Here is a 57,277-nt window from a genome sequence, read left to right on the forward strand (position 1 = left end):
CGGCAGAAATATATCGTGAATTCCGCGGTAATCAATATCACATATCCATTACCAACCCTGAGCATATATCCAAAGGGACGGTCGAAATCCACGTAGATGGCCACTTGATTTCTGGAAGCCTACTTCCTTTATTCGATGACGGACAGCTTCACCGGGTTGAAGTCACGTTAAAACCTTAAACCTGTAACAGAAAATCTGCGGAGTTGTCAGCATGTGAAAACCGTCTGACAACTCCGCTTTTAATATTTGGACTTTCGACTTACTGAATTTTTGGAGCGCTAAGTTTACTATGTCATTCTGCTCCAAACTAAACTTTGCTTATATAGATTCTCTTATTGTTGTTTATCATAAAAGAGCGGGGCTGACGGAAAGAATCCGAGTGCCAAATGGCTCTCAGACTCTTTTGGCTTAATGCTTTTTAGTACATACGAAGAACAAAACGGGATATGAACAAGCTCGCGTCCCCATTTCGTCCCCAACTCAACTATTCGCTTACTCCAAACCCCGCCGCTCCAACAAAGCCACGCACTCCACATGCACCGTATGCGGAAACATATCTACGGGTTGCACTTCCACAGTACTATACCCGCCATCCTCTAATATCCTTAAATCCCGCGCCAGTGTGCTTGGATTACAAGATACATACACCACACGCTCTGGCTTCATCTCCAGAATGGTGTCGAGCAGGCGTGGATCGCAGCCCTTGCGGGGTGGATCGACGACGATAACGTCGGCGGTGATGCCTTGCTCTTTCCACGCAGGAATGACGTCCTCGGACGCGCCTACCTCAAATTTCACATTACGCATTTCGTTCAATAGCGCATTACTTCGTGCATCGTCGATGGCTTCTTTGACGATCTCGACCCCATACACCTGGTCCGCATGCTGAGCGAGGAACAAGGAAATCGTGCCGATGCCGCAATACGCATCAATTACCGTTTCTTTGCCCGTGAGCCCGGCATATTGGACGGTTTTGCTATACAGCACTTCTGTTTGTACGGGATTCACCTGATAAAAGGATCGCGCGGAAATCGCAAACTGGACGTTTCCAATGTAGTCGTAGATCACGTCACGACCCCACAGTACACGAGTCTCGTCGCCAAAAATAACGTTCGTTCGCTTCGTATTCACGTTCTGGCATATGCTTGCCACGTGTGGGATGTGCTCACGAATACTGCCGATCCACGCATCTGCGTGCGGAATATCTCGCCCATTCGTCACGAGCACCAGCATCATTTCACCCGTGCGAAAAGCGGTCTTTACAACGACATGGCGCAGCAGTCCACGTCCGGTTTCTTCATTATATGCGCTGATGCCGAGCATTCGGCCAATCTCTTTCACACGTGCGACAACTTCGTCATTACGCTCGTCCTGAATGAGACAGGTGTTCATATCCACAATTCGATGGCTGCCACGTGCGTAGAAACCGCCGACAAGCCCACCCTCGGTGACACCAATCGGCACCTGGGCTTTGTTGCGGTACCGCCACGGCTCACTCATACCAAGCGTAGGATGCACGACTACGCCTTGTACACGCGACATGCTGTCTGCATTTCTATCCGCAGAGTCAGCCAAAACCTCAGTATGCTCACTGGACTCCGTAGCCACACTCAGCTTCCCGATACGCTCTAGCACATCCACGACATGCTGGCGTTTCCAGCTGAGCTGCGCTTCGTAGCTCATATGCTGGATCTGGCAGCCACCGCATTGATCGTAGATGGCGCATGGAGCTGCAATTCGGTCAGGACTAGCCTGCGCGATATCCAGCAGCTTGGCATAGCCATACTGTTTTTTCGTTTTCAGCACCTTTACTCGTACCTTTTCCCCTGGTAACGCGCCCGGAACGAACAGCGTAAAACCCTCGACACGCCCTACACCCTCGCCATCGTGGTTCATGCCGATGATGTCTAGCACGGCCTCATCGTTCTTTTGCACAGGCAGATCGGTACGCTCTGCACTGGATCGGATACGATTGGAAGCATCCTGACTTCGTCCACCGTTGGAAGAACGACGAGTATCTCGTCCATTTCCCCTTTTCTTCCGAACTACTTCATTCACATTTCCATTTTTGTTTTCGATTTCGACCTGAAGCATCCCATTTCCAGCTCTAACTCGAGACTGTTCCGGTTCTTCTTCTCTTATCGCCTTCATACTCTTTTTGTACTGATTTCCTTGAACAGGAGTTGCTGTCGCTGCATTCCGGCGGCTTTTTCCACGTCCGCTACGGTTATTCGTCATGATTGTCACTTCTTTCTGATCATCTTTTGATACAGTACATACAATACTAACATCATCCAATTATACAAACATCAACTCGAAAATGCCGTTACTCCCCCACGGAGAACGGCAAAAACCAATATGTTCACACAAAAAACAGCTACCTACTCTGCATTCCATACACTATAACACTGCGTTTCCACCCGGAAGCGGAATTATTTTCTCATCATCCCTCACCGGAAAACATTCAAATGATGAGGTAAATTCCGGAATGTCGCTGGCAAGGTGCCTCCCAGTTCGCCATCCAAATTAAGCTGGACGTAGCCAGGTGAAGTCACTTCCATGTAATCTGTTTTAAAATAAACGATCTTCTTATCCTGCAAATGCTCACCACGCAGCGCAAGTGTTACCAATCGGATCATTTCCGCCAGATTGCATTTCCGCACAGCGATGACGTCAAGCAGCCCATCATCTATTGTCGCCCCGGGAGCAAGCTTTTCAAACCCGCCCACCGAATTCGTATTCGCAATCAGGAATAGCATAAACTCGTCGTGAATCACTTCCTGACCCGATGCCTTGATGATCAGCTCCTGTGGAGCAAGGCTGACCATCTTCTCCATACCTTTAAAATAATACGCCAACTGGCCAATCATCGTTTTTAGCTTGCTCGGAACTTCATACGTAAGCTCGGTTAAAGTCCCCCCGCCTGCAATGTTGATAAAGTAGCGGTCATTCGCTTTTCCGATATCCAGTGGCTTCGGATTTTGACGAATAACGAGGTCGCAATAATCTTCCCAGTGCTTGGGGATGCCCAGTGCTCTGGCGAAATCATTCGTCGTCCCCAGAGGAAACACACCTAGGGGTGGGCGGTTTTCTCTTTCAGCCATCCCGTTAATGACCTCATACAATGTACCGTCGCCACCAGCAGCGATAATCATGTCATACCCACGCTCAATGGCCTCTATTGCAGCACGTGTTGCGTCCCCTTCACCCGTAGTTGCATGGCAAGAGGCTTCAATACCACCTTCATCCAGGCGCTGCAAAACATCTGCAAGACGACGCTTCATTTCCTCACGCCCAGAGGTCGGATTATAGATTAATCTAGCTCTTTTCATTCCGTTACGCCACCCGTATATTTAATGATATTTATATTCACATAGCAGTTCATCACATTCAGTCTGTACAAAATATCATCATACTGGAAAAAGACCTCTTTTACAATAAAAGAAGCCAGACTTTGCCCAAATAAGGAAATTTAAGGCTGAAATGACGTTATAGCCGAACCAGACTACCTATTACTTGTCCTCGCTTGCTTCTGTACGCTTTGCAATAATTCACGAATTTGTCTGTCCATCCAGCTTGTGAGCAAAGGATGCGGTAATAAAGGCTCTCCTGAATAACGGTATTCGAGCCCCTGCAAGCGTTTAGGAATCATATGATTTGTAAAATATCCCGAACTCAAAAATAGCGGTGCCACAATAACATCATGACCCCGCTCCTGACTCCAATACGCTGCCTTGTCGTACACACTCTCGGGATTTAGCAAAGCGTGGTCTGTGATGATACCGCTCACGCTTTGCACTGTACGGGCCAACGAAGAAATCCCCTGCTCCCAGCGCTGAAAAAAGCCGTTGTGCACACTGCCGTGACCTACGAGTAAAATAACCTCTCTCGCAGGGTCGGCTGATAGCGGGCGAACCTTGTCCCACACCATGCGGGCAACATCTTCTCCGTCATCCAGCGGGCTGCCAAAATGCACTCGCGCCTTCATTTGAAACGGCTTCAAATCTGTTTCTTTGTCCGGCGCATCTTTGACACCCAGCGCATAGCTAATCTCATCTACATGCGTACTGCCTGATGACACAAACAAAGGAATAACCAATATATCTGTTACACCCAAGGCCTCCAGACGGTCAATACCATTTTGAATCAATCTTTCTTTAACCGTTTCCAAAAATGAAACCTCTACCGGTATTTCTTCCGGCAAATGAAGCTTTGCAACTGCCTGATCCACCTGTTCCACCCAATACGGATCCCTAGAGCCGTGGCTGATGACCAGTATCCCAGGGCTCCGCATTAGCGTCCCAGACGTTCCAAAGTCATTTTATACCCATCATTACCATAGTTCAGGCAACGTTTAACACGTGAAATGGTGGCTGTGCTGGCCCCTGTCTCTGCTTCAATCTGATTATATGTGCTGCCTTTGCCTAGCATACGGGCAACCTCTAGACGTTGGGAGAGGGATTGAATTTCATTAATCGTGCACAGATCATCAAAAAATACATAGCACTCTTCCAAATTTTTAAGAGTTAAAATAGCTTCGAACAATTGATCAATACTTTTATCATTAAGCTTTTTAAGCTGCATGGATTATCATCTCCCAAGGTTACGATCTCTCCTCATTGTACCCGAGGATTAGTCGGTTTTTCAAGCATTAACGGTTTCACGCATTACAGAACAACATTATGATCATAGAAATATACCGTACGAATGCCCAAATCCGCTTTTATACCTGATTTCGGGACACGCGCCTAAACCCACTGTGCGTTTGTAACATACAGTAGAGTATCAACCTGCAAAGGAATGTGATCTCATGCCTGGACACTACTATCATCGGAGGGCGCAAACGCGTGCCATTTCCGATCCGTATAGTTCAACTCCTTATCCTGGACTCGATCCATACAGCGAGGTTCCGCAAGTCGATTCCTCCGCACTGGTTCCTTACGAGGCGCCAGCGAGTATAACAGACTCTGCCGTGGTTACACCAGACCCCGCCCCTGCCAAAGGAGGACTGCTTGGCGGCCTTGGCAATCTTGGTAATCTCAACGATATTAAAGGTATTATTGACCGTATGGGCGGTATTGACGGGATTGTTGCTACGGTCGGCAAGGTACAAAAGATCATGTCTAGCGTGCAGCAATTTGCTCCGATGGCAAAACTGATTATGGGCTCGCTCCCAGCATTCAACAAAAACGCAAGCAAAAAATCTACAACACAAATTACTGAGGAACTGGATGAATATACACCACCACGCCGACGCCGGAAAAAGACACAGCGCAAAAGTACCACTACCCCGCGCAGACGTCCGCGCAAACGCACAAGAAAGTAGACTATACTATTTGAACCAGCCTCGGCGCATAAACCAGACCACCATTGCAACACTCAACAAAAACATGAAGAACAGTACGCCAAAATATCCATATTTCCAGCCCAACTCGGGCATATTCGAAAAATTCATACCATAGATTCCTGCAATCAGCGTCAAGGGCATAAAAACGGTCGTAATTACGGTCAGCGTCTTCATAATTGAATTCATGCGATTGGAATTGAGCGATATATAACTGTCCCTCAGGTCGGCTGTCATCTCGCGGTCGGCCTCCAGCATGTCTGTCAGCTTCAATAAATGATCATATATATCGGTAAAATAAGCCATATGGTCTCCTTGGCCCTGCACATGCTGCGAATTCAAAACTCGGTACATCAGATCACGCATGGGTACGATGGTACGGCGCAGCTTGAGCAGCCTGCCACGCAGGTCAAACACCTGCTTCATTAATTCCTCTACGGATTCGCGACCGCCCAAGCCCTCCAGCTCGGCCAATTCATCCTCAATCATAAAAAGGCTCGGAAAATAGTTATCTACCAGCTTGTCCATCACCGTGTAGGCTGCAGCCAGCGGTCCTCGCGACCATATTTTGCGTTCATTCGCATGCTGGACAATCCGCTCCCAGGCTTGATCCAGCTCCTCTAACTCACGATGGTGATATGTAACCAAAAAACGACTGCTAATAAACATATCCACTTCTTCCGCAGCTAACGTATCTACATCAAGCGCATGCACGACCAGAAACTGCACATCCTCGTAATAATCCAATTTGGGACGTTGCAGAACATGCATACAATCCTCCACAGCCAACGGGTGAAAATGAAAATAACTCGTCAGTAGCTCCGTCTCGCGATCTGTAGGCTCGCTAAAATCTACCCACATCCATATGTAATCCTCCATGACGATCTGATCCAATGGTTTTCCCACTGTTACCTGATGATCATGGCCTATAGTCAATGTACGTATCACCGTACGTCCCCCTCGCTTACACTTCCGTCTGATATGTTATTTATATTTTATATAAGCCAATTAACATTATACAAATCTCACGCTCTACATTCCCATACACTAAATAAGAAAAGGATATCTCAGGGTCAACAAGCCGTCCCAAGATATCCTTTATCCTCGTGCAGAGCAGTTCTTATCTTCAAAGCAAGCCCTCCACTTACGAAAATAAACATCATAAAAGAAAAATCACTCACGTTCATTAAAGATGCACACGAAAAGCCACTAAGCGGTCGGATGCTTACCTCGCTATATCCCCCTCGGCGCAGCAAGCAAGGCGCTGCGCCAATTCCATTGCCTATACCTACTCATTTAAAAGTGGGGCAGGCTTTTACGAAGAAAGGAGTAGGTTCAGCGAGCAGTAGCGCAGAGGTCCATTTGAATCTGTAGAAGCGGCAGCGTTCGCCTTTGCCCCTGAATTTTCACCTTATAAGGTCTTATATAATCCAAAAAAATCCAGGGGCAACAGCGATCGAAAGATCAAATGGAACGCGGAGCGGCACTCTCAGCTCTATCTACGCTCAACGTAAACCCTGCCCCACTTACAATACTTTTTCTAAGAAACTAATAGTCCGCTCGTTTTTCGGATTACCAAATACCTCTTGTGGCGTTCCTTCTTCTACGATGTAACCACCGTCCATAAACACAACACGGTCGCTTACTTCGCGTGCAAACCCCATCTCATGCGTTACGATCATCATCGTCATGCCTTCACGCGCCAGATCTTTCATTACGCCCAGCACTTCGCCCACCATTTCAGGATCAAGCGCCGAGGTAGGCTCGTCAAACAGCATAATGTCTGGGTTCATGGCTAGCGCACGTGCAATCGCCACACGCTGCTTCTGACCGCCGGAAAGCTGTCCTGGCAGTGCATCTGCCTTATCGGCTAAACCTACACGATCCAGCAGCTTCATAGCCGTTTCCCGAGCCTCTGCCTTGGACTGTTTCCCCAGTTCAGTCGGCGCGAACATAATGTTCTTGAGCACGGTCATATGCGGAAACAGATTGAAATGTTGAAATACCATACCTATATTTTCACGGACTTTGTTAATGTCCACGTTTTTGTCACTCAGGTTGTAGTCATCGACAATGACCTCACCTGCGGTAATTTCTTCAAGCATGTTCATACAACGTAAAAACGTACTTTTCCCCGAACCAGAGGGACCAATGACACACACAACCTCGCCTTCACGTACTTGCATGTCGATGCCCTTTAGCACTTGATTACTACCATAGCTTTTTTTCAGGTTTTTAACGATAATTTTACCCACGGCGAACTCTCCCTTCAAGACGGTTGGAAATTTTGGTCAGGACTGTAATGACGATAAGATACATCACCGCTACTACCAGCCAAATATCAAAGGATTGGAATGTCCGCGCAATAATGATCTTACCCGATTGGGTCAATTCGACCAGACCGATGACAGACAAAATGGACGTATCCTTCAACGTAATAACCAACTGATTGATAAACGACGGGATCATGATTTTCACAGCTTGTGGCAAAATGATTTTAAGCATAGCCGTGCGATATGGTAGACCAAGCGAACGAGCTGCTTCCATTTGTCCCGGATCAATGGACTGAATACCACCACGAATAATCTCAGTTACATACGCACCCGCATTCAGGGATAGCGTCAATACAGCCGCAACAAAAAGCGGCATTTTGAAATCCAGTGCCTGTGGAATACCAAAGTAAATAAAGAAAGCAAGCACGATCAGCGGAATACCGCGGAATATATCGACGAAAACAGTAGCAATACCACGGAACACCTTGTTATGACTTACTTTCATAAAGCCAAACACCAACCCTAGGATAAAGGCTACGAGTAAAGATACAAGTGTGTACAGCAACGTATTTCCCATGCCTTTAATCAGCGAAGGCAGCGAAGCGGAAATCAATCCCCAGCGGCTGGTCTCTACAGGCGCCACACCTTTGCCCGATTCGCCAAGGTATTTAGCCAAAATTTTATCGTATTCTCCGCTATTGCGCAGATTAACAAGCCCTGCATTAAATTTCTCCAGCAACTCCTGGTTCTTGCCTTGGTTAACAGCAAACCCGTAAGAAGCACCTTTTTCCTTATCTGTTACCAGCTTAAGGCCGTTATTCTGGTTTACACCGTATGCCAATACCGGATAGTCATCAAAGCAGGCAACCGAATTACCTGTTTTAACTTCATCATACATTTGAGAAGAATCGTCGAACGGTACTGTAGTAAAACCATATTTGGCCTTAATGGATTCTGCGAATGTGTAACCTTCCGTTCCTGTTTTGACAGCGACACGCTGTCCTTTCAAGTCCTCATAGCGTTTAACCGTATCATTATCCTTGCGGACCGCCATGACGACGCCTGAATCAAAATAAGGCTCGGAAAAATCAAATTTCCGCTTGCGTTCATCGGTAATACTCATCCCGGCAATGACGCCATCCACTTGATTCGTTTCAAGAGCCTGCACTGCCGCGTTAAAGCCAAGAGGCTTAATGGTATATTCAAAATTCTGATCCTTGGCAATAGCCGCCAGCAAATCCATATCGATTCCCACAAATTTTCCATCTACATCTTCAAACTCAAAAGGCGCGAACGTTGTATCCGTGCCGATATCATACTTTGTTTTATTTTCTGCATGTGCCACTACACCTAAATTACCGGCCAGGGCAACCACAAAAAACAAACAAATCATGAGTGCTATTAGTTTTCTAGATTTTTGCATAATTTCCTCCAGTCAGTTGAACGGTTCAAAGTTTTCTGTTTATTCTACAGGAGTTATTAAAAATTGACTACTTTGATGTCAGGTATTTTTGAAAAACGTTTCATGGAACTATCTGGATGTGAAAACTTTGAAGAGTCCCAGAATGCCAATAAGCCCCTGCCGCAAAAAGCGGACGGAAGCTTATTGTGTATTCTATAGTGTGTACCTTTTTTTCAAGAAATAATAATGAACTAGAAAAGAATTTTGAAAATCAATCCAGATAATAGCGCAGAAATCGGTATCGTTATCACCCAAGTAATAATAATTCGACCGGCCAGCGACCAACGCACAGCGGAAAAGCGCTTCGCAGAACCCACACCCAAAATAGCCGAAGTAATGGCATGAGTGGTACTTACGGGCAAATGAAGCAATGTAGCTGTGAAAATAACAGAGGCTCCCGAAATGTCAGCTGCGAATCCGTTAATTGGCTCGATTTTAAAAATCTTGGTTCCCATCGTCTTGATGATTTTCCAGCCCCCGATAGACGTACCCAGCGCCATGGCTGTTGCGGCTGAAATTTTTACCCACATGGGTACTTCCAAATGGTCCTGATACCCCGCTGAAACGAGTGCGAATGTAATAATCCCCATCGCCTTTTGAGCATCATTCGTACCATGCGTGAACGACTGAAGCGCTGCTGTAATGACCTGCATTGTACGAAACCCTTTGTTCACCGTATGCGGACTACGATGAGCGAAGATGTATTTTAAAATCATCATCACGATGTAACCGACAACAAAAGCAATCAACGGGGAGAAAATAAGTCCTTCGACAATCCCGATGAAGCCGCTCCAGTTTAATTTATCCGATCCAGCACCTACATACACCGCTCCAGCCAATGCACCAATCAATGCATGAGAAGAGGATGAAGGAATACCGAACCACCAGGTTAGAAGGTTCCAGATAATCGCAGCGATCAGCGTCGCAATGACGATATCAATTCCATTCGTAAGCTTGGTTGGATCAGCGACACTTCCACCAATGGTCTTCGCAACCCCTGTAAACAATATTGCCCCGAGAAAATTCATGACCGCAGCCATAATAATCGCACGTCGCGGGGTCAATGCACGGGTCGATACCGAAGTTGCAATTGCATTCGCCGTATCATGAAAACCATTAATAAAATCAAATGCCAGAGCAAGAAAAATAACAATACCCAATACCAATAAACTTGTATCCATGTAAAAGGACTCCCTTACGAGTTACGCATAATGATGGATTCCAGCATATTTGCAACATCCTCGCATGAATCCGTTGTCGTTTCAAGGCGTTCGTACAATTCTTTGCGTTTAATCAGTTCAATAGGGTCAGTTACAGTTGCAAACAGGTTTTTGATGCAAATACGCAATAATTCATCCCCTTGATTTTCCAAATCATTCAGGCGAATAGTGTATTCACGAATGGCCAGCAATTTTTTCTGTGAAAGCAAATGTACAGCTTTCTGAATTTCGTAAGCTGATTGACGCAAAATATCAGCGAACTGCACAATATACTCGTCCGGCTCCGTAATGTTGTACATATAAAAACGAGAAGCCGTCGCTTCAAGACCGTCCAACACATCATCCATGGTTGTTGTCAGTTCCATGATGTCGTCGCGTTCCAACGGCGTAATGAAGGTCTTGTTCAGCTCAGTAATAATCGTGTGTGTGTAATCATCACACTTATTTTCATACTTCTTCATTTCATTTGTAAACAAAGTCACATCTTGAAGATTTGAAGTATGTTGGGCAAAATAATCGGCTGCTTGCACGATCGTATCTGCCATATTTTCCAACGTCTCGAAGAATATATCCTTTTTCTTCAATCTCATAACGATTACCCCTTTACGAAAATATCCGCAACCTGTTTCGACTGCAATAGACAACCTTTGCTATCTTATCACACTCATCAATGTTTTTGTAATGTTTGTAAAAGCAAATTTCATGATATACGTATACAGTGCCCGACATGGAAGGTCATTATCCGACATTTTTTCCCTAAAAAGGTGTATTTCGTTTTCTAATTTGCTTCTATGGTTACATGTTCTTTTAGTGAAGTATCTGCAGGTACCACATGTATATAGGATGTACCTGGCGTTAACGGGATTTCAATCCCATTTTTCATAAAACGAATCGCATCGCCTGGTGTATGTTGCCACTCAGCCTGTATTAACTGTCCTTGTTGAAACACCATGGCCTCTCCGCTGCCGTCCAGCTCAACACTTAATCTGCCTACATCATCCAACGTTCGATGTCTAGCGCTCATCACAATGACATTGGCTGCTGAGAGCTGTTGGTTATTATTTTGATCCACATGTGACTTTTCGTTCACAAAACGCTTATATTGTTGAGCCGCTGGATCATAGGTATAAGATACCCGATAGCTTTTAAGCAAAAACCGGATTTGCAAAGATGCTGCTGTCTCGTCTACCATAACTGGAGTTTCACCGGATTTAAGGTAAGAATATACGGGAACGTCCGTCTGCTTGGCATACCCTTTACTATCGCTTCCTTTGCGCAGTCTGTTCACGTCTGTGTATAAATTATGCGGAGGACGACGATCTTTGCTTCGCCAGAAGTAAGCCCCTCCATTTGAAATCTCATCCAAATGTTCCTTCCGCTGCTGCTGTAAAATCGCATAGGCATCTGTGCTTCCCCCTGCGTGTATCGGCAACGCACCATAGGTTTCGCCCAGCTCAATCAAATACGGCCGAATGCTACGGACCGGTCCGATCTTGACATCTCCACCATGACTTTGGAAAAAAGCGACCAGACGGGTAATCCCACCTTCTGCAAGAACTTCATATACCATATCTGCCTGGCTAAGTCCTGCCTGTGGACGTGCAGCCGGAGCATTATTAATCATGACAGCGAGCGGTCGCTCCAAAACTGGCTGCTCCACGGGAAGACCGGTGAGCGGAGCTGTAAATGCCGGAATAGACTGCTCCTTAGGCGGTTCAAGTGCCTCCTTCTCTGTTTCTTGCTTGGTCGGTTGGGGAACGGATTCAGATTCACCCGTATTGGACATAGCAGAACAAGACATCAGCGTCATGCATAACAGAGCTGAGGCCATCACACGCAACCAATGATTTCGTTGGGAAATGGGCCCGGACAAGTTCATCCCTCCACTTAGTTATTTTTCTCATTATAAGCTTTATTTCCTGTTTTTGTCTTGATTGAAGCGTGACCACTCTATAGAATACTTATCTGAAGACATTAAAATTTTAAAAATATTCAGACTTTGTGATTTTTATCACAAATAAGTGTAACTGAACCTACTACAATAAAGGTGTAGCAAAGATGATCATCCCAACAAAATGAAATACAACCAACATTATAGATTAAGAAAGAGGAGTGGTTTGAATGTTTAACAGCTGGTTACGTGAAAACAAAGTCGCAATGTGGTTGCTGACTGTAGTACGGGTTTATCTAGGGTATGAATGGATGACCCACGGACTTGAAAAGCTGACAGGTGGATTTGATGCAGGCGGATTTATCTCGGGGGCCATTGCTAAAACAGGTGGAGACCATCCCGCTGTACAAGGCTGGTGGGGATCGTTCCTGGAAGCCTTTGCCCTGCCGAATGTAGGTTTATTCAACGTCCTGATCCCATTGGGTGAGTTCTTGGTTGGGGTTGGCCTGCTTCTCGGTACATTGACTACACTGGCTGCTTTGATGGCCATGGTTATGAACTTCTCGTTCCTGTTCTCGGGTACAGTAAGCACCAATGCAATCTACCTGTTGTTTGAAATCTTCCTTGTAGTTGCTGGTGCAAATGCCGGAAGAATTGGCTTTGACCGTTGGGTACTGCCCTTCCTGCGTGGACTGTTTCGTAAAAATAAAGATACCTTTCCAACGGACCCTAGTCGAAAAATAGCTTAAGCATCTCAAAAATAACCGTTATCCTCCGGGATAATGGTTATTTTTTTGCGCTGCTATGCTCACGATACATTTACCCTATACACTACAGTTACATCAAAGAACGTAATGGAGGGTTATATCATGAAAAAAATTACCAAAGCCTATCTCATGCTCGCAGCAGTAACTTTCACAGTACAGACTATGGGATTGGGATATACGACATCAGCCAAAGCGGCGACGTCTACTACAACATCTCAGACAGAAAGTGTACAACATATCTCCAAGACCTTCGAGCAACTACTACGCCAACCCGGCAAGCTACCTCAGGCATTCACTTATTTGCAAAAGCATATTCAATCCATTCCAGTCTCTCAAGCTACCATCATGGTGCTTCATCTGGAAAATGCGCAGAACCAGCAATTGGATTCCTATGCAAAGACCTTCTACCCGGCCTCTGTTCAAACCAAAATAAATCAAATCTATAAACCCGGTGATTCGTTCACAAATGTAATCAGCCGTTCAAGCGATGCGAACCTGAAAAAGTTGCTAACTCAAACAAGAGATGCCGGCTACAAACTTGAAACAGCAGAAGGCATGTATTACCCAGTCATTAACTATGAAAAATATAAAGTATTCGGGAAGCACACCACGGCAGATATCCGCAGCTATATTGACATCATGGCGATGGAATCCGGACAGGCGGCTACCAAGGATGCCGCACTCCTTATCGGCTATCAACAGTTAGCCGGACGAGTGCTGGCACAGGAAGCATTTTTAAACCAATACCCACATTCCAACCGTACACAAGCTATAAAAAAATTGCACGATCTGTACTTCTTCTATACTTTCTATGGCACGAACAATACGCCATTATTCGATTATAATACCGGGAATATTCATCCGAATGCCAAAAAAGGGTATCAATTCGTCGTTCAACGTAATATGGATTCGAAGAGTACCTACATTCAAAAGCTGAAAGCATTTATGACACTGTTGGATCAAAATGGAGATCAGCGTACTACGCAGGTATCCACCTGGCTAAAAAAGAACGTGCCTTCTAATTAATCGAAGACGAAAAATACACAAAAGAACTTCCATTCCCACACAGCATGTGGATTCGGAAGTTCTTTTTTTACATTTACGTATCACTTTCTTGACCAAATGCCCAACAATTGAGACTCAACGAGCCAAGGACATACGACTGAAAAAGCTTATGCGCGGAGCGCTCATGATCCGCAGCTCCCATCGCATAAAACAAAGGTGAAAAATGCTCTATTCCATAAGAAGGTACCGCCTGTTTGGCATATGGAGCCTTCTTGTCATATTGGAATAAGTGACGTAAATTCCAGTCTTGAAGCTGCTGTGCAATCCAGTCATCATATTGAACGGCCCAATCGGCTGGCTCACTCGTCTGCTTGAGTGTCCGCAAGTTGTGGACCAATCCGCCGCTACCGATAATCAAAATCCCTTGTTCTCGCAATGGCGCCAGCATCCGTCCAATCTCGTATTGCTCTTGAGGAGCGCGCCGAGAATCAATAGATAACGGTACGACCGGTATGTCCGCATCAGGATATATATGCCGCAAAACCACCCATGCTCCATGATCCAGTCCCCGGTTCCGAACCGGCTGGTGGAACAAGTTATGCTGACTGAACAGATGCTCTATCTCCTCATACAGCTTTGGATCGCCTGGTGCAGGGTAATCGATTGAGTACATTTCTTCAGGAAAGCCATAGAAATCGTGCAACGCTGCATGCTGATCATCCGCGCCAATACATTGATCGGGGCTATCCCAATGCGCGGAAAAAATGACAATTCCTTTGGGTCGGGGCAGGCTCGCGCCCAGCTTTGCAAGAAAGCTGGTATATGCGTTATTTTCTACAGCCAGTGTCGGTGAACCATGCGCAACAAAAATTGAGGGTAATGTCATCGCTGCCAACCTCCACACGCCAGTATAGTGTTACTCTTCCATTTTACTCCGGCGGAGGCGCAATTTCCAATACAATCCGTTACACACTGAAATCAGATCATCCAGTGCTGCCAATCACGTTGAATATTTTCCTGTTCATCCAGCCATTCAAGCGTCCGATCAATGAGCCGTTGCCGCTCTTTACCTGAAGAGAAAGTGTGATCTCCCTGGAAAATAATCTCTTTATCACAGCGTCCCTCTGGACGCATCCAGAATATCTTTTGAAACAGAAATGCATAATCCACAGGAATAATATCATCCGAGGTGCCATGCACCACGAGCACATCCCCGTTAAATTTAACGGCCTCCTGGAACGGCTGAAATTGAGCTAATGACTCAAAATAAGCAGGCGTAAACTTATAGCCCAAATAATCGGCATGACCGGTTTTAACAGACTCATCGTACACGCTTCGCTCCGTAATTTTAACGATGTCGTTGAACGGATAGCCCACTGCTGACCAAAGAACCAGATTTTGCACTCTCTTGTCCCGTACGGCTGTGAGAAGGGCAACCGCGCCCCCCAAACTGTGTCCGATCAGCGTCACCTTGGTCGGGTCAATGTCCGCACAATTGACGGCGTAATCCAACACGGTACGTGTCTGATTAATCATCGACTCGAGCCCCTGCTTGCCGTATTCACCTGTGCTTTCCCCACAACCGGCAAAATCAAAGCGCAGGACAAAGTATCCCCCTTCAGCCAGTTCACGCGCAGTCTTGACGAATAATCGATCTACTCCGATACGATTGCCTACAAAACCGTGACATATAACAACAAGGGGAACCCGTCTCTGACGATCTCCCTCATTTGTACGGTTTGGATAATGAATTGTTGCGGCCAGTTCTTCATGTTCAAAGCGAATTCCAATTTGCCGTTCCATCCTGATTCCCCCTGTTTCGAGCTTCACTACACATTTATGAATTCAAACTCATATAGTTACGTGGAATATCCATCCAGGATATTAATTCACTTTAATTCCGATAAGTTTAATAAGTTTTATAGTAAAGTCAGTCTATCATCGCCCTGCTTCCTTGTCAACCTGTCAGTCCACATCGTTAAAAAAGTAAACAAATAGCGCTCCCCGATGCGATTCCGGAGAACGCTATACTACACTTATTAGCGTAAATCCACTACATTAAAGTAGACATTCGTTATTCGTAGCTGTTCCTGAACATTTGGTGGGTCTCCGTTCGTCCCTCCCACTCCAGTTTACAAGAAGCGTCGGTATTTTCATCCTCATGCCACAGGCTGCGGTAGTTCTGTGCACCCAGTTCACCCGCAAATTCTGTATCCTCAGCCACTTCGATATCGTCCAGTATACGGTACGTTGGAGATGATCCTTGAACGCTCCGGTGACTCACATTTGTAGACGAGGCCCCCCCGCTATTCCCGTTCGAAGCGTTTGCCAGTCGTTTTTGAACTGAATAATCTGCCTGGTTCTCCAGTTTCATGATGCCACACCCTCTTAACGTTTATATTCAGGTTGCTCTATGTGCTCACCCTGTATCCAGTTTGAGGAGAATGCAGCGGTAATATACATTTTATAGATAAAGTCTTTTGCCATCCGACGCTTCCTCACGTATACTGTCTTTGTTACGAAATGGCGATTCCATCAGCCCGGGATACGCTTATAAAGCAGGAGGAAGAAATGAATAAAGCAAAAAATTATACGCTTATTGCATGGATTGCCTTGTCTATGTTTTTCTTGACACAGGCAATTATCGGATGGTTTGTCACCTTTACAGGTGGGGATATCAAACCCTTTGAAAAAATCAGCCTTTCCACCCTCATCATCATCGCCGCAGGAGCCATTCTACTTGTTGAAGCCCTGATGAATTTTATGGACCGTCCCGAAGAAGGCGAGGAGACACAACAGCCAGACCATGCCCCTGTAAAGCCCCAGATGAACCTTAAATCCATCTTGATGTATGTTGTGTTAGTTGTCGTGATTCTTGTCGCCGGACTAGCGCTGCGCAGTGTACTGCCGGTATTCAGGATCTCACCTTGGGTAAATTTAATTCTCGCCGCCATCGGCTTTATTGGACTCAAACCGATTTTTCTGCGTAAAAAACGTTCATAGCCCGCAATTCTCATTAAATGGAGCTGCCTCATTTGGGATCATAGCAGCTCCTTTTCATTTTGATCAGGCAACCGACTTACAGCTTGGGTGTGCGCCAAAAAGCCGTATTCCTGGCCTGCAAGAAGCTGCATAGGGGAATACGGCTTGATATACTTAGAACTTATTTGGAAAATAGTTGTTCTGCATTATCCAGTGCAATTTTGTGTCCCATCGCGGAATAGTCCAGCCAAGGCTGTCCGTCCAACATGTAGACATGTCCTTGCTTCACCGCTTTGAGACCTTGCCATACTGTATTTCCTTCCAGCTGCTTGTATACCTTTTGGGCATCCGCGCCTTTACTGATGATAACAAGGATCGCATCGGCATCATAATCCGGTAAAACCTCTTGGGAAACAACCTGATAAGCCTTGTTAATCTTTTCTACACCTTTGGCTGGCTTCAAGCCCAAGTCCTGATACAACAGCGGTCCTACCGGACGCTTCATCCCCATAACACGAACCTCTTTCGCCGTCACACGTACAGCCATAACCGTTCCATCCCCAATTTTTGAATGAATCAGCTTTTTGACTCGTTCCCTCTGTGTATCATAATCTTTTAGAAATGCTTCTGCCTGTGCTTCATGTTTGACCATAACGGCTATTTTTTTCAATTGATCCTTCCATGTGCCTTCATCCAGATCAAAAACTTCGGTCGGCGCAATTTTTTCAAACTTGGCGACATCGGTTCCCGAATATTTTTGGTCGAGAAAAATATGATCAGGTTGAAGCTCCAGTACCGCTTCCATATCCGGGTCAGTGACAACACCTAGCTTACGGGTATTTTGAAGACGATCTTTCACATGCGGCAGAAAATCCTTCACATCTCCGCCAATGACCGAACCAGCCGGAGTTATGCCCAATGCCAGCAGGTTGTTCGTTAAATGAATAGACATCGAAGCAATACGCGAATCCGCACTAATGGTTGTCTGCGCACTGCCAGCCGCTTTCGTATCGGCAGTCTGTTTGTCGGCTGCTTGTCCGCAAGCGGACAGCATGATCATGCATATAACAAGACTTGTGACCACCCATGAACGTTTAAAACCTGAACCCTCAAATTTGTGTTTTCTCATGTTTATTCTCTCCTATGCTATAGAAACTCTACATTATAATGATCAATATAAAAGGCTTCTTCTGTCATTTTGTTCGGGACAACAGGAATAAAAAATACGGAGCTCCTACCACAGCAACCACCACACCTGCGGGAATGGCATTCGGCTGAAACACCGAACGCCCAATCGTATCGGCGGTGACCAAAATGACGACCCCGACCAAACAGGCTACTGGCAGCAAATGCTGGTACATCGGCCCAACCAGACGGCGAGCCAGATGAGGCGCAATCAGCCCAATAAAACCGATGCCTCCGGCCATGGATACGCTGGCACTGGATAGAGCCACGGCTGCGCCCAGCAGTAATAGGCGCTGGCGCTTCACACTTGTGCCGATTCCAGCTGCGGTCTCGTCGCCCAACGACAGGTTGTTCAGACTGCGCGTCTGCGACAGAACGTAGGGTAATACAATGACTATCCAAGGCAGCAAAGCTGCTGCATGTATCCAGTCCCGGCCCCAAACGCTGCCAGCCAACCAACGTGCGGTAAATGCGTACGTATCCTCATCCAGCCGCAACGACCAATACAGCGTTATGGCGCTAAGGCCCGAGGCTACACCGATGCCGGACAAAATCAGGCGCACTGGCACGATTCCTCTGTTGCGGCTATAGGACAACAAAACAATCAGCACGGCCGCAATGACACCTCCCGCAAAGGTAAACAAGGGGATCAGGACGGCTGCCGATCCGTCCAAGTCGCGAAAAAAGCTAACGAACATCACCAGCCCCAACGCAGCCCCTGCATGAAGACCGAGCACTCCCGGATCAGCAAGTGCGTTCCGTGACAAGCCTTGCATGACCGCCCCGGCTGCGCCTAGTCCCGCTCCAGCCAGCACCGTTACAACGATACGCGGCAAACGATATTCGAACAGAACGATATGATCACGTCCGCTGCCACCGCCAAACAACGTATCCAGCACGCGTAGCGGTGGAATACGAATCGTTCCGGTATTCAAACCCAAAACAAGGACGGCAAAGCTGATTCCCGCCAATACCAAACAGACTAGCCAAGCCTTTTTCGTTCTTGTGTCCCCAATCCCTAAAGAGCGACTCACTATAAATCCCTCCTTTCCTTACGGGCGAGAAAGAGGAAAAAGGGTACTCCGATAAAAGACACCATAATTCCAATAGCTAGCTCCTCCGGCGGATTTGCCATTCTCGCTCCCAAATCTGCCAGCACCAGTAGCACGGCTCCCAATAACGCAGACAGCGGCACGATCTGGCGATAATCCACACCGATCAGCTTGCGAGCGATATGTGGGATAACCAATCCTACAAAGCCGATGGCTCCGGCAGCCGATACAGAGAGTCCGGCCAGTACCACTACAGTCAGCAGACCCAAAAGTCGGATACGCCTGAGATTCAACCCAAGGTTTAACGCCACCTCATCGCCCATCGAAATCAGCGAAATGGAACGTGCCAGCCCCATAGACCAGGCGATTACAATAAGCAAAATCGGTGCAAGAATCTCAAGCTGCGACCATTTGATCCCGGCTACACCACCCGCATACCAGAAGGCTAAATCCTGACTTAGATCAAAATAAATTGCAATCCCCGAAGTCATGGAACCTAACAAGGCAGCCGTCACAGCTCCAGACACCGTCAGTCTCATAGGTGTCAATCCACCGGGCGCAGATGCTCCCAGACCAAATACCAGTAAGGTACTCATCAGCGCCCCCAGAAACGACAATACAATTAATGTCCCATAAGGAAGGTCAGGAAAAAAGGCAAAACTCACAGCAACTACAAACATCGCTCCTGCGTTAATACCCAGCACTCCTGTATCTCCCAGCGGGTTGCGTGTAATACCCTGAATCAGAGAGCCTGCCACCGCCAGCGCAGCTCCAATAACAGCTGCACCGAGTACACGCGGCAATCTCAGCTCATGAATGATCTGATGTGTCATTAACGAACGATCATAGTGAAATACTGCTGACCACACGGTGCTTACGGTCAAGTCCTTGGCTCCGAGAGAAATGGCGGCGAATATGGCCAAAGCCAACAATACAGCCGAAGCTGTGAACAACAACGCCTGCCGAATCCTACCCGCTCGAAGCACTGGACGTGCTGTTATGACTACTTCAGGAACTGCCCTCTCTGTCAGAGCTGTATGTTTGTCCATGCTGTCTTTAGACTGCATTTGGTGAGGTCACTCCCTCCGTACCTGAAAATCATCACGTCTCTCATAACGATAATGATAATTATTATCAACTTGATACATAATAGCATGTTTCTATGACATTGCAAGCCAAAAACTGTTCCCCCTGAGGAGGAACAGTTTTTGAATATATCTATGTGAGATCGCTATACGGATGACTCCAAGCAACCCTCTGTTTAGTACGTAGGCCAACCTGCCGAATCCCATTTCAAATCACTAATCAGAAGCTTTGGATTTCCGCCATCAGTGGCATCATAGGCATGACGTGCAATCACACTGTTGTTATAGACAGATTGTCCACCCGGCCCCTTCCAACGGTCATTCCCCGCATCCAGTATCGTTCCGCCGCCGTCCATCAGATTTTTACCACTCTTGTCCACATACGGTCCAGTAATACTAGTAGAGCGACCGTAAATAATCTTATAATTACTGTCTACGCCTTTGCAGCAGTTATCAATGGAAGCAAACAGATAATAATAGCCGTCGCGGTATGTAACATGTGGCGCTTCCAAACCACCAGCCGTACGCTTGGCGATAGAATAGATCTGGCCCGTAGGCTTCATCGTATTCTTGTCCAATCTAGTCACTTTCAAGCCTGAATTCCATGAACCAAAGGAAAGCCACGGGTTACCGGAAGCGTCAATGACGAGATTCGGGTCGATAGCATTATAATCGTTAGCATCCGTCGTACGCAGCACGAGTCCATCATCTCTCCAGCTCCCCGCGCCAATGCTCGTTGCGGAAGCCAGTCCGATAGCCGAGGTCCGGGCACCAAAAGTAGAAATGGAATAGTACAGCCATACCCGTCCATTATACTTTTGAGCATCCGGTGCCCATACATCGTTAGTCTTTTGCTTAGGTACATACGATTTCCACCATGATGGCGGCGACAGGAATATTTGCGGCAATCTGTAAAAATTGCGTCCGTCATCCGATCTTTGAACCTGTATCCCCTGTCCTGTGGAGAAAATATACCATGCGTTGCCTTCCTTCGTAATGGACGGATCATGCACTGCCACATCACCAGTTAACGCCCAGTGCTCTGCGGATGCAGATGGCATCACTGACAGCATTAAAGCAGCCGAGATTATGGCAGCAAACGCCGTTCGGGTCAATTTACTCCGTACTGATTTTTTCCATGCTTTCAACATTCTTTCGCACCTCCGAATGAGTTTCTTAACATGAAATTCAGGTGACACACCTATTACATTAGTGTTTATACTTATGAAGTTACACATATATTAACCTATCACATTCAGTTTTGTAAACGCTTTATTTCAAATAAAAAGAAATTCATAAACTACGCATTATACATACAAAAAAGAGCCCGTAGGCTCCTTTTCAAATTAGCATATTAAATAGATTTTCGTTTTTGTTCAGTTCTGTATATTTAAGCCCCTTGCGGTTCATTCGTTCAATTAAAGGAAGATAGTCTTCCTTGTGGAACAACTCAATGCCGACCAGAGCTGGTCCATTTTCCTTATCATTCTTTTTCGTATATTCAAACCTAGTAATATCATCGTCCGGTCCAAGCACATCCTGTAGAAACTCACGCAGTGCCCCAGCTCTTTGCGGGAAATTCACCATAAAATAATGCTTCAGTCCTTCGTAAATTAGGGACCGTTCCTTAATCTCCTGCATTCGATCTATATCGTTGTTACCACCGCTGACGATACAGACAACCGTTTTGCCTTGAATCTGCTCGCGATACAGATCAAGTGCTGCAACAGGCAATGAACCCGCAGGCTCCACAACAATCGCATTTTCATTATACAGCTCCAGAATCGCGGTACATGCTTTGCCTTCTGGTACCTTCACAATATCGTCCAAGGTATGTTTACAAATATCGTACGTCAGCTGACCCACACGCTTCACCGCAGCTCCGTCAACAAACTTGTCTATTTGATCCAGTGTAACCACCTTGTGCAGACGCATCGCTTCCGTCATCGACGCCGCGCCGAGGGGCTCCACGCCAATTACCTTGGTGGACGGACTCACGGTTTTAACATACGTACCTACGCCTGCCGCCAAACCGCCGCCGCCAATCGTTACGAACACATAGTCCATAGGTGTATCTAGGCTCTCCATCACTTCCATCGCGATCGTACCATTGCCTGCAATAATTTTCGGCTGATCGAACGGATGGATGAAAGTCATTGCCTGCTCGCTACACACCTTCATGGCCTCATCATAAGCATCGTCAAACGTATCTCCGGTCAAAATGACCTCGACACTGTTTCCGCCAAAGCGACGAACCTGCTTCACCTTCTGATTAGGTGTTGTACTCGGCATAAATATTTTACCGTGGATACCAAGTGCATTACATGAAAAAGCCACACCTTGCGCATGATTCCCTGCACTCGCACACACGATGCCTTTTTCCATTTGTTCGGGTGTCAAGCTACGGATCATGTTGTAAGCTCCACGGATTTTAAAGGACCGCACAACTTGGAGATCCTCTCTTTTCAGATACACATTACAGTTATATTTGGCCGATAGGACGGCATCCCTCTGTAAAGGTGTACGTACAATCACCTCACGCAGCATATGATGCGCCCGTACAATATCCTCCATGCCAACGGTTGACGCCATGGTCGGGTCAGTTTTCTGGGTTTCTGTTGGTTCCATAGGTTCTCCACGCTCCGCCTGAATATTTCTGTATTGAGCATTTTGCATAAATCCTAAGAGCGATTTCAAATCAACAATATATAGATCGAAACGGTTTAGTTCGTCTATATATTGTACTTTTGAGCGTTAGGAATCGAATTATGCAAAGTGCTGTATTTGAAATCTTTCAAATATCATACCACGTTTACCCATAGCTTGTGCAGATAATAGCATGAAAATGAGAATGAAAATCAATCGAATCTAAAAAAGGCAGACCGGGACAATGCCCGATCAGCCTTTTCTGACGTTGCACATTTCTTGTATTCAATGGCTCCATTTAATACCTTTCCGATTATCCTTTTACTCCGCCTGCCGTCATCCCTTCAATAAAGTAACGCTGGAAGAACAGAAACACGACGAGAATCGGTAAAATAGCCAAAACGGATCCCGCGATCAGCACATCATAATTGTTGCCATATGGCGTCAGCAGGCTGGACAAGCCAATTGGCAGTGTCAGCATGTCGTTGGTACGCAATACGATCATCGGCCACAGGAAGTTATTCCAACTGTTCATTGCCTGCAAAATAGCCATTGCAGCAAATGCAGGCGCCATCAGAGGCATCATAATCCGTACGAAAATGCCATATTCTGAACAGCCATCAACCCGCGCAGCATCCATAAAGTCCTTGGGAACTCCACTCAAATATTGACGGAAGAAAAAGATCGGAATCGGCGCGACGACGAATGGTAGAATTACACCCCATACTGTATTAATCAGCTTCATGCCGATCATTAGCTTGTAGAGCGGCAGCATGATAATTTCTACCGGAATCATCATCACGACCAGCACCAGTGTAAAAATCACATTTTTCAATCTAAAACGGTACATCTCCAGACCGTAGCCCACCATCGCGGACAATATCAGACATAACACCGTAAACAAGACGGTAATGACAATACTGTTCCAGTACCATTGAAAATAATCCGTCGTTCCCTGAAAGATAAACGCATAGTTTTTCAGAGACATGATACCCCACTCCAGCTTAAGATTTAAGCCGTAGCGCAACAGCTCCGTCGATGGCTTAAACGAGGCAAGCGTCACGGCAAATAGCGGAAACAGGGCAAATCCGGCAAACAGAATGAACAGGACAACGAGTAATGCGGATAACGAGCCTTTTTGTTTCTGAGCCATCGCTTAATCCTCCTTCCGGAACATGCCGAAAAATTTGAGCTGGATCAGGTTCAGCACGAGTGTAAATACGAGCAACACAATGCCCACCGCAGCTCCGAAGCCCATACTGTTCTGCTCCAGACCTTGGCGATAGAGATAGCCAACAATCGTTAAACCAATATCGTTCGGGGAGTTATTTCCGTTCCACAACATGTAGCTTTCCGTGAACATGGATAACCCCGCATAAATGCTAATCGTAAATACGTAGATCGTCACTGGTTTCAGCATAGGAATCGTAATCCGCCAAAATGAATCGAAACGACTGGCTCCATCAATCTGCGCAGCTTCATACAACTCGGGAGGAATGTTTTGAAGTCCCGACATGTAGTACAGCATATTCACACCCAGCCATCTCCATAATGCCAGCACGATCAACGCTAAAAATCCGGTGTTGGCGTTCATCAGCCATTTATACGGCTCCAAACCGAAGACCCCCAACAGGGAGTTCATCAGCGAACCATCCAATTCCCCGAACATGAGACGGAAGATCGTTCCTGCTACCACCACCGAGGTAAGTGCAGGGATAAACATCACGGAGCGAAATAACCCTCTGCCCGGCATTTTAGGCGAATTCAGCAATACTGCCAATACCAGCGGCAGAGGAATCAGCACGACCAGTGTAAGCAGCGTGTACAGGACGCTATTTAATATCGCCTTTCCAAACGTAGGATTGATTAAGTCCTTATAATTTTCCAGTCCAACATAAGTTGTTATCCCTGGCAGGACTTCCTGGAAGCTCATAATGACCGTCGAGATGACCGGATAGGCAAAAAATAGCGCAAAGGACAGTAAAAATGGAAGGACAAACACATACGGTGCCGTACGGCTGGAATGAATAAAGCGACTCCATCTACTTCTGGTCGGACGCTGAGGTTGTGGCGGCTGACCTGTCGGTACATTAGCGTTCGTATGAACGGGCGTTGCCATGAATCTCACTCCCTTTCCTGTTGGGGTCTATCTCAGTTCATCTGCCAGCTCATGTAGCACCGTGGCTGGATCTTCGCCATTCTGCAGTGTCCGATAAAGTATTTTATTGCGCACAGCACTGGCGATATCAGGCGTTTTCGGACCGATATGCACCGCATTGATTTCATCTTTGACTTCGATGAGCGTGTCAAAAATATTCGTTCCGAAATACTCCGTAAATTTATTCTTAGCTTTGGCTTCCGGCATCGTCCACACTTCACTACGGATGGGATCAAAACCAAGCTGCTTCCAGATCTCCACATTCCCTTGCTTGGATAGCTTGGCAAAGGCCAGAAAACGCATCGCCAAATCCTGGTGCTTCGATTGGTTTGTGACTACCGTTCCGGTTCCGCCCATACCCGCTGAGCGAAAACCGCCTTTTTCCCACGCTGGCATAGGTCTGATGATAATTTTACCTTTGAGGTCAGGCATGTAATCCGTAAAACGTCCCATGTACCACATCGGCATCCACACCGAAGCGGCCCCGCCTTTGTTCATAAACCCGTAGTATTCCTCCATGTGATGCCCGCCGCCCGGTGCGGGAGTAGCGATCTTGTCTTTTATCATCTGTTGGAGAAACTCGAGTGTTTTAATATTGGTTTCGTTATCCAGCGTCAACTCGCCCTTGTCATCCAGAAAATCTGAATTTTGCTGGGAGATCATCGGCCAATAGCTCCACAGGTCATTCGTTTCTAAAGTCGCCATCGGCTTGCCTGTTTTCGCCAGTACTTGCTTGCCTGCAGCAGCATAGTCTGCCCAGGTGACGATGGAATCCGGGTTTACCCCCGCCTGATCCATAATCTCTTTATTGTAATACATCACTTCGGCCCCAACGTGGAAATCAATGCCGTAATATTTACCGTCTTTGCCGTAAATCTGTACTCTGGAAGGTACAATGTTATTGATCTCGGGGTCAATTACTGGATTGAGCGGGACCAGTTGCGGTATCCCTTTGAGGAAATTACCGATCTTGTTCACCTCGATATCCGCGATATCCGGCGCTCCCACCCCCGATTGCAGCGCAATCGACAGCTTGCTGTGATGGTTGTCATAAGGAAATGTATTCGCTTTCAAATTAATCAATTCATCAGGGTGCTGTTGGTTCCATTGGTCAGCCATTTGCAGAAAAAACTTCTCATGCAGTTCATTGAACGTCCATAATACAAGTTCTGTTCCCGGCCCATCCTTTTCATCGTTCTTGAAAGAACAGCCTTGCAGCAGTCCAGCCATCAAAACCACCGCCATAAGCATCAAAGCCATGCTTTTTCTTCGCAGCAGCATTTCCTTCCCCCTTCGCATGATGAAATCCTAATTCATAAATGATTGCGCTTTCTTTTATTATTTAACATCAATACAAATTAGTTTACAACAACATTATTTATAAAATTTTTATTTTCAACGAAGATTAGCGTCTCCACTGCATTATAGGGGGCAAATGAATTGAATGCGGTTATGATGATTTTTGCATAAAAAAGAGGCCCCACCCGGATTAAAACTCGAAGTTGGGCCTCTCTATTTTTACTACTCTTGGGAATGAGCTGCTTCGTCCTTCACTTCTTCGCGAAATGATCTAATACTTTCTTTACGACGATTATTTTTTTCTTCGATCTGCTGACGCTCCTCGTTGCTGATTTCAGAGGAAAATTCGTTTAGATATCCTTCAGCTTCATGCAGGTTCTGCTGTGTGTTCTGAATACTTTGTTGCAAATGTTCAACATTATCGGCTCGATTATCCGGTTTTGCCATTGGTTTGACGCCTCCTAATCATAGAATCGCTCACGGGAGCGCTAAACCGTAGCTTGATCGTTATCGAGTTATTTTATACATTAAAATGCTTTCCAAACCATTGGCCTGCGGCGGCAACTTCAGTACGGGTCAATTGATGACCATTGCGTTCCCAATATGCTTCCACCTGTGCTCCGGCCCCCTCCAATAATGCTTGCAGCTCCCGGGATTCCGAAGCCGGAACAATCGGGTCATTTTCACCGGAAGATAGAAATACAGGGACACCGTTCAATTCTGGCAGTTGCAGCCCGCGCAACGGCACCATTGCATGGTGGAGAATGGCCCCACGCAGCGCTTTTGCATCGTGAAAGAGCATGCTGGCGGCTATGTTTGCACCATTGGAATAGCCAAGAGCCACAACGTTATTACGGTCAAAATCGTATTGCTCTGCAGCTGTGTCCACAAATTCGCTCAGTTCTTTGGTACGAAATACGAGATCCTCAATGTCGAATACTCCTTCTGCCAAACGGCGAAAGAAACGCGGCATCCCATTTTCCAGCACATTTCCTCTCACGCCTAACACAGAAGCTCCCGGTGCTACCATCTCAGCCAAAGGTATCAGGTCTTGTTCGTTCCCGCCTGTACCATGCAACAGCAAAATAACCGGGGCTTGCGGATGATTTCCTTTACGAAATACGTGTTTCATTTATATTTCCTCCTCTATTTTCTTCTTTAAATTAAGATTCTTATTTTTAGTATAAATTAATTATATCCAACTTCGCAACCTTTTACAAACCTAATTAGTCTGATCCAAATCTTTTTTCTAAAATGATGCCTTGTTCCATTGACATGCAGTATAGCTCTATTTTATTATGGTGTTAGATATTTAGAATATTATCTAAATATCTAAAGGAGGAAATGTATTTTGAACGATGCCTTTAAAGCTTTGGCTGATCCGACCCGGCGTACAATCTTACAGCTTTTAAAGGAGAAAAGTATGAGCGCAGGCGAAGTGGCTGAACATTTTCAAATTAGTAAGCCCAGCATCTCCCATCATCTCAATATCCTGAAGCAGGCTGGGTTGGTGCTGGATGAACGACAGGGGCAAAACATTATCTACACCCTGCATACAACGGTTGTAGCGGATGTCATCGGTTGGATGTTCAGTATCGCCCACTCTGATACCCCTGCCAAGAAAAATGTGAATCATATTAAGGATGCGGAGGAATCTGAATGAAATTGCGAACACCTTGGAGCTTGACGGATGTTTTGACGACTTTGATTGCCTTATCACCTGCTATAGGAGCTTTACTGCTGTATGACCGGCTTCCCGATGTGCTGGCCTCTCATTTTAGCTTTGACAATACAGCAGACGGGTATATGAGCAAAAGTGGTTCTATTATCATGCTCGTGCTGTTGGGTCTAGTACCGCTGGTCATTCGATTAGCCCGCCACATGGACCCCAACCGAGCAAATTATGAGAAATTTTCAAAAGCCTATGAAGTTACGCGTATAGGTACTTCCCTGATCCTCGCTATAGCTGGTTGGGGAATGCTGCTGTATAACCTGAACATACGACTGCAAATGAATACTATAATTTTGGGGATAATAGGCCTGCTGCTGATGGTGATGGGTAATTTTCTGACTCAGGTACAGCCGAACTATACCTTTGGTATCCGCACGCCTTGGACTCTGTCTAACCCCGAGGTGTGGCGTAAAACGCACCGTTTCGGCGGACCTATGATGATGCTCGGTGGTGCTTCCGGCTTGGTAGCGGCATGGGTCGATGGAGTGGCGGGGACGGTCATTTTTCTCACCGGGCTGGTTATATCCGTTACCTCTCCTGTACTCTATTCTCTGTTGTTGTATCGTAAGCTAAACCAGTAAGCACAAAACCAAACCTGAACCTAAAAAAGGAACCTCCCAATCCACGATAAACGTAGAATGGAAGGTTCTTTGTACATTTAATCTTTAATATTAGAACAACAGCTTATCGGGATGCGTGCCTACACGCTCATCAAGATGAAGACCATTGATTCGTTCAATATCCTCAGCCGTCAACTCAAAATCGAATAAATCAGCATTTTCGCGAATACGATGTGCGGTTACAGATTTGGGAATCGTCACAATCCCCCGATCCAGATGCCAACGCAAAATAACCTGCGAAGAGGTTTTACCGTATTTGGCAGCAATCTCAACGATGTCCGCTTGCTCGGTTAATTTCCCCTTCATCAGCGGACTCCACGATTCAAGCTGAATCTGGTGCTCCCGACAGTATTGATGCAGCTCTTGTTGTGTCAGACGCGGATGAAGCTCCACTTGGTTGATGACAGGAACCATGTTGCTGTCTTTGAGGAGGTCTTCGAGATGGTGAACTTGGAAGTTACTAACTCCGATAGCGCGTACGCTTCCTTCTTCATACAGTCGTTCGAATGCCTTCCAGGTTTCCTTGTACTTATCCTTACCAGGCCAATGAATGAGATACAGATCAATGATATCCAGACCCAGCCGCTTACGGCTTTCCTCAAAGGCACGCAGTGTTGAATCGTAGCCCTGATCCTGATTCCACAGCTTGGTGGTTACAAACAAATTTTCTCTAGCCGCTCCACTATCACGAATGGCTTGTCCAACCAGTTCCTCGTTGCCGTAGATCGCCGCTGTATCAATGTGACGGTAACCGACCTCAATAGCTGTTTTAACCGCTTCGTACACCTCATTGCCTTCCGCCTTGTAAGTACCAAAACCAAGCCAAGGCATCTGAACTCCGTTATTCAGTACAGTTGTATCCGCAATGTTCCCCATGTCTATTCCTCCTGTTCCTGATTATGAATTATCCAACGGGATGATTACAGTTTAGTTGCATCCTGAAAAGCATTCACTTGAAGCGGAGCAGCCAACAATTCTTTAGCCGCGGCAACAAATGCCTGGAAATGGGCAGAATTATTATGGAAATCTACAGCAGCAGCATCTTTCCACTCTTCAACCATCGTAAATGCGTTGGGATCATTCAGATCTTGCATTAACGTGTAACGTACATTGCCTTCTTCAGCTTGGGATGCGCTGACCAGCCCTTGGGTTTGTTGCAGAAAAGTCTCTCTTTTTTCAGGTAAAACTTTCATATCGGCATGAATAATAATCATATTATGTTCCTCCTCGTATTATGTAACTATTTCTATTATAGACCATTCTTTCGACAGAATAAAAGTGCGGGCGTTTCTGTAATACAGTAAAATGGATCATATGGAGGAGATCATCGGCTGATCCGTTCCTCCTATATTTTGTTTAACGGCGGTGAAAGCATGTGCGTTTTCAAACAAAACTAATGGTATTCTTATCCCTTTTAGTACTGATAGTTACCGGGCTGTTGGGATTATCCTTTCGATATATGATCACCTCCGCTCTATATGATGAAATCGGAAAAAGGGCGCTAACCGTCGCCAATACCCTCGCTGTAGATGCGCAGGTCAGAGACGCTCTGGAGCAGACCGAGACGACGCAATTGCGTTCGCGTATCAACGAGGCCATAAAGCCCGTTCAAGCCAGCAGCGGCGCTGATTTTATTACTATTGCTGATCGTCATCTCATCCGGCAGTGGCATGTAAACCCGGAGCGTATCGGCACGCCTATGATAGACCCCATGAATGATAAGGTACTGCAAGGGCAGTCCTTTATCACTGAATCGACAGGCTCTCTTGGACCGTCACTACGCGCCAAAACTGCCGTTTATGATCAGCAAGGTAAGGCCATCGGGCTCGTCTCTGTAGGTTTTTTAATGACAGATGTGCAGCAAAATATTCGTACATACACATATGCGTGGATCTGGTTTATGGTGGGCGCGCTGATGATCGGCATATTGGGAAGCCTGGTTATAGCGCAACGGGTTCGGCGCGCACTGCATGGACTGGAGCCAGTGGAGATCGGACGGTTGTACCAGGAAAAGCAGGCCATTATTGAGTCCATCGGCGAAGGAATTATCGCAGTTAATAGTAAAGGACAAATCACACTTGCCAATCCACAGGCGGCTCGTTTGATCGGACTCCCCCCGGAAACCTCTATATATGGATGCGACCTTCGTCACTTGACGGGTGTCCCGGATGTACTGGTTGATATGCTTGTTGCAGATTACACAGTAGAGCATTCAACGATGGGGCCAGATCAGGGACAGCTCATATGGAATGAGGAAATTGAGGTCCAGCAGCGAACTGTAGTCGTCAGCCGTGTGCCGATCCAGGATCGATCCGGCCGCATTATGGGCACGGTTGCCAGTTTGCGTGACAAGACCGAACTACTCCACATGACACAACAGTTGACAGAGGTCAAAGATTATGCGGAAGTGCTGCGATCACAAACACACGAATACGCCAATCGGCTGTATCTGATATCCGGCCTGATTCAGTTGGAGTGTTATGACGAAGCGGTGGACTTTATCACCCAGGAATCAGAGGAATATCGTGTACACAGGCCGATTGCCACTGCTCTCCTGCCCGATTCAATCATCGCCAGCCTACTGATCGGCAAGAAGAAACAGGCGCTAGAAAAGGGGATTTTACTCCATTCTGATATTAAAGGAGCATTCTCAACCCAGTCTCCTACGTTGGAGTGGTCGTTTCTCGCTTCCATAGCCGGAAACCTGCTGGATAATGCCATGGAAGCAGTTGCGATGTCCTCCATCTCTGACGGACAGGTCTGGTTCCGGCTTGAAGAAACGACTGAAGCCATCATCGTCGAAGTTGCGGATAACGGATCGGGAATTTCGGACGATATCCAAGAAAAGCTGTTTGTCAGAGGAGCTTCGACCAAAGCAGAAGCAGGACATGGATATGGCCTTGCTCTTGTGCAGGAGTACACTGAACGAATGGGCGGTTCTATAGAAGTACACGAACGGCCTGGTGGTGGAAGTATTTTTGAGGTATACATTCCTTTACATAGGACAGATACGAGTATTGATGCAAAAGGAGGTTATGCCCATGAATGAGCGGGTTTTATCGGACATTGAGGTTCTTATTATTGAAGACGATCCGCGAATTGCGGAGATTAACCGCCGATTTATTGAAAAGGTGGATGGGTTCACCGTATGTGCAATCGCGACGAATGAATTTGAGGCAAAACTTCAACTGGACGTGCTCCGTCCTCCTCTAGTCGTACTGGATATTTATTTTCCTGATACTGATGGCCTAACCCTGCTATCGTTCATCAAGCAACACTATCCGGGGACAGATGTTATTATGCTGACTGCCGCCAAAGAAGCTGAAACAGTGGTACAAGCGGTTCGAGCAGGCGTGTTTGATTTTATCGTGAAGCCGCTTGTATTTGAGAGATTGCGTGCGACCTTGAAGGAATACGCCCGGTTTCGGCGACAAGTCACAACATGGCAAGAGGAACAATCCACGGTGGAGCAATCGGAAATTGACAGTTTGCTTCAAAGCGTGGGCACCGGTCGGATGGCAGGGAACGGAGTCGGAGAACTATGGGCCAAAGGCATCGATAAAGTGACTTGCGACAAAGTGCTAGATCTCCTGAATCGGCGGGGTGAGGTGACTACAGGTACGGTGGGAATTGAGCTGGGTATGAGCCGTTCTACAGCCAGAAGGTATCTGGAGTATTTAGTGGAAAGTGGCGATGCGCACCACGATCAGGTGTACGGAACCGTCGGCAGACCAGAGCGTATCTATCGCCGACAGCGGGGGGATGCATAAACCATCCATCTCTGATGTCCTGGTACTTCCCTCTCCTCCCATTCGTAATTTTAATGAATTTAATTCACCTAATCAATCAAAATGGTTTAAATGACCACATTATTTACGTCCTCCTTCCCGATTGCTAGAATGATCAACAGTTAGTTGATTGATAATGATTATCAGTTTCTCTGATAAACATACTTGGAACGGGGGATAACATATGGCAACACCGAAACAACCACTGCGCACAGGCATGCTGCTTGCAGTGATCTTGGCACTACTGACGGTCATTATGGCGGGATGTGGAAGTCAGTCCCAAGATAACAGCGCAGCAGCACCTCAAGCAACAGGCGACACTCGAATGATTAAACATGAGATGGGAGAAACCAAAGTTACGGGTACACCCAAAAGAATCGTAACCCTGGAATTCTCTTTTGTCGATGCTACAACCCAACTGGGTGTAACACCTGTCGGCATAGCTCAGGAAAATGACGATGATATTGATGGGCTGCTCGGCAAGAAAATCGACTTCACACCAGTAGGCACACGCAAACAGCCAAACCTGGAAACGATCAGCTCCTTGAAGCCGGATTTGATTATTGCCGATCTGAATCGTCATAAAAGCATATACAAAGAACTAAGCGAGATTGCTCCGACCATTGTTCTAAAGAGCCGCAATTCCTCCTATGAACAAAACCTGGCATCCTTCGGTGTCATCGCCGATGCATTGGGTGAGAAGAAAAAAGGCGAGCAAATTCTCGCTGCGCATAAAGCTACCATGGAAAAGTTGAAAGAAGGCATCAAAGCGGGTGAGCCACGCAGCGTATTGCTAGGGGTATTCCGCTCTGATTCACTATCGGCTCACGGCGCTTCATCCTTTGATGGACAACTGCTGGAGCAAGCGGGTATACACAATGCCCTTCAAAATACAAGCGAGCCTACCGTCAAGCTGACGCTGGAACAGATTGCACAAGCGGATCCTGATGTGATCTTTTTGGTGGAAGCCGATGAGAAGCTGATTGCGGAATGGAAGCAAAACCCGCTTTGGCAAAACATTACGGCCGTCAAAAAAGGGGAAGTTTACGAAGTGAACCGGGCACTGTGGACCCGGTACCGTGGACTCGGCTCAGCCGAGAAAATACTGGAGCAAGCCATTTCGCTTCTGTATCCCGCGCAAAGTAAAGGAGACGGCTCCCGTTGATCGGACAAGCCTCACGCGACCGGCTGAATAAGCCGGTCTTCTTTGCACTTATCGCTGCGTTGCTGGCTGGACTGCTGCTCAGCGTGGCGATTGGCCCGGTCAGAATGGACATCCCCACCATGCTGACTGCGCTGTTCACCGAGCATCCGTCCAAGGATCAGCTCATTGTCTTGACGGTACGCCTACCGCGTGCCGTTATTGGCCTGATCGTCGGGGCCGGGCTTGCCGTGGCTGGAGCCCTGATGCAGGCCATCACACGCAACCCGCTGGCTTCGCCGCAGGTATTCGGGGTCAGCTCAGGCGCTTCGCTGGCTGTCGTGCTGTCCGTCGTGCTGCTGCCGAATATCGGATCGTCCGGCAGCATTTATTTTGCTTTTGCCGGGGCCATCGCAGGCGGCTCCTTCGTATATGCGCTGGCCGGAACAGCGGGCATGACGCCGGTCAAGCTAGCCCTTGCCGGGATGGCCGTGCATCTGTTGCTGGCCTCCATCACCCAGGGACTGCTCGTGTTTAACGAGCAAATATCTGATGTGCTGTATTGGCTCGCCGGAGCCATCGACGGGTCCACTTGGGCCGACACGCGTCTGGTGCTGCCATGGTTCGCCGTGGGTATGATCCTTGCGCTGGCGCTGGCCCCCTCGCTATCTGTGCTGAGCCTCGGGACGGAGGTTGCACAGGGATTGGGACAAAACGTACGTCTTGTTCGCCTACTGGCCTCGGCCTCAGTGATTATGCTGGCAGGCTCTGCTATAGCGGTAGCCGGGTCCATCGGCTTTGTGGGCCTGATGGTGCCGAATATCATCAAGATATTTACAGGCGACAATTACAGACGGGTCATTCCCCTGTCTGCCATCTGCGGAGCTCTGCTGCTCACATATGCAGACGTGCTTGGACGATTTATTGCGTTTCCTTATGAATCGCCCGTTGGCATTGTAACCGCGCTGGTGGGTGCGCCCTTCTTTTTATACCTGGCGCATAAGAACGGGAGGGCTTCACGATGAAAAAACTGTGGATTTTACTCGCGCTCCTGCTGGGTGTTGCTTTTATAGCTATTGGCGTGGGCAGCACCTACATTACGCCCTCTGAGCTGATCACGGCTCTGACTGACCGGAATGCTTCTTCCTGGTTCATCGTTCACCATTATCGGCTGCCGCGCGGCCTGCTGGCCATCATGGCCGGAGCTGGGCTGGCAGTTGCCGGTGTTCTGCTCCAAGGTATGATCCGCAACCCGCTAGCCTCGCCAGATGTGGTAGGTGTATCCAAGGGCGCCGGATTTGCGGCGGTTCTCGTCATCGTACTGCTCCCCTCATCCCCAGTGGCGCTGTTGCCTGTAGCCGCCTTTGTCGGTGCCGGGCTAGCTGCACTGTTGCTCGTACAGCTTTCGATGAAGGGAGGCATGCGTCCCAATATGCTAGCCTTGACCGGACTGGCGGTGGGCGCTATTTTTCAGGCTGCGACCGACTATATACTGGTCAAGTATCCACTCGAAGCCAGCGATACGCTCACTTGGCTAGCTGGAAGTCTGTGGGGCAAAGGCTGGGACGAAGTGTATGGGCTACTGCCGTGGTTAATCGTGTTGCTGCCTCTCGCCTATACACTACAGCGCAAGCTGGACATTATGAGTCTAGATGAGGAAAGCTCTGCTGGGCTGGGTCTTAGCGTGAAGCGTGTGCGTACAGGACTGCTAGCTGTGTCAGTCGCCCTGGCTGCCTCCTGTGTCGCTGCCATCGGCTCCATCGGATTTATCGGACTGCTGGCCCCGCATCTGGCACGGCGGTTATTTGGCAATCGCCACCGCTATCTATTGCCCGGCTCGGCGATGATCGGCGCGCTGATTCTCGTCCTCGCCGACGCGCTCGGACGGGGTCTGAAGCCGCCGCTCGAAATTCCCGCTGGCATCGTGACAGCCGTCATTGGCGCGCCATATTTTTTGTATCTATTGCTGCGGGAACGTAAACAAAAAGGCAGCGGATAGGATGAGGATAAGGAGTTGCGCAGCGCAGCTAACGCTGCACTCTACCGTAGTGATTAGCTGCGCTACCTCCCCACCTGCACACCGATACGCTGATTAATTTCTTTTCTAAACGATTCATCATGTAGTAGCCTCTTTTTAAAATCATTTATCATTTCGGGAAAGCTGGCATTTGTGCTAGGATCCAAATCGTTAAAAAAGACAGCTAACTCTGTCAAATGCCCTTCCTTATCTGTCGCATACATGGCCAGTGTCAAAACGTAAGCTGTGGAGCCACCTTTTTGCCCAGTATATTTCAGGAATTGCTGGTTTTCAGGAAGAATCATAAGTGGTTTCTCCATGACCTCGGACAATAACTTTTGCTCAGCTTTTGTGAACCCTTGACGGCGGTTCAGCTTACTCATTAAAGAGGCATAATCGGCTGTCGTTGAAGCTATAAAACGATCCGTATTGATACGGTCATAATCCTGATCATACCAGGTCTTAATATCTGCGTTTCTCTTGTAAGAACCACTCACATCACGGCGCAGCTTGTTATGAATCACGCGGGCATATCGGCGAAATTCCGTATCAGACATCGCCTGAATGGCTTCTTTGACAGAATTATTATTCTTTGTATTATTCTAATTCTCACCTTGGCTCTCCTTCATCCGTTCGTAAGGAATTAGAATAGAGGATACAAAAGGATAAATGGGATCATGATTTTGCAAACCCAAGTTGGCTCTCGTCTGATTGATCGCTTCCAACCCCAATTTGTCCATTAAATACTCCGCATTGGCGTTGGAACTAAATTGAATCATTCCCTTGGCGACGTCACGTATAGATACAGTTTCATTTTGTATCCGCCCTTTGGCCTCCATATTCTTTAGCCACGCCGTATGAGCACCACCATCCAAACCCGGCAAATAAAACCTTTCCAGCGAAATCAGCTTCACTCTTTCATCCGGGTTGATCTGATCCACCGCCGCTTGCTTGGCATATTCGATCGCAATGATGGTTTTGACAGTGCTTGCCAAAGGCATCATCCGGTTTTCCTCTTGACCTGCCAGCTTTTTTCCATCTCTCAGAATCGTAATCGAAACTTTTTCTGCATTCGCCTCCACAAAATGAAGTAAACGCGTGGCAGCATCCTGTTCCTTCGTTTCACCTTTAACCTCGGCTGCAATCGCAGTTGTGAGCCGGACAGTATTCGGAGGATTAGCCACTTGATTCTGCATGAAAGATAGTAATCCTGTTGCCACACCCATAACGATGAGAGTTGTAGCCAAAATAGTTGCTACTATGATAAGGCGCTTTCGTTTCACTATAACCTCCCCCTGTATACATTTCATACATAGGTTTATTTTCCCATTTTTATATTTCAATTTCTATTTTAAACGAAAATACAGTACAAAAAATTTCATTACGTGTCATATTTTCAAATAACATAAAAAAGAGAGCCTCCTGTATATAACACAGGCTGACTCTCTTTCACTATCCTTCGACACTTAGGCTGGGTAGGGTACTTCCGTTCCATTCAAAATGAGGTGCATCCGAATTTCCGCTTTTAAGGAATCGGATACTGCACAATATTTTTCCTTGCCCATCTGAATCGCTTTCCATACGCGGTAATCTGGAATATCTCCATCTACGTGGAATGTCAGATCAATCGCTGTAAAGCCTGTCGGCATTTCTTCCTTGCGCGTACCTTCTGCATCAATATCAATGCGAGTGATGTCCGACAAGAAACGATCCAAAATCATCGTAATATCAATGCCCATACATCCTGCCAGACCTGCCAACAGCAGTTCCATGGGTGTCATCCCTTTACCATCACCGCCATAAGCCGCCGTAGCATCCATCCCTACAGAATAACCGGATGGTCCCTCCGAAGTAAACGCGCGTTTGCCGTGCCAAGTTGTAGATACTTTCATGTTCAAAGGCCTTCTTTCCATTTTAATAATCTATGATTCATCCTCGATCTTATTTTAAAATTCACTGATTTGGCGTAAAAACTTCTGTGTTCTCTCATGCTGGGGAGTGTCAAAAAACGCTTGTGGCGCTGCCTCCTCCAAAATGATACCATCTGCCATAAATACGACCTTGTCTGCCACCTCGCGAGCAAATTTCATCTCATGAGTAACGACGACCATCGTCATTCCGTCTTGAGCCAACTCTCGCATAACACCCAGCACTTCCCCTACCAGTTCGGGATCAAGCGCCGATGTCGGCTCGTCGAACAGCATAATCGCCGGGTCCATCGCCAGCGCACGTGCAATGGCTACCCGTTGCTGCTGTCCACCGGACAGACGTGAAGGATGTACATCCTGCTTGTCCGATAACCCCACCCGCTCCAACAACCGTTGTCCGATGGACATAGCCTTGTCGCGCGGCATTTTTTTTACTGTCAGCAGTCCTTCAATGACATTGCCGATTGCGGTTTTGTGCGGATACAGATTGAATTGCTGGAACACCATCCCCGTCTGTTTGCGAATATCACGAATGGCTGCTTGGCGGACACGAACGGGAGCCGTAGCATCGACCTCAATCCCATTCACCTCAAACTTGCCGGAAGACAGCTCTTCCAGACCGTTCAGGCAGCGCAGCAAGGTACTTTTACCTGAGCCACTCGGGCCGAGTAATACGACGATTTCACGAGCGGCAACCTGAAAATCAATGCTTTTCAGAACCTCTACCTGTCCGAATCGTTTACCTAATCCGTTTGTTGTTATCATCATCTATCATCTCCACCTTAATAAGCTCGAGCCAGACGCTTTTCCACCCGCTCCAGTATAGCGGAGAATCCAATGCTCATAATCCAGTACATCAAGCCAATTTCGAGTAGAAACGGCATGTAGCGCAAATACTGCGCCTGTAAAAGCTGTGCCTGCCGCATCAATTCACTGACCCCGATCACCGACACCAGCGACGTTTCTTTAAGCATACCCACAAATGTATTCCCCATCGGTGCAATTGCAATGCGTACCGCCTGAGGAAGAATAATACGCCACATCGTTTGACCGGGCGACATTCCCGTTGCATAAGCTGCCTCGGTCTGTCCCTGGGGTACGGCTAAAATAGCTCCACGGAACGTCTCCGATAAGTACGCCCCTGTATTAATACTGAGTGCCAGACAAGCAGCTGTCAGCGATCCAAATGATATTCCATAATCATCCAGTCCATAATAAATGACCGCAATCTGCACCAAAACCGGCGTCCCCCGAATGATCGATACATACATGCGCGCCAGCCATCGAACGGGTCGATTACCCTTTAACCGGGCCACAGCAACAACCAAACCAATGATTAGGCCAAAAAACATAGAAACAATCGTAATATATAGCGTATAATAAGCACCCTTTAATAAAAAAGGGACGTTCTCCCACATTAATTCAAGCATCGGTTATATTCCCTTCTTTCAGACGAGTGGCCCCATGTCAGCATAAAGCCAAGACCGGAGCCAGACGCCTGTAACAGGCTTACGTTATTCTTTTGGCTCCTCGCCAAACCATTTTTTGAAAATTGTTTTGTAAGTGCCGTCTTCCTTCATTTCCTTCAGAGCCTTGTTCAAGGCTTCTTTGAGCTCAGGAGTTTTCTGGTTAATGGCTACACCCGCTTGATCCGATTTAATCGGCTCGCCTACGGCTTTAATTTGGAACCCGTTTTTATCGATAATAGGCTTGAGAGCATACAGATTGTTGATTGTTGCGTCAATACGACCAGAGTTTAGATCCTTTAAGGAAGTAATGACATCATCATACGTTTTAATCTCAAAATCGCCTACCTTCGGCAGTACTTCATTCCGCAGATAAGATTCATCATTCGTTCCCAGGCCGACACCAATGGTTTTGCCTTTAAAGTCCTCTAGCTTGGTAATATCATTTGTTTTGCTGTTTACGATAATGTTTACATTGTTTGTAATATAAGGCTCTGTGAAGTCAATAGCCTTCTTACGATCCTCTGTAATCGTCACTTGGCTAATCACTGCATCGAATTTTTTCTTTTGCAAACTTGGAACCAGTCCCGAGAATTCTTGTGCCGTGAACTCCGGTTTCACTCCAATCCGCTTCGCCAATTCTTTGGCGATATCCACATCAAATCCGTCCAATTCCTTGTTATCGTTCAAGAAATTGTACGGCGGATAGGTGCCCATCATACCTACCTTCATTACACCAGCCTTCTTGATGGCTTCGAGCTGGTTACTCGCTGCCACATTACTGCTACCCGCTCCATTGCTAGTATTAGAAGCTTCTGGCTTTGTACCGCAAGCGCTCAGCACAAGGCTGAACAATGCCAGAGCCATGAGTGTAGTTATCAAGAACCCTTTTTTACGTGTTTTCATGTATCCTTCTCTCCTGTCTGGATGTAAATGATTGAGTTCATATATGTGATTTGGCTATAGTATTTGTTGCCAACTACCCATTCATGCGATGTTGACCCTCTAGCTTTGACCTAATAGTCCGTAAAATTCAAAATTAGCCGCCTCTGCTGCTAATCTTTTCGCGGTTATCTGCGTGATGTGGTCATATGTTCCCTCTGAACCAAATAGCCAGCGTGTAATGACACCTTCGATCATGCTCATGAGTAGTGCCGCCCTTAATTCGACATCCAATTCGGCAGGCAGCATATTCAGCTCGATCGCTCTTTCCATATTGCGCCGGAATGCCATCTCCATCGCGGCCCTTGTCTCTCGGATACTCTGGCGCACCGGTTCATCGACACCACTGCCGATCAGCAGCAACCCCATCAGATAGCGGTTCTCCAATGCAAAATCAAATAATCGAACAAACAGCGCTTCCGAAGCCTTAACCATATCAGCCAGCGTTCCCGCATCACGGCGATATCCCTGTCCAATCGCTGACAGTAGTTGTTCACGACCGGTAGCGATAATCTCCAGCGCCAGTGCCTCTTTGCTTTTAAAATGCCAATAAAACGTGCCTTGGGCTACTCCCGCCTCTACCACGATATCTGAAATCTTCGTTTGGTGGTAACCCTGCTCGGCGAACCGCTTTAATGCAATGTGAAGAAGCTGTGTTCTACGGTCTGTTTCTTCTCCCGCGTGCTCAGCAGGTTGGTCATTTGAGACGGTCTCGGACTGCTTCGCCTTCCGTGGCTGCATGGGCTTCATCCTCCCGATTGATCAGTCAGTCAGTTTTGTATTTTTAATCCTATAGGATAAGTATACTTTTGTCAAACGAAAAAAGAGAACCTTCACAGAGGTCCCCTTTTTCCTATATATTGCTGCTACAGCAATGCTTTTGCCGCAATATCCGTACGGTTTTGTTTACCTTCAAAGGTAATACGATCCGCCTGTTCGTAAGCTTTGTTCCGTGCCCCGGCAATATCACGTCCCAAGCCGACCACACCTAATACACGTCCGCCGTTCGTTACCCACTCGCCCTGTTCGTTGATGCCCGTTCCAGCATGGAACACGATAGCTTCGTCTACCTGTTCCAATCCGTGGATAGGGACGTCTTTGGCGTAAGCTCCAGGATAACCTCCGGATGCCAGCACCACGCACACTGCCGCTTCGTCCTTCCACTCGATCTCCACCTGATCCAGCGTGCCATTCACAGCAGCGAGAAAAATATCGAGCAGATCGGATTTCAAACGAGGCAGAACCACTTGAGTTTCCGGATCACCGAAACGTGCATTAAACTCAATGGTCTTCGGCTTGCCGTCCGGTGAAATCATCAATCCGGCAAATAATACACCTCGGAACGGGCGCCCTTCAGCAACCATGGCCTTGGCCGTCGGCTTAATAATCGTCTCAATAGCTTCCTCAACAATGGAGTTGGCTATGTGAGGCAACGGAGAATACGTACCCATGCCACCTGTATTCGGCCCTTTGTCACCATCAAAAATGGGCTTGTGGTCTTGTGCTGCGGCCATCGGACGAACCGTTTCACCGTCGACAAAGGAGAGAATCGACATTTCCTGACCAGCCAGAAACTCCTCGATCACGACTTGCGCCCCGGCTTCACCAAACACCTTGGTCACCATAATGTCAGAGAGAGCCTTTTCCGCTTCCTCCATCGAGTAAGCGACCGTTACCCCTTTGCCTGCCGCCAATCCGTCTGCCTTAATGACAACCGGAATCGGTTGTTCCTTCAAGTATGCATGTGCTTCCTCGTAAGTATAAAACTTGCGATAGGTTGCTGTTGGAATATGATATTTATGGAGCAAATCCTTCATGAAGATTTTGCTACCTTCAATTTCCGCTGCATTTTTACGCGGTCCGAATACTGAAATGCCTTTCGCTTCAAAAGCATCCACAATGCCATCTGCCAGCGGATCATCGGGACCAACCACGACAAGTCCTACCTTTTTGGATTCCGCCAGCTCTGTCAGCGCATCAAAGTCACTCACCGGAATCGGCACGCACTCCGCTAACTGTCCGATACCAGCATTGCCTGGTGCGCAATAGATTTGCCCGGCCTTGGGGCTTTTCTTCAGCGCCCACACAATTGCATGTTCGCGGCCGCCCCCTCCGATAACCAAAATATCCATTCAGGTGATTCCTCCCGCTCCCATTAAGATTGTTCAGATGAAAATGCTGCTGCATCCTCAACTCACACAAGTTAGTGCTTGAAATGACGTACGCCCGTAAAGACCATGGCAATGCCGTATTCGTTAGCAACCTTGATGGACTCTTCGTCTTTAATGGAGCCGCCCGGCTGAATAACTGCTGTGATGCCTGCTTTAGCTGCCAACTCCAACGTATCGCCCATCGGGAAAAATGCATCGGACGCCAGTACGGCACCTTTTGCTTTGTCACCGGCCTGCTCGATAGCAATCTTGGCCGCACCGACTCGGTTCATTTGTCCAGCGCCTACGCCAATGGTCATATTATCTGCCGCCAGTACGATGGCGTTGGATTTCACATGCTTGACCACTTTCCAGCTAAACAAAAGCTGTTTCAGTTCTTCCTCGGATGGTGCCCGCTCCGTTACAACTGTAAGTGCATCCGAGTCTACAGCGTGAATGTCATTTTGCTGAACGACCATGCCGCCTTCAATGGAAGTTACGACGAAACGGCTCTCTGCCTGTTCAGACCGGGAAAGCTCACCCAGATCAAGCAAACGAATATTTTTCTTTTTCGTTAAAATCTCCAATGCTTCTTTCGTAAAGCCCGGTGCCAGTACAATTTCCAAAAAGATTTCACTCAGCTTATTTGCTGTATCACCGTCAATAATCCGGTTAGCCGCTACGATGCCACCAAAAATCGAGGTTGGATCAGCAGCATACGCCTTGCTGTACGCTTCATAAATACTGCCGCCAATTCCCACACCACATGGATTCATATGCTTAACTGCTACTACTGTAGGTTCGCTGAATTCTTTGACAATTTGCAAAGCTGCATTAGCATCATTGATGTTATTGTAAGACAGCTCTTTGCCGTGAAGTTGTTTCGCTGTTGTCAGTGTACCCTTTGCCGCCAATGGCTCACGGTAAAATGCCGCCTGCTGGTGCGGATTTTCGCCATAACGCAAATCCTGAATTTTTTCATAGGTTACAGTGTAACGTTCAGGCAACGGCTCACCTGTCACATTCGACAAATAATCGGATATCAAAGCGTCGTATGACGCCGTATGACGGAACACTTTTGCGGCCAAACGCTTACGGGTATTCAGTTCCGTATCGCCATCCTTACGGATTTCCTCCAGCACTGTGCTATAGTCATCAGCATCGACTACCACACTGACAAAAGCATGATTTTTTGCCGCAGAACGCAGCATCGTTGGACCGCCGATGTCGATGTTTTCAATCGCATCCTCATAAGTTACACCGGGTTTGGCGATCGTTTCCGCAAAAGGATACAGATTCACAACGACCAGATCAATATAACCCAATCCAAGTTCTTTCATCTGACGCTGATGCTCTTCATTATCCCGAACAGCCAGCAAGCCGCTGTGTACCGCAGGGTGGAGTGTTTTAACACGTCCATCCATAATTTCAGGAAAACCCGTTACCTCTGAAATGCCGATGACGGGAATGCCCTCCTTCGACAACAAGCTGCTCGTTCCCCCTGTCGAAACGATCTCCACACCCAATTTGGACAACTCGCGACAAAATTCCACGATCCCCCGCTTATCCGATACGCTGACGAGCGCTCTTTTAATACTCACCCTGTCTCCTCCTTTAACTCTTTCAGAATTTTGCAAAATTCTCTTTTATCATTTTATTTCCCGAGAAATATCGGAAAATGCCTGTACAGCATCCTTGATATGACAATGATATGACAAATTACAATCATTCTTAGAGAAGTGAAATCACTTTGCGACCATCTAATTGGATTTTGCCTTGGGCCAATTTGCCAACTACCTCTGGATATAGCTGACGTTCCACGGATTGAATGGCTGCGGATAAGGATTCCGCTGTATCATAGTCGTCAACTTCCACGACACGCTGGGCAATAATGGCCCCCGTATCCATGCCCCCGTCCACAAAATGAACGGTGACGCCACTTACCTTGACCCCATAGGTCAATGCCTGTCCAACAGCATCTTTCCCTGGAAATGCGGGAAGTAGTGACGGATGAATATTAATGATTTTTCCGGCGTAGGCATCGACCATGACGCTGGATAGCAAACGCATGTAGCCAGCTAACACGATGAGATCAATCGATTTCTGCTCCAGTAAAGTCACCAGTTCACGCTCATAGTCTTCTCGAGAAGGATATTCTTTGGGTCGAAAAGTATGGCACGCAATTCCAGCTTTCTGTGCTCTAGCTACGGCAGGAGCCGCAGGCTTGTCACAGATGAGCAATTCTACCGAAGCGCCGCCCAGTTCTCCTCGCGCAGCCGCATCCACCAATGACTGAAAATTCGTCCCTTCCCCTGATGCAAAAACAGCAATCCGGTACTCGTTCATTACACCTCGGCTCCCGTAAAGGTCACGATAGAACTGCCTTCCGTTACTTTTCCGATCACATATGCGGCTTCGCCCTGTTCCTTCAGAACTTCGAGTGCAGTCTGTGCATGTTCTTCGCTTATAACGATTACCATTCCAATTCCCATATTAAAGGTTGTGAACATGTCTTTGTTGGAGATTGCGCCTTTTTCCTGCATGAGCTGGAAGATTGGCAAAATCGGCCAAGTGCCGTATTCTATATCCACATTGACGTGATCCGGTAACACTCTAGGGATATTTTCAATAAAACCGCCACCTGTGATATGCGCCATGCCTTTTACTTTTACCTTGTCCAGCAATGCCAAAACGGATTTCACGTAAATTTTTGTTGGCTCCAGCAGCACATCGCCCAGTTTGCCGTTCAAGCCTTCGATTTCATCATGCAAATCATAGCCCTGCTGTTCCAACAACAGCTTACGAACTAGTGAGAAGCCATTACTGTGTACTCCGCTGGAGGCCAATCCGATAACAGTATCTCCAGGGGCAATAGAGCTGCCGTTGATGATTTTGCTCTTATCTACAACCCCTACCGTGAATCCAGCAATATCATATTCACCCTCGCTGTACATCCCTGGCATTTCTGCGGTTTCACCGCCGACCAGCGCACAGCCCGATTGATGGCACCCCTCTGCGATTCCAGAAACTATAGCTTCAATTTTCTCGGGCACGACCTTGTCACAAGCGAGGTAATCCAGAAAAAAGAGTGGCTCCGCGCCCCCGACGATAATATCGTTTACACACATCGCAACCGCGTCAATACCAATGGTGTCATGACGATCCATTGCGAAAGCAAGCTTCAGCTTCGTGCCGACACCATCGGTACCGGAAACGAGTACAGGCTCCTCGTACTTATCCTTATTCAGGCCGAACAACGCACCGAATCCGCCCAAGTCCGTCAGCACTTCGGGACGGAAGGTACGTTTAACGTGCTTTTTCATCCGTTCTACTGCTTCATTACCGGCAGCGATATCTACCCCTGCGTTTTTGTATGCTTCGGACATTCATGAACACTCCTTCAAATGATTGACCCTCCTAAGTCCTCCCTAACAGGGAGGATTCCATGGGGCTGCTCCCCCTGGACCCTCAAGAGTCGGTCAGATGTGTAAGGTTGGGTGCTGCTTGGTGGTTGGTTCGTGCTGTGAGTCGCGTGCTTTCCTTTGTGAATTGCGGGTCATTCCCGCAACTCACAAGGACACGCTTTAGTGCGTGGCCGCCTATGCAGCGCGGCGGCGAGGCACGTCCCTGACTGTTTGCTTCGCAAAGGCGGGGACGTGCCGGGCAAAGAAGTGAGCGGCGCCAACGGGCGGCTTACTTCTTTGCCCTTTGAGGCAGGCAGCTTCGCCCTGCCTGCTATTGAGCTTCGCTTCGCTGGCTCAACCTTACAAGCGCAGGTGACTTTTTACGAGTCACCCTCCCGCTAAAAACTCATGGCATGAAATAGTTATGCCATGAGTTTTTAACTGCCTTACCTGTCCTCTTCCCCACAGGGAACAGAAGAGAGACAGGCACTGCTGCAAAATGCTGCACACCTGAGGAACACAGCGGGTGGAAGGATTCTGGAGAAGCGAAGCGTTCGCCTTTGCCGCTGGATTCCAACCCTGCAAGGGTTATTCCAATCCAGGAATCCAGCGGCAACAGCGATCGGAAGAACCTTCCACACGCGGAGTGGCTCTCTCAGAACCCCACCACTTGCTCATACACCTCTTTTGTTCCCTTTTCTCAACAACTACATCCGAACTTTTCTTCACCTTTGAAATCTACCTGTGTCGGGTAATCATTATCAAAACAGGCTAGGCACAAGCCGCCTTTGTAATCCTGTTCGTTATATCCGCCTACAGCGGCAATCAAACCCTCTGCGCTCATAAAGTAAAGCGAATCGGCGTTAATTTCCTCACGAATTTCCTCGACGGTTTTGGATGAAGCAATCAGTTCCCGGCGATCCGGCGTGTCAATACCGTAGAAGCACGGGTTTTTGAAAGGCGGCGAGGTAATACGTACATGTACCTCCAACGCTCCCGCATCACGCAGCATATTCACGATTCGACGGGATGTAGTGCCCCGGACGATAGAATCATCGATCATAATGACTCGTTTACCTTCAACAACACGGCGTACAGCGCTCAGCTTCATTTTCACACCCTGCTCGCGTAGCTCCTGACTCGGCTGAATGAAGGTACGTCCAGTGTATTTATTTTTAATCATGCCCAGCTCATAAGGAATACCTGTCTGCTCTGCATAACCAATCGCAGCCGAAATACTGGAATCCGGCACTCCTGTCACCAGATCCGCATCGACAAAAGCTTCCAACGCCATCTGGCTACCCATTCTTTTGCGTGCAGCATGAAGATTAGAACCATTCAAGTCACTGTCAGGACGAGCAAAATAAATATACTCCATCGCACATAACGCTTTACGGTGCTTATCTTCCGTGTACCGATCTTCATGCAAGCCGTTTTTATCCAGCACCAGCAGTTCACCCGGCTCGATATCGCGCAGCAGTTCTGCACCAATCGTTTCCAGGGCACAAGACTCGGATGCGAACAGATAAGCATCTCCCAGTCTGCCCATTGTGATTGGACGCAGACCATTGGGGTCGGAAGCCACGAGCAGCTTGTCGTTGGTCATAATGAGAAAAGCAAATCCGCCGACAATACGCTTCAATGCATCCTTCGCGGCCTCCACCAAATCCTTGGACGATCGTGCGATCAAATGCGCCACTACTTCTGTATCGCTGGTCGTTTGAAAAATAGACCCGCCCTGCTCCAGCTCATGCCGGATTTGCAAAGCATTCACGATATTTCCGTTCGTCGCTACTGCCAAATCGCCATCACGATACTTGAACACCAAAGGCTGTGCATTCGTCAGCTTACTGTCTCCACTTGTCGAGTAGCGCACATGTCCTATGGCGATATCGCCTGTCAGCGAAGCCATCAAATCTTTATTGAATACTTCTTTTACAAGACCCATTCCACGATGATAATGGAACTCGTCGCCACTGCTCACACAGATGCCTGCACTTTCCTCTCCGCGATGCTGGAGTGCATGCAATCCGTAATATGCTAGGGAAGCGGCATCGGAGTGTCTATACACTCCAAACACGCCGCATTCCTCTTTTAATTTATCAAACAGCCCCTCTTTACCAGAGCCTTCATTATAATAATCTCCAGTCCACAACGTCCGTGCTGTTATTTCATCAGACATGGAATGACATCCTCCCAGATTTGCTTCAAACTGGCGACTCCCTCGTTCAAAGCGGGTTGTCCGTTCACCTCAACTGTCAATTGTGATCCTTCAACTTTTCCTAATACGGTAACAGGCACTTCCAGACCACGCAGATGTGCTTCCAAAGCAGACGCTTTATCCGGTGATGCAGATAACAAAATGCGGGATTGACTTTCGCTGAACAAAGCATGGTCAGGGCGCAAAGACGTTTCTACGTTGACCTGTGCTCCCAATCCGCCGCTAATGCCGGATTCGGCAAGCGCTACAGCCAATCCGCCCTCTGCGAGATCATGTGCGGATTGTACCAATCCAGCCTGAATCGCTCCTAGTACCGCGGTCAGCAGTTTTTTCTCTACGTTCAAATCCAGCTCAGGCGGGCGTCCCTCGGATACACCGTGTACAACAGCTTGGAACTCACTGCCTCCCAGCTCGGCCTTCGTTTCCCCCACCAAGAAAATCACATCACCCTCGGCTTTGAAGCCTTGTGTAGTAATATGATCTGTATCATGTACCAGACCTACCATACCGACAACCGGCGTCGGATAGATGGAGCCTTTGGTATTTTCGTTGTACAAGCTAACATTACCCCCGATAACAGGTGTATCCAGTACACGGCAAGCTTCAGCCATACCATCCACGGCTTTTTCCATTTGCCAGAAAATATCCGGCTTTTCAGGGTTACCGAAGTTCAGGTTATCTGTAATCGCCAACGGCTCGCCGCCAGAACATACAATGTTACGTGCTGCTTCGCTGACTGCAATCCGTCCGCCTACCTCTGGGTCAAGGTATACATAACGTCCGTTACAATCTGTCGTCATGGCGAGTCCCTTACGAGTTCCGCGTACAGTCACAACAGCTGCATCCGATCCCGGACGAACGGCTGTACTCGTACGAACCATGTAGTCATATTGCTCGTATACCCATTTCTTACTAGCTACACTTGGTGAAGACAGCACCTTTTTCAGCGCACCGTTCAAATCCATCACTTCTGCATACCGAAGTGTGTCAATGGCAGCATTTTGCTCATAATAAGCAGGGACTTCGGAAGGCTTATCATAAATCGGGCATTCATCAACCAGCGCCGTCACTGGCATATCTCCGACCACTTCATTGTGATGGAACAAACGCAAACGACCGTCATCCGTCACTTTACCGACCTTGGCACAAATAACGCCCCAGCGCTCGAAAATTTCCAGTGCCTGTGCTTCATCCTTAGGCTCTACTACGAACAGCATCCGTTCCTGTGATTCGGACAGCATCATTTCATAAGGGGTCATGCCCTCTTCACGCTGTGGTACTTGATCCAGATACAGCTCCAGGCCGTTGCCAGCCTTACTCGCCATCTCCGCGCTGGAACAGGTAAGTCCTGCGGCGCCCATATCCTGAATACCCAGCACAATACCACTGTCGATCAGTTCCAGACATGATTCCATAACCAGCTTCTCCATGAATGGATCGCCCACTTGAACCGCAGTCCGATTCGCTTCGGATTCCTCTGTCAGCTCAACCGATGCGAAGGTCGCCCCGTGAATCCCGTCACGGCCTGTCGGAGGCCCCACATAAAATACCGGATTGCCGACCCCTTTTGCCACACCGCGTTGGATTTTATCATGGTCAATCAGTCCAACACACATTGCATTGACGAGCGGATTGCCTTCATAGCTTTCGTCAAATACAACCTCTCCACCTACGGTCGGAATACCGATACAGTTCCCGTAGCCCGCGATACCAGATACCACATGCTCGAACAAATATTTCACACGGTCGCTCTCCAGCTTGCCAAAACGCAGAGAGTTCAACACCGCAACTGGTCTTGCACCCATGGAGAAAATATCACGGATGATACCGCCTACCCCAGTCGCTGCCCCTTGAAAAGGCTCCACAGCCGACGGATGGTTATGGCTTTCGATTTTAAATACAACCGCTTGGTTGTCACCGATATCTACAATGCCTGCACCCTCACCGGGTCCCATCAGAACTCGCGGACCGCTCGTTGGAAAACGACGCAGCAGCGGCTTGGAGTTTTTATAAGCACAATGCTCTGACCACATGACACTGAACACGCCAATCTCTGTATAATTCGGCTGACGTCCCATGAATTCACAGATCAACGCATATTCACTGTCCGATACACCCATCTGCTGATACAGTTTATGTTCGGCAACCTGCTCTGCCGTCGGTTCCTTAGCGGACACTTGCTGCGCCATGTCGATCCCTCCAAGCGTTCAAAATAGATGTAAACATACGTTTGCCGTCATCTGTTCCAAGCAATGCGTCCACCGCGCGTTCCGGGTGGGGCATCATGCCCAGCACATTACCTTGTTCATTACAAATCCCTGCAATATCCGTCATGGAACCATTGGGATTATCTTTATACGTAAATACGATCTGATTGTTCGCCTGCAAACGAGCCAGCGTCTCATCATCACAGTAATAGTTGCCTTCACCATGTGCGATCGGAATAGTGATCTTTTCACCAGCAGCATAATCTCTTGTAAAAGGCGTTTGGTTATTCGCAACCTGCAACACCGTATCCCGGCATAGGAATTTCATCGACAGATTACGGCGTAAGGCCCCTGGCAGCAGCCCAGCTTCGGTCAGAATTTGAAATCCATTGCAAATCCCTAAAATATATTTGCCCTCGGCAGCCGCTTTGGCAACTTCCTTCATCACCGGAGCAAACCGGGAAATCGCGCCGCAACGCAGGTAATCCCCGTAGGAGAAGCCTCCTGGAACAAGAATACAATCATAAGGCGACAGATCCGTCGCAGTATGCCAAACATAATCGACAGGTTCACCGACCGTGTCCTCTACCGCCTTATAGCAGTCAATATCACAGTTGGAGCCCGGAAAAACCAGAACTGCAAATTTCATGGAATCAGCCCTCCAGTTCGTAGCGGTAGTCTTCAATGACCGTGTTGGCCAACAGCTTTTCGCACATCTCAATGATGCGCTTTTCAGCACTCTCGCGGTCTGTTGTATCCAGATGCAATTCCATATACTTACCAATTCTGACGCTGTCCACTTCTCCGAAACCCATAGAATGCAGTGCGCCTTGCACCGCAACCCCCTGCGGGTCCAAAACGCTTTGCTTAATCGTGACATAGACTGTTGCTTTCATCATGTTCCTTCAGTTCCTCCTCCGAATGAGTGAATCCTATTGGTTGAATTATGATTACTATTTACTGTGCCGTCAGACGCCGCCAAATATCCGTATATCTTGCAGTTGTTTCTTCTACGACCTCAGCAGGCAACGGATCGGGCTTGCTATTCTTGTCCCAACCGGATGATGCCAAATAGCTTCGTACCGGCTCCTTATCCATGCTGTCAATCTCAACATCCAGCTCATACTTTTCCTGCGCCCAAAAACGGGATGAATCTGGAGTGAAAATTTCGTCAATCAAAATCACCTTACCGTTAACAAGACCAAACTCAAACTTGCAATCGGCTAAAATAATCCCCCGCTTTTCGCAGAAAGCACGTGCAAATTCATACAACGCCAAGCTCTTTTCCTCAAGCTCACCTGTTAGTTCAACCCCGACCAGTTCTTTCATTTGGTGAAGGGAAATGTCCTCGTCGTGTCCGACGTCGTTTTTCGCTGCTGGTGTAAATAGAGGCTTGGGAAAGCGTTCATTCTTGCGCAGCCCCTCTGGCAATGGAATGCCATTCACCTCACCGTTTTGCTCATACTGACGCCAGCCGCCTCCGGTAATATATCCGCGCACCACACACTCAATGTCGATGCGTTCAGCCTTCAGCGTGACCATGATCCGGTCCTTCAGCACCTCTTTATTCTGTTCGTCGATCACATGCCCGAGCTTGTTCACATCAGTGTGCACGACATGGTTCTCCAACAAGTCTTTCGTCTGCTCAAACCAGAAAGCGCTGAGCTTATTCAGCACGTTCCCCTTTTCGGGCACGGGCGGCTCTAACACATAATCAAAAGCCGAGATTCGGTCTGTCACGACAATCAGAAAATGCTCTCCGAGATCATACAGTTCACGCACCTTGCCTTTGTACAAGAGCGGCGCATGAATCAGACCTTCGGCAGTAGACAATGACATTTCATTACACCTCTTTCAAAAGAGTATTGCCCCTCAAACCTTTGCCCCTCCTAAATCCTCCCCTCGGGGAGGACCCCCAGGGCTGCTGCCCTCGGGACTCCCGCAAGGGTCGGCTAGTGAGCTCGATGAGGGCGTTTATTATGTGACTGGAGTGGTGTGGGGCGCGTTTCGCTGGATGAAAGCTTGTTCGCACAAGCTTTCATCCAGCAACGCTTTTACGTTGGCGCATATCGACGTTTTTACGAGCGTTCGCTTCGTATCAACTTTGCAACTTTATATGCAGCTTACGGTTGTACCATGGCTCGGCGTAAGACATACCGCCAAACCCTTCGGCCCGTGGCCGTAGCTCGGCACGTCATGCCGCCGAGCATTCAGGCTTCGCCTGTTGTGCGCATGTGCTACGCTGCGCACGGATACGGTGGCTCAAGGCTTTGATCTTGAGCCTGCGCGTGCTCGTGAGGGCCATGGGCTGTTTGCTACGCAAATTCGGCAGCCCTCACGAGCACGTTGCTTTGCGATAGAAAAGCAGTGGAACACGCTTTTCTATCGCTCTTGGGGAAGTGCGACATCTTATGTGTCGCACCTTCCCTAGTTCTGCTCCCACACGAGGGTTGGTGCTGGGTGCAGCGGAGTGGACGGAATCGTTCTGGAGAAGCGTTAGCGCTTGCCTTTGCCCCTGGATTCCAACCTTTACAGGTTTATTCCAATCCAGGAATCCAGGGGCAACAGCAATCGGAAGAATGATCCGTTCGCGCAGCGGCCTCACCAAAGCACCAACCTTCCTCCTATTCCCCTAATCCCAGCTTTTTGAAGATCGTATCCACGTTCTTCAGATGCCAGGCTGGGTTGAACGCGTCCTCGATTTCGTCTGCGCTGAGCACGGCAGTAATTTCCGGGGTCGCCTCTACGATTTCGCGGAATTGGCGTTGCTCCTCCCATGCCTGCATAGCACGCGGCTGCACGGTATCGTAGGCTTTTTCACGACTAAAGCCTTTGTCGATCAGCTTCGTCATAATACGACCGGAGAACGGTACGCCGTACGTACGGGCCATATTGCGCTTCATATTTTCAGGGAAGACCGTCAGATTTTTTACGATATTGCCAAAACGGTTCAGCATGTAGTTCAACAGCATCGTTGCATCCGGCAGAATGATGCGTTCTACGGAAGAATGCGAAATGTCGCGTTCATGCCACAGGGTTACGTTCTCATACGCCGATACCATATGCCCACGAATCACGCGTGCCAGACCGGAGATGTTTTCACTTCCGATCGGATTGCGTTTATGTGGCATCGCGGAAGATCCCTTTTGACCCTTGGCAAAGGCTTCTTCCACCTCACGGAACTCACTCTTTTGCAGAGCACGGACTTCTGTAGCAAATTTGTCCAACGATGTGGCGATCAACGCTAATGTTGCCATGTATTCGGCATGACGGTCGCGCTGTAGTGTCTGTGTAGAAATCGGTGCAGGCTTGGTGCCCAGCTTGCGGCATACAAATTCTTCTACAGCCGGATCAATGTTGGCATATGTTCCCACTGCACCGGACATTTTACCGTATTGTACTTGGTCAGCCGCAAAACGAAAGCGTTCCAGATTGCGCTTCATTTCCTCGTACCACAATCCCATTTTTAGTCCGAATGTGGTCGGCTCGGCATGCACTCCATGTGTACGTCCCATCATCGGTGTATGCTTGTAAGCCAATGCCTTTTCCTTCAAAATTTCAATAAAATTCAAGATATCGCGTTCCAGGATTTCATTCGCCTGCTTTAAAAGGTAACCCAGTGCCGTATCAACTACATCTGTGGAGGTCAAACCATAATGTACCCATTTGCGCTCGTCTCCAAGACTTTCGGACACCGTGCGAGTAAAAGCAATGACATCATGTCTTGTCTCCTGCTCAATTTCATAGATCCGCTCAATATCAAAACTTGCATTCTTACGAAGAGCCACGGTATCCTCTTTTGGAATAACCCCTAATTCCGCCCAAGCTTCACAAGCACATAGCTCTACTTCCAGCCACGCTTTAAATTTATTTTCTTCCGTCCAAATCGCTCTCATTTCCGGTCTACTATAGCGTTCGATCATGACTATTTATTCCCCCAAATATTGGTTTGTTCAATCCATTCCAGCGCTTGTTCCGCATCCTGGCACAATAGATTAATATGTCCCATCTTTCGGCCTGGCTTGGCTTCACTTTTTCCATACAAATGCAGCTTGGGTACAACGTCCAATCTTTCAGCTTCAGCATCCGATTGCGCAAACCGCCGAACCACGTCCTCCAAATGCTCACCTAGCACATTGACCATCACAACGGAAGTCAACAGCTTCGTGCTGCCTAAGGGTAAACCGCAAATCGCACGTATGTGCTGCTCGAATTGCGACGTCGCGCATCCCTCCATCGTGTAATGACCAGAGTTATGCGGTCGTGGTGCCAACTCATTAACGTACAATTGTCCGTCTTCGGTGACAAACATCTCCACAGCGAGCAGTCCCACCGCACCCAGCGACTCTGCCACAGCCAGCGCTAACTTGCGTGCTTCCTCCCGGACAGGTTCTGGCACGCGTGCAGGTACAATCGACGTGTGCAAAATATTGTTCACGTGAATGTTTTCCGCAGGTGGAAAGGCTTTGGCTTCACCGTTCGTGCTGCGAGCTACAATCACCGAGATTTCGCAGCGAAAACGGATGAACTGTTCCAATACCAGTTCGACACCGCCTCCAGCCAGTTGTTCGTAGGCAGCCGTAGCTTCCTCCGGTTGGCGAATGACTACTTGTCCCTTGCCATCATAACCACCGACTGCTGTCTTGAGCACACACGGTACACCTAGTTCAGCTACCGCTTGGACCATATCCGCAGGACTACTGATTTCACGATACGGAGCGACAGGGACACCAGCAGCTTCAATAGAATGCTTTTCTCTCAGACGATGCTGTGTTGTGTACAAAAGACTGCTGCCTTGCGGCACACTGGATTCCTGTTCCAAAAGTGCAGCCACACCCGCGTCCACATTTTCAAACTCATACGTGATCACATCGCACCGCTCAGCCAACTCTCTGGCCGCTTGCTCATCATCATAGGCAGCGCGGATTTGTTCTGACACCTGTCCACAAGGGCTATCCGGTGCAGGGTCCAGCGTCACAAAGCAATATCCTAGATTGGTTCCCGCCAGTACAAGCATTCTTCCTAATTGCCCGCCTCCTAAAAGTCCAATCGTTGTACCAGGAGGTCGGACACGGCCTTTGGGTTCACATGCCCCATTCATAGCGAGTCACTGCCTTCCAGCACCTCATCACGGATACGGTCGCGTCTCGCCAAAACCCGCTGGCTTATCTTTTCGTCAAAAGCGCCTAATATTTGTGCTGCCAGCAGCCCTGCATTCGTAGCACCTGCCTTACCGATTGCCACAGTAGCAACCGGAATACCACCCGGCATCTGCACAATGGAGAGCAGGGAGTCTAGACCGTTCAGAGCCTTCGACTGAACAGGCACACCAATGACCGGTAATGATGTCTTCGCAGCCACCATCCCTGGTAGATGCGCAGCTCCACCCGCTCCAGCAATAATGACCTTTAGTCCACGCCCGGCGGCCTCTTCTGCAAAACGAAACATTAAATCCGGTGTACGATGGGCTGAAACTACTTTTTTCTCATATCCGATTTCAAGCTCGTCCAGCACAGCACATGCATGCTGCATGGTGTCCCAGTCTGATGTGCTGCCCATAATGACAGCGACCTGCACTGACATGTCCTTCACTCCCTGTTTATCAATAAGCGCCAAAAATCCGGCACTCGAAAATAACGTTATTTTCAAGACACCGGACTACGAAAAAACAAACGACAGAGCCTCTTAAAGGCATGCCAAAAGCAAGCCTCTTCCACCGCATCCTATGCAGCTTCAGCCGTATGTCTCCCGTAGTCCGGAAATTTAAGGTTCCCAGGTAGAAACTTCCGGGCCATATCCCCGGCATTATACGAGTTAGCATTGTGCCTATTCCATACCCGACGATATTCTTTACAAGTATGATCGTGGTCTGTTTCGGCTCAAACATGTGTACCTTATTAAATTGTACCTAAAGTTCATTTTTTATCGACAATACACTTCCTAGTTTAACAATTCCCTACACCTTATGTCAACTTGAAAACGAACATTATAATAATCATGCAATAGAATGTTCGTGTTTGACAAAATCAACACCCTTATATACCCATAGCTCAGGACTATTACATTACATTTAGCTATCTATCACCTATCCTGATACCAGTGTGCATACCGCATTCCACTGACAAAAATAAAAGTCGGCACTCCCTATACAGGCAGTAGACCGACTTTTACTTTTTTATTCAGTTATTTTACGACCAGCACAGGAATGCGCGCATGCTGCACCACATTGTGACTCACACTACCTAATACAAATTCACGAATACCGCCCAAGCCGCGGCTGCCGATCACAATCGCATCGAAGCCATTCTCATTGGCATAATCCAAAATGACTTCGGCTGGAGAACCTTGAATCAGTTCCACCTTGGCATCTACACCCTGCTCAGCAAGTCGTTTTTTAACTTCATCCGTAGTTTGTTCGGCCAAATCGTAATATTCTTTATTTATTGAAGCCGGAATTGGAGCCAAACCTTCGCCCATAAAGATCCGAGGAAAATCGAATGCCGTTACCACCTCAAGCTGCGAGGACGATGATGTCTTGACTAATTCGGCTGCCTTCAGCAAAGCCTTGTTGGATGCATCCGAACCGTCATAAGCAAGCAATATTTTTGAAAATAGCATAATACGCACCTCTTCCTCATTCGGTTTGTTGATTCAAAGCCTGAAATATGTACTCCTGTTGTTGTTCATTCCGACATCACTGGTTGGCTGGAATAGTCTTCTCACTCATCATTAAACTTCCCTATGAGAAGCTAAACTCCTCGTCTCACCGTAAAAAATAACCATACAACAATGCGTTGATGAATAGCAACGCAGGAATACCTAATCTAAAACTCATATGCCGTGTTTTATGGCGTTTACGGTACATGGCAATTAGCACGCCTAAGGCTCCCCCGATCAGGGCCAGCAAAAACAACGTCCGTTCAGGTACACGATCACGGTGTTTACGTGCTCTCTTTTTATCTTCCGACATTACCAGATAGCCTACTGCATTGATAAACAGCAACCATACCAACAAGCCTGTCTGCAATGTCTCTCCTCCTTTTGCACACCGTACCAAGTTCAGGTATTAGGCCTTATATAGCGCTCTCCCCCTCATTATAACTCCACCCCTTTTATAGAAACAATGCCTCCCCTGACTTGGATAGCACTTTTGCGGAAATAGTAAGGTAGCATAAGGGCGATCCCTGAGTGCATCTATCTCATCTTAAAGGAGGAACTGCGATGGAAAGCACCCATGAATACGTTGAAAAGCTGCGAGAAAATGCAAAAAAGGCAGAACGCAACCGTAAACA

General features: G+C 47.7%; 61 protein-coding genes and 1 riboswitch (2 of these 62 cut by a window edge). Of the genes, 15 read left to right on the top strand and 46 right to left on the bottom strand.

Annotation, left to right across the window (positions count from 1 at the left end; genetic code table 11):
* On the top strand, window positions 1–179 hold the end of the coding sequence (locus AC5ELV_RS19125; RefSeq protein WP_493431443.1) for a GH36-type glycosyl hydrolase domain-containing protein. Its footprint begins 2,134 nt before the window's first position; only the last 179 of its 2,313 coding nucleotides appear in the window; the start codon falls outside the window, past its left edge; its stop codon occupies window positions 177–179.
* 313 nt (window positions 180–492) lie between these two features.
* Here the strand turns inward: AC5ELV_RS19125 and rlmD are convergent, their stop codons facing one another.
* From rlmD to AC5ELV_RS19145, 4 genes are all read right to left on the bottom strand, one after another.
* Window positions 493–2,238: a 23S rRNA (uracil(1939)-C(5))-methyltransferase RlmD gene (rlmD, locus tag AC5ELV_RS19130; protein WP_493431444.1), complete on the bottom strand. Its 1,746-nt coding sequence runs from the start codon at window positions 2,236–2,238 to the stop codon at window positions 493–495.
* Between the two features lie 212 nt (window positions 2,239–2,450).
* The gene (locus AC5ELV_RS19135; protein WP_013308843.1) at window positions 2,451–3,332 is read right to left on the bottom strand and encodes a diacylglycerol kinase; all 882 of its coding nucleotides are present in this window, start codon (window positions 3,330–3,332) and stop codon (window positions 2,451–2,453) included.
* 173 nt (window positions 3,333–3,505) lie between these two features.
* Window positions 3,506–4,294 (bottom strand): sirohydrochlorin chelatase, encoded by a 789-nt coding sequence (locus AC5ELV_RS19140; RefSeq protein ID WP_493431445.1) that lies wholly within the window; start codon window positions 4,292–4,294, stop codon window positions 3,506–3,508.
* Window positions 4,294–4,584 (bottom strand): YerC/YecD family TrpR-related protein, encoded by a 291-nt coding sequence (locus tag AC5ELV_RS19145; RefSeq protein WP_007428885.1) that lies wholly within the window; start codon window positions 4,582–4,584, stop codon window positions 4,294–4,296. Before AC5ELV_RS19145 ends, AC5ELV_RS19140 begins: the two co-directional genes overlap by 1 nt.
* Window positions 4,585–4,810: 226 nt before the next feature.
* Between AC5ELV_RS19145 and AC5ELV_RS19150 the strand changes: the two genes are divergently transcribed.
* Window positions 4,811–5,326: a tyrosine protein kinase gene (locus AC5ELV_RS19150; protein ID WP_307354002.1), complete on the top strand. Its 516-nt coding sequence runs from the start codon at window positions 4,811–4,813 to the stop codon at window positions 5,324–5,326.
* Between the two features lie 6 nt (window positions 5,327–5,332).
* Here AC5ELV_RS19150 and corA read toward each other — a convergent pair whose 3' ends face one another.
* The 6 genes from corA to AC5ELV_RS19180 form a co-directional block, all read right to left on the bottom strand.
* Window positions 5,333–6,292 carry a magnesium/cobalt transporter CorA gene (gene corA, locus AC5ELV_RS19155; RefSeq protein ID WP_342428066.1) on the bottom strand — a complete coding sequence of 320 codons (960 nt, stop codon included), beginning with the start codon at window positions 6,290–6,292 and terminating at the stop codon, window positions 5,333–5,335.
* Between the two features lie 578 nt (window positions 6,293–6,870).
* Window positions 6,871–7,599 carry an amino acid ABC transporter ATP-binding protein gene (locus AC5ELV_RS19160; protein ID WP_061830844.1) on the bottom strand — a complete coding sequence of 243 codons (729 nt, stop codon included), beginning with the start codon at window positions 7,597–7,599 and terminating at the stop codon, window positions 6,871–6,873.
* Entirely contained in the window at window positions 7,592–9,040 is a 1,449-nt protein-coding gene (locus AC5ELV_RS19165) for an amino acid ABC transporter substrate-binding protein/permease (RefSeq protein ID WP_493431446.1), read from the bottom strand. The genes AC5ELV_RS19160 and AC5ELV_RS19165 overlap by 8 nt, the downstream gene beginning before the upstream one ends.
* A 230-nt stretch (window positions 9,041–9,270) precedes the next feature.
* Entirely contained in the window at window positions 9,271–10,260 is a 990-nt protein-coding gene (locus tag AC5ELV_RS19170; protein WP_493431447.1) for an inorganic phosphate transporter, read from the bottom strand.
* Between the two features lie 14 nt (window positions 10,261–10,274).
* Window positions 10,275–10,889: a DUF47 domain-containing protein gene (locus AC5ELV_RS19175; protein WP_007428879.1), complete on the bottom strand. Its 615-nt coding sequence runs from the start codon at window positions 10,887–10,889 to the stop codon at window positions 10,275–10,277.
* A 188-nt stretch (window positions 10,890–11,077) separates the two neighbouring features.
* Entirely contained in the window at window positions 11,078–12,172 is a 1,095-nt protein-coding gene (locus AC5ELV_RS19180) for a DUF3048 domain-containing protein (protein ID WP_493431448.1), read from the bottom strand.
* 248 nt (window positions 12,173–12,420) lie between these two features.
* Here AC5ELV_RS19180 and AC5ELV_RS19185 point away from each other — a divergent pair, with 248 nt between their 5' ends.
* Both AC5ELV_RS19185 and AC5ELV_RS19190 read left to right on the top strand, forming a co-directional pair.
* Window positions 12,421–12,939 carry a DoxX family membrane protein gene (locus AC5ELV_RS19185; protein WP_493431449.1) on the top strand — a complete coding sequence of 173 codons (519 nt, stop codon included), beginning with the start codon at window positions 12,421–12,423 and terminating at the stop codon, window positions 12,937–12,939.
* A gap of 120 nt (window positions 12,940–13,059) precedes the next feature.
* Complete coding sequence (locus AC5ELV_RS19190) at window positions 13,060–13,983, top strand: hypothetical protein (protein WP_493431450.1); 924 nt, start codon at window positions 13,060–13,062, stop codon at window positions 13,981–13,983.
* 73 nt (window positions 13,984–14,056) lie between these two features.
* Here AC5ELV_RS19190 and AC5ELV_RS19195 read toward each other — a convergent pair whose 3' ends face one another.
* From AC5ELV_RS19195 to AC5ELV_RS19205, 3 genes are all read right to left on the bottom strand, one after another.
* Entirely contained in the window at window positions 14,057–14,848 is a 792-nt protein-coding gene (locus AC5ELV_RS19195; RefSeq protein ID WP_023987081.1) for a dioxygenase family protein, read from the bottom strand.
* A gap of 92 nt (window positions 14,849–14,940) precedes the next feature.
* Entirely contained in the window at window positions 14,941–15,765 is an 825-nt protein-coding gene (locus AC5ELV_RS19200) for an alpha/beta hydrolase (RefSeq protein WP_068938549.1), read from the bottom strand.
* Between the two features lie 271 nt (window positions 15,766–16,036).
* Window positions 16,037–16,336, bottom strand: a complete 300-nt coding sequence (locus AC5ELV_RS19205; protein ID WP_493431451.1) for a hypothetical protein — start codon at window positions 16,334–16,336, stop codon at window positions 16,037–16,039.
* A gap of 197 nt (window positions 16,337–16,533) precedes the next feature.
* Between AC5ELV_RS19205 and AC5ELV_RS19210 the strand changes: the two genes are divergently transcribed.
* Entirely contained in the window at window positions 16,534–16,965 is a 432-nt protein-coding gene (locus AC5ELV_RS19210) for a hypothetical protein (RefSeq protein WP_013308831.1), read from the top strand.
* 160 nt (window positions 16,966–17,125) lie between these two features.
* Here AC5ELV_RS19210 and AC5ELV_RS19215 read toward each other — a convergent pair whose 3' ends face one another.
* The 10 genes from AC5ELV_RS19215 to AC5ELV_RS19260 form a co-directional block, all read right to left on the bottom strand.
* Complete coding sequence (locus AC5ELV_RS19215; RefSeq protein ID WP_493431452.1) at window positions 17,126–18,073, bottom strand: ABC transporter substrate-binding protein; 948 nt, start codon at window positions 18,071–18,073, stop codon at window positions 17,126–17,128.
* Window positions 18,074–18,137: 64 nt separating this feature from the next.
* Complete coding sequence (locus tag AC5ELV_RS19220) at window positions 18,138–19,163, bottom strand: FecCD family ABC transporter permease (RefSeq protein ID WP_493431453.1); 1,026 nt, start codon at window positions 19,161–19,163, stop codon at window positions 18,138–18,140.
* A complete protein-coding gene (locus AC5ELV_RS19225) occupies window positions 19,163–20,230 on the bottom strand; it encodes a FecCD family ABC transporter permease (protein ID WP_493431483.1) in 1,068 nt (355 codons plus the stop codon). The genes AC5ELV_RS19220 and AC5ELV_RS19225 overlap by 1 nt, the downstream gene beginning before the upstream one ends.
* 212 nt (window positions 20,231–20,442) lie before the next feature.
* Complete coding sequence (gene abnA, locus AC5ELV_RS19230) at window positions 20,443–21,417, bottom strand: arabinan endo-1,5-alpha-L-arabinosidase AbnA (protein ID WP_493431454.1); 975 nt, start codon at window positions 21,415–21,417, stop codon at window positions 20,443–20,445.
* Window positions 21,418–21,607: 190 nt separating this feature from the next.
* Window positions 21,608–22,894 (bottom strand): threonine ammonia-lyase IlvA, encoded by a 1,287-nt coding sequence (gene ilvA / locus AC5ELV_RS19235; protein WP_209943589.1) that lies wholly within the window; start codon window positions 22,892–22,894, stop codon window positions 21,608–21,610.
* Between the two features lie 331 nt (window positions 22,895–23,225).
* Window positions 23,226–24,065 carry a carbohydrate ABC transporter permease gene (locus AC5ELV_RS19240; RefSeq protein WP_023987072.1) on the bottom strand — a complete coding sequence of 280 codons (840 nt, stop codon included), beginning with the start codon at window positions 24,063–24,065 and terminating at the stop codon, window positions 23,226–23,228.
* A 3-nt stretch (window positions 24,066–24,068) separates the two neighbouring features.
* A complete protein-coding gene (locus AC5ELV_RS19245; RefSeq protein ID WP_023987071.1) occupies window positions 24,069–25,031 on the bottom strand; it encodes a carbohydrate ABC transporter permease in 963 nt (320 codons plus the stop codon).
* Between the two features lie 27 nt (window positions 25,032–25,058).
* Entirely contained in the window at window positions 25,059–26,351 is a 1,293-nt protein-coding gene (locus AC5ELV_RS19250) for an ABC transporter substrate-binding protein (protein ID WP_307354017.1), read from the bottom strand.
* 240 nt (window positions 26,352–26,591) lie between these two features.
* Window positions 26,592–26,816 (bottom strand): small acid-soluble spore protein Tlp, encoded by a 225-nt coding sequence (gene tlp, locus AC5ELV_RS19255; protein ID WP_250243226.1) that lies wholly within the window; start codon window positions 26,814–26,816, stop codon window positions 26,592–26,594.
* Window positions 26,817–26,889: 73 nt separating this feature from the next.
* Window positions 26,890–27,501 (bottom strand): alpha/beta hydrolase, encoded by a 612-nt coding sequence (locus tag AC5ELV_RS19260; protein ID WP_493431455.1) that lies wholly within the window; start codon window positions 27,499–27,501, stop codon window positions 26,890–26,892.
* A 219-nt stretch (window positions 27,502–27,720) separates the two neighbouring features.
* Between AC5ELV_RS19260 and AC5ELV_RS19265 the strand changes: the two genes are divergently transcribed.
* Both AC5ELV_RS19265 and AC5ELV_RS19270 read left to right on the top strand, forming a co-directional pair.
* Entirely contained in the window at window positions 27,721–28,032 is a 312-nt protein-coding gene (locus tag AC5ELV_RS19265) for an autorepressor SdpR family transcription factor (protein ID WP_061830867.1), read from the top strand.
* Entirely contained in the window at window positions 28,029–28,682 is a 654-nt protein-coding gene (locus AC5ELV_RS19270; RefSeq protein WP_493431456.1) for an SdpI family protein, read from the top strand. Before AC5ELV_RS19265 ends, AC5ELV_RS19270 begins: the two co-directional genes overlap by 4 nt.
* A gap of 90 nt (window positions 28,683–28,772) precedes the next feature.
* On the opposite strand, the gene AC5ELV_RS19275 is transcribed toward AC5ELV_RS19270, so the two are convergent.
* On the bottom strand, window positions 28,773–29,597 hold the full coding sequence (locus AC5ELV_RS19275; RefSeq protein WP_023987067.1) for an aldo/keto reductase: 825 nt from the start codon (window positions 29,595–29,597) through the stop codon (window positions 28,773–28,775).
* Window positions 29,598–29,641: 44 nt separating this feature from the next.
* Window positions 29,642–29,935 (bottom strand): putative quinol monooxygenase, encoded by a 294-nt coding sequence (locus AC5ELV_RS19280; protein ID WP_493431457.1) that lies wholly within the window; start codon window positions 29,933–29,935, stop codon window positions 29,642–29,644.
* 161 nt (window positions 29,936–30,096) lie between these two features.
* Between AC5ELV_RS19280 and AC5ELV_RS19285 the strand changes: the two genes are divergently transcribed.
* The 5 genes from AC5ELV_RS19285 (at window position 30,097) to AC5ELV_RS19305 (ending at window position 35,649) form a co-directional block, all read left to right on the top strand.
* Window positions 30,097–31,770, top strand: coding sequence for an ATP-binding protein (locus AC5ELV_RS19285; RefSeq protein WP_493431458.1), 1,674 nt, complete (start codon window positions 30,097–30,099; stop codon window positions 31,768–31,770).
* Window positions 31,763–32,491 (top strand): response regulator, encoded by a 729-nt coding sequence (locus AC5ELV_RS19290; RefSeq protein ID WP_493431459.1) that lies wholly within the window; start codon window positions 31,763–31,765, stop codon window positions 32,489–32,491. The genes AC5ELV_RS19285 and AC5ELV_RS19290 overlap by 8 nt, the downstream gene beginning before the upstream one ends.
* 202 nt (window positions 32,492–32,693) lie before the next feature.
* On the top strand, window positions 32,694–33,674 hold the full coding sequence (locus tag AC5ELV_RS19295) for an ABC transporter substrate-binding protein (protein ID WP_493431460.1): 981 nt from the start codon (window positions 32,694–32,696) through the stop codon (window positions 33,672–33,674).
* Window positions 33,671–34,675, top strand: a complete 1,005-nt coding sequence (locus AC5ELV_RS19300; RefSeq protein ID WP_493431461.1) for a FecCD family ABC transporter permease — start codon at window positions 33,671–33,673, stop codon at window positions 34,673–34,675. Before AC5ELV_RS19295 ends, AC5ELV_RS19300 begins: the two co-directional genes overlap by 4 nt.
* The gene (locus tag AC5ELV_RS19305; RefSeq protein WP_493431462.1) at window positions 34,672–35,649 is read left to right on the top strand and encodes a FecCD family ABC transporter permease; all 978 of its coding nucleotides are present in this window, start codon (window positions 34,672–34,674) and stop codon (window positions 35,647–35,649) included. The genes AC5ELV_RS19300 and AC5ELV_RS19305 overlap by 4 nt, the downstream gene beginning before the upstream one ends.
* Before the next feature lie 62 nt (window positions 35,650–35,711).
* Here AC5ELV_RS19305 and AC5ELV_RS19310 read toward each other — a convergent pair whose 3' ends face one another.
* The 11 genes from AC5ELV_RS19310 to purM all read right to left on the bottom strand — a co-directional run bounded on the left by AC5ELV_RS19310 (window position 35,712) and on the right by purM (window position 45,539).
* Entirely contained in the window at window positions 35,712–36,224 is a 513-nt protein-coding gene (locus tag AC5ELV_RS19310) for a hypothetical protein (RefSeq protein ID WP_493431463.1), read from the bottom strand.
* Between the two features lie 45 nt (window positions 36,225–36,269).
* Entirely contained in the window at window positions 36,270–36,950 is a 681-nt protein-coding gene (locus AC5ELV_RS19315; protein WP_493431464.1) for a serine hydrolase, read from the bottom strand.
* Window positions 36,951–37,133: 183 nt separating this feature from the next.
* Window positions 37,134–37,559 (bottom strand): OsmC family protein, encoded by a 426-nt coding sequence (locus tag AC5ELV_RS19320; protein ID WP_023987060.1) that lies wholly within the window; start codon window positions 37,557–37,559, stop codon window positions 37,134–37,136.
* Window positions 37,560–37,613: 54 nt separating this feature from the next.
* Complete coding sequence (locus tag AC5ELV_RS19325; RefSeq protein ID WP_080710711.1) at window positions 37,614–38,363, bottom strand: amino acid ABC transporter ATP-binding protein; 750 nt, start codon at window positions 38,361–38,363, stop codon at window positions 37,614–37,616.
* 14 nt (window positions 38,364–38,377) lie between these two features.
* A complete protein-coding gene (locus AC5ELV_RS19330; RefSeq protein WP_029517154.1) occupies window positions 38,378–39,025 on the bottom strand; it encodes an amino acid ABC transporter permease in 648 nt (215 codons plus the stop codon).
* 84 nt (window positions 39,026–39,109) lie between these two features.
* Window positions 39,110–39,967 carry a transporter substrate-binding domain-containing protein gene (locus tag AC5ELV_RS19335; RefSeq protein ID WP_493431465.1) on the bottom strand — a complete coding sequence of 286 codons (858 nt, stop codon included), beginning with the start codon at window positions 39,965–39,967 and terminating at the stop codon, window positions 39,110–39,112.
* A 99-nt stretch (window positions 39,968–40,066) separates the two neighbouring features.
* On the bottom strand, window positions 40,067–40,744 hold the full coding sequence (locus AC5ELV_RS19340; RefSeq protein ID WP_493431466.1) for a TetR/AcrR family transcriptional regulator: 678 nt from the start codon (window positions 40,742–40,744) through the stop codon (window positions 40,067–40,069).
* A 125-nt stretch (window positions 40,745–40,869) separates the two neighbouring features.
* Window positions 40,870–42,135 (bottom strand): phosphoribosylamine--glycine ligase, encoded by a 1,266-nt coding sequence (gene purD / locus AC5ELV_RS19345; protein ID WP_493431467.1) that lies wholly within the window; start codon window positions 42,133–42,135, stop codon window positions 40,870–40,872.
* A 71-nt stretch (window positions 42,136–42,206) separates the two neighbouring features.
* Window positions 42,207–43,754, bottom strand: a complete 1,548-nt coding sequence (gene purH, locus AC5ELV_RS19350; RefSeq protein WP_013308804.1) for a bifunctional phosphoribosylaminoimidazolecarboxamide formyltransferase/IMP cyclohydrolase — start codon at window positions 43,752–43,754, stop codon at window positions 42,207–42,209.
* Between the two features lie 130 nt (window positions 43,755–43,884).
* Window positions 43,885–44,499 (bottom strand): phosphoribosylglycinamide formyltransferase, encoded by a 615-nt coding sequence (gene purN / locus AC5ELV_RS19355; RefSeq protein ID WP_493431468.1) that lies wholly within the window; start codon window positions 44,497–44,499, stop codon window positions 43,885–43,887.
* Window positions 44,499–45,539, bottom strand: a complete 1,041-nt coding sequence (gene purM, locus AC5ELV_RS19360) for a phosphoribosylformylglycinamidine cyclo-ligase (protein ID WP_493431469.1) — start codon at window positions 45,537–45,539, stop codon at window positions 44,499–44,501. Before purM ends, purN begins: the two co-directional genes overlap by 1 nt.
* 59 nt (window positions 45,540–45,598) lie before the next feature.
* Here purM and AC5ELV_RS19365 point away from each other — a divergent pair, with 59 nt between their 5' ends.
* On the top strand, window positions 45,599–45,784 hold the full coding sequence (locus AC5ELV_RS19365; RefSeq protein WP_493431470.1) for a hypothetical protein: 186 nt from the start codon (window positions 45,599–45,601) through the stop codon (window positions 45,782–45,784).
* A gap of 473 nt (window positions 45,785–46,257) precedes the next feature.
* Here the strand turns inward: AC5ELV_RS19365 and purF are convergent, their stop codons facing one another.
* From purF to AC5ELV_RS19390, 5 genes are read right to left on the bottom strand one after another with little or no spacing between them, the layout of a single operon-like run.
* A complete protein-coding gene (gene purF, locus AC5ELV_RS19370) occupies window positions 46,258–47,739 on the bottom strand; it encodes an amidophosphoribosyltransferase (protein ID WP_208332447.1) in 1,482 nt (493 codons plus the stop codon).
* On the bottom strand, window positions 47,724–49,967 hold the full coding sequence (gene purL / locus AC5ELV_RS19375; RefSeq protein WP_493431471.1) for a phosphoribosylformylglycinamidine synthase subunit PurL: 2,244 nt from the start codon (window positions 49,965–49,967) through the stop codon (window positions 47,724–47,726). Before purL ends, purF begins: the two co-directional genes overlap by 16 nt.
* Window positions 49,945–50,634 carry a phosphoribosylformylglycinamidine synthase subunit PurQ gene (gene purQ, locus AC5ELV_RS19380; RefSeq protein ID WP_493431472.1) on the bottom strand — a complete coding sequence of 230 codons (690 nt, stop codon included), beginning with the start codon at window positions 50,632–50,634 and terminating at the stop codon, window positions 49,945–49,947. The genes purL and purQ overlap by 23 nt, the downstream gene beginning before the upstream one ends.
* A gap of 4 nt (window positions 50,635–50,638) precedes the next feature.
* Window positions 50,639–50,884: a phosphoribosylformylglycinamidine synthase subunit PurS gene (gene purS / locus AC5ELV_RS19385; RefSeq protein ID WP_493431473.1), complete on the bottom strand. Its 246-nt coding sequence runs from the start codon at window positions 50,882–50,884 to the stop codon at window positions 50,639–50,641.
* Window positions 50,885–50,942: 58 nt separating this feature from the next.
* Window positions 50,943–51,824 carry a phosphoribosylaminoimidazolesuccinocarboxamide synthase gene (locus AC5ELV_RS19390; RefSeq protein ID WP_493431474.1) on the bottom strand — a complete coding sequence of 294 codons (882 nt, stop codon included), beginning with the start codon at window positions 51,822–51,824 and terminating at the stop codon, window positions 50,943–50,945.
* Window positions 51,825–51,980: 156 nt separating this feature from the next.
* Here AC5ELV_RS19390 and AC5ELV_RS19395 point away from each other — a divergent pair, with 156 nt between their 5' ends.
* The gene (locus tag AC5ELV_RS19395) at window positions 51,981–52,259 is read left to right on the top strand and encodes a hypothetical protein (RefSeq protein WP_493431475.1); all 279 of its coding nucleotides are present in this window, start codon (window positions 51,981–51,983) and stop codon (window positions 52,257–52,259) included.
* A gap of 350 nt (window positions 52,260–52,609) precedes the next feature.
* Here AC5ELV_RS19395 and purB read toward each other — a convergent pair whose 3' ends face one another.
* The 5 genes from purB to AC5ELV_RS19420 form a co-directional block, all read right to left on the bottom strand.
* The gene (gene purB / locus AC5ELV_RS19400) at window positions 52,610–53,908 is read right to left on the bottom strand and encodes an adenylosuccinate lyase (RefSeq protein WP_013308794.1); all 1,299 of its coding nucleotides are present in this window, start codon (window positions 53,906–53,908) and stop codon (window positions 52,610–52,612) included.
* 2 nt (window positions 53,909–53,910) lie between these two features.
* Entirely contained in the window at window positions 53,911–55,086 is a 1,176-nt protein-coding gene (purK, locus tag AC5ELV_RS19405; protein ID WP_493431476.1) for a 5-(carboxyamino)imidazole ribonucleotide synthase, read from the bottom strand.
* Window positions 55,083–55,568 (bottom strand): 5-(carboxyamino)imidazole ribonucleotide mutase, encoded by a 486-nt coding sequence (purE, locus tag AC5ELV_RS19410; RefSeq protein WP_023987047.1) that lies wholly within the window; start codon window positions 55,566–55,568, stop codon window positions 55,083–55,085. Before purE ends, purK begins: the two co-directional genes overlap by 4 nt.
* A gap of 148 nt (window positions 55,569–55,716) precedes the next feature.
* Window positions 55,717–55,818: riboswitch (purine riboswitch) on the bottom strand.
* A 350-nt stretch (window positions 55,819–56,168) separates the two neighbouring features.
* A complete protein-coding gene (locus AC5ELV_RS19415) occupies window positions 56,169–56,603 on the bottom strand; it encodes a universal stress protein (protein WP_493431477.1) in 435 nt (144 codons plus the stop codon).
* Window positions 56,604–56,748: 145 nt separating this feature from the next.
* Complete coding sequence (locus AC5ELV_RS19420) at window positions 56,749–57,012, bottom strand: DUF1294 domain-containing protein (protein WP_444955402.1); 264 nt, start codon at window positions 57,010–57,012, stop codon at window positions 56,749–56,751.
* Window positions 57,013–57,206: 194 nt separating this feature from the next.
* Between AC5ELV_RS19420 and AC5ELV_RS19425 the strand changes: the two genes are divergently transcribed.
* On the top strand, window positions 57,207–57,277 hold the 5' portion of the coding sequence (locus AC5ELV_RS19425) for a DUF4023 family protein (RefSeq protein WP_444955403.1). The gene runs 58 nt beyond the window's last position; 71 of the gene's 129 nt are visible here — the first part of the coding sequence; the start codon lies at window positions 57,207–57,209; its stop codon lies off the right edge, out of view.

This window comes from Paenibacillus sp. NMA1017 (assembly GCF_058895805.1).

What these genes read in the sequence shown, in the direction of transcription:
- AC5ELV_RS19210 (WP_013308831.1), top strand. Translation starts at nt 16,534, where the DNA reads ATGAATAAAGCAAAAAATTATACGCTTATTGCATGGATTGCCTTGTCT.
- purN (WP_493431468.1), bottom strand. Translation starts at nt 44,499, where the DNA reads ATGAACGAGTACCGGATTGCTGTTTTTGCATCAGGGGAAGGGACGAAT.
- AC5ELV_RS19290 (WP_493431459.1), top strand. Translation starts at nt 31,763, where the DNA reads ATGAATGAGCGGGTTTTATCGGACATTGAGGTTCTTATTATTGAAGAC.
- AC5ELV_RS19335 (WP_493431465.1), bottom strand. Translation starts at nt 39,967, where the DNA reads ATGAAAACACGTAAAAAAGGGTTCTTGATAACTACACTCATGGCTCTG.
- AC5ELV_RS19415 (WP_493431477.1), bottom strand. Translation starts at nt 56,603, where the DNA reads ATGCTATTTTCAAAAATATTGCTTGCTTATGACGGTTCGGATGCATCC.
- AC5ELV_RS19330 (WP_029517154.1), bottom strand. Translation starts at nt 39,025, where the DNA reads ATGCTTGAATTAATGTGGGAGAACGTCCCTTTTTTATTAAAGGGTGCT.
- purF (WP_208332447.1), bottom strand. Translation starts at nt 47,739, where the DNA reads ATGTCTGATGAAATAACAGCACGGACGTTGTGGACTGGAGATTATTAT.
- purE (WP_023987047.1), bottom strand. Translation starts at nt 55,568, where the DNA reads ATGTCAGTGCAGGTCGCTGTCATTATGGGCAGCACATCAGACTGGGAC.
- purL (WP_493431471.1), bottom strand. Translation starts at nt 49,967, where the DNA reads ATGGCGCAGCAAGTGTCCGCTAAGGAACCGACGGCAGAGCAGGTTGCC.
- AC5ELV_RS19240 (WP_023987072.1), bottom strand. Translation starts at nt 24,065, where the DNA reads ATGGCTCAGAAACAAAAAGGCTCGTTATCCGCATTACTCGTTGTCCTG.
- purD (WP_493431467.1), bottom strand. Translation starts at nt 42,135, where the DNA reads ATGGATATTTTGGTTATCGGAGGGGGCGGCCGCGAACATGCAATTGTG.
- AC5ELV_RS19215 (WP_493431452.1), bottom strand. Translation starts at nt 18,073, where the DNA reads ATGAGAAAACACAAATTTGAGGGTTCAGGTTTTAAACGTTCATGGGTG.
- AC5ELV_RS19295 (WP_493431460.1), top strand. Translation starts at nt 32,694, where the DNA reads ATGGCAACACCGAAACAACCACTGCGCACAGGCATGCTGCTTGCAGTG.
- AC5ELV_RS19305 (WP_493431462.1), top strand. Translation starts at nt 34,672, where the DNA reads ATGAAAAAACTGTGGATTTTACTCGCGCTCCTGCTGGGTGTTGCTTTT.
- abnA (WP_493431454.1), bottom strand. Translation starts at nt 21,417, where the DNA reads ATGTTGAAAGCATGGAAAAAATCAGTACGGAGTAAATTGACCCGAACG.
- AC5ELV_RS19150 (WP_307354002.1), top strand. Translation starts at nt 4,811, where the DNA reads ATGCCTGGACACTACTATCATCGGAGGGCGCAAACGCGTGCCATTTCC.
- AC5ELV_RS19280 (WP_493431457.1), bottom strand. Translation starts at nt 29,935, where the DNA reads ATGATTATTATTCATGCCGATATGAAAGTTTTACCTGAAAAAAGAGAG.
- AC5ELV_RS19340 (WP_493431466.1), bottom strand. Translation starts at nt 40,744, where the DNA reads ATGCAGCCACGGAAGGCGAAGCAGTCCGAGACCGTCTCAAATGACCAA.
- AC5ELV_RS19390 (WP_493431474.1), bottom strand. Translation starts at nt 51,824, where the DNA reads ATGTCATTGTCTACTGCCGAAGGTCTGATTCATGCGCCGCTCTTGTAC.
- purB (WP_013308794.1), bottom strand. Translation starts at nt 53,908, where the DNA reads ATGATCGAACGCTATAGTAGACCGGAAATGAGAGCGATTTGGACGGAA.
- AC5ELV_RS19205 (WP_493431451.1), bottom strand. Translation starts at nt 16,336, where the DNA reads ATGAAACTGGAGAACCAGGCAGATTATTCAGTTCAAAAACGACTGGCA.
- AC5ELV_RS19170 (WP_493431447.1), bottom strand. Translation starts at nt 10,260, where the DNA reads ATGGATACAAGTTTATTGGTATTGGGTATTGTTATTTTTCTTGCTCTG.
- AC5ELV_RS19365 (WP_493431470.1), top strand. Translation starts at nt 45,599, where the DNA reads ATGGGGCTGCTCCCCCTGGACCCTCAAGAGTCGGTCAGATGTGTAAGG.
- AC5ELV_RS19245 (WP_023987071.1), bottom strand. Translation starts at nt 25,031, where the DNA reads ATGGCAACGCCCGTTCATACGAACGCTAATGTACCGACAGGTCAGCCG.
- ilvA (WP_209943589.1), bottom strand. Translation starts at nt 22,894, where the DNA reads ATGGAACCAACAGAAACCCAGAAAACTGACCCGACCATGGCGTCAACC.
- AC5ELV_RS19260 (WP_493431455.1), bottom strand. Translation starts at nt 27,501, where the DNA reads ATGAAACACGTATTTCGTAAAGGAAATCATCCGCAAGCCCCGGTTATT.
- AC5ELV_RS19140 (WP_493431445.1), bottom strand. Translation starts at nt 4,294, where the DNA reads ATGCGGAGCCCTGGGATACTGGTCATCAGCCACGGCTCTAGGGATCCG.
- AC5ELV_RS19310 (WP_493431463.1), bottom strand. Translation starts at nt 36,224, where the DNA reads ATGTCTGATACGGAATTTCGCCGATATGCCCGCGTGATTCATAACAAG.
- tlp (WP_250243226.1), bottom strand. Translation starts at nt 26,816, where the DNA reads ATGGCAAAACCGGATAATCGAGCCGATAATGTTGAACATTTGCAACAA.
- AC5ELV_RS19135 (WP_013308843.1), bottom strand. Translation starts at nt 3,332, where the DNA reads ATGAAAAGAGCTAGATTAATCTATAATCCGACCTCTGGGCGTGAGGAA.
- purM (WP_493431469.1), bottom strand. Translation starts at nt 45,539, where the DNA reads ATGTCCGAAGCATACAAAAACGCAGGGGTAGATATCGCTGCCGGTAAT.
- AC5ELV_RS19195 (WP_023987081.1), bottom strand. Translation starts at nt 14,848, where the DNA reads ATGACATTACCCTCAATTTTTGTTGCGCATGGTTCACCGACACTGGCT.
- purQ (WP_493431472.1), bottom strand. Translation starts at nt 50,634, where the DNA reads ATGAAATTTGCAGTTCTGGTTTTTCCGGGCTCCAACTGTGATATTGAC.
- AC5ELV_RS19270 (WP_493431456.1), top strand. Translation starts at nt 28,029, where the DNA reads ATGAAATTGCGAACACCTTGGAGCTTGACGGATGTTTTGACGACTTTG.
- AC5ELV_RS19225 (WP_493431483.1), bottom strand. Translation starts at nt 20,230, where the DNA reads ATGGACAAACATACAGCTCTGACAGAGAGGGCAGTTCCTGAAGTAGTC.
- rlmD (WP_493431444.1), bottom strand. Translation starts at nt 2,238, where the DNA reads ATGACGAATAACCGTAGCGGACGTGGAAAAAGCCGCCGGAATGCAGCG.
- AC5ELV_RS19165 (WP_493431446.1), bottom strand. Translation starts at nt 9,040, where the DNA reads ATGCAAAAATCTAGAAAACTAATAGCACTCATGATTTGTTTGTTTTTT.
- AC5ELV_RS19200 (WP_068938549.1), bottom strand. Translation starts at nt 15,765, where the DNA reads ATGGAACGGCAAATTGGAATTCGCTTTGAACATGAAGAACTGGCCGCA.
- purK (WP_493431476.1), bottom strand. Translation starts at nt 55,086, where the DNA reads ATGAATGGGGCATGTGAACCCAAAGGCCGTGTCCGACCTCCTGGTACA.
- AC5ELV_RS19185 (WP_493431449.1), top strand. Translation starts at nt 12,421, where the DNA reads ATGTTTAACAGCTGGTTACGTGAAAACAAAGTCGCAATGTGGTTGCTG.
- AC5ELV_RS19275 (WP_023987067.1), bottom strand. Translation starts at nt 29,597, where the DNA reads ATGGGGAACATTGCGGATACAACTGTACTGAATAACGGAGTTCAGATG.
- AC5ELV_RS19190 (WP_493431450.1), top strand. Translation starts at nt 13,060, where the DNA reads ATGAAAAAAATTACCAAAGCCTATCTCATGCTCGCAGCAGTAACTTTC.
- AC5ELV_RS19320 (WP_023987060.1), bottom strand. Translation starts at nt 37,559, where the DNA reads ATGAAAGTATCTACAACTTGGCACGGCAAACGCGCGTTTACTTCGGAG.
- AC5ELV_RS19250 (WP_307354017.1), bottom strand. Translation starts at nt 26,351, where the DNA reads ATGCTGCTGCGAAGAAAAAGCATGGCTTTGATGCTTATGGCGGTGGTT.
- AC5ELV_RS19325 (WP_080710711.1), bottom strand. Translation starts at nt 38,363, where the DNA reads ATGATGATAACAACAAACGGATTAGGTAAACGATTCGGACAGGTAGAG.
- AC5ELV_RS19145 (WP_007428885.1), bottom strand. Translation starts at nt 4,584, where the DNA reads ATGCAGCTTAAAAAGCTTAATGATAAAAGTATTGATCAATTGTTCGAA.
- purS (WP_493431473.1), bottom strand. Translation starts at nt 50,884, where the DNA reads ATGATGAAAGCAACAGTCTATGTCACGATTAAGCAAAGCGTTTTGGAC.
- AC5ELV_RS19175 (WP_007428879.1), bottom strand. Translation starts at nt 10,889, where the DNA reads ATGAGATTGAAGAAAAAGGATATATTCTTCGAGACGTTGGAAAATATG.